This window comes from Streptomyces sp. NBC_00122, assembly GCF_045160845.1.
GTDB lineage: Bacteria > Actinomycetota > Actinomycetes > Streptomycetales > Streptomycetaceae > Streptomyces.
Genome location: NZ_CP108193.1, coordinates 1 through 54,320 on the forward strand (window position 1 = coordinate 1; position 54,320 = coordinate 54,320).

Consider the following 54,320-nt stretch of genomic DNA (forward strand, 5'->3'; position numbering starts at 1 on the left):
CCTGCCCTCGCTTCACCGCCGACCTCCAGCACCTCACCCCCGCCCAGCGCCGGCGCTTCCACCGCGGCGTCCTGGACGCCTTCGTGCCGGACCTGCGCACCGGCCGCCAGTTCCGCCCCGGCTTACGCATCAAGGGCGTGCGCCGCACCCCCCGGCGTCTACGAGCTCACCTGGGCGCCGGACGGGCGCGCGACGTGGTCGTACGGCGGGGAGAAGGGCGCCGGACTCCCCCACATCGTGTGGCACCGGATCGGGACCCACACCATCCTGGACCGGCCCCTGGCCGAAGGCCGTCTTGCGGGCGCGGGTCGCCAGTTGGTTGGCTGATCGTCCGGATCACCAGGAGGGGACACCGCGTGGCAGCGAACGAGACCGTGACCGAGTCGGAGAACCTGAAGTCGTTGATCATCAGCACCGCTTCGGCGCTGTGGGAGGACAAGGACGCGCTGGGCAAGTTCCTCGACGTCGTCCGGCGCAGCGAGACGTTCGCCCCGCTCGCTGACAGCATGGCGCAGTCCGAGGTCCGGCCCGCGAAGCCGACGTTCTACGGCGTGAAGAGCACCGAGTTCCAGAGCTGAGCGGCGGCCGGGCGCGCCGGCCGCCGCAGGAGGACCGCAGATACGGCGGCGGCACCCACCCGCAGAGGCTAGGGGCCGCCGCCTTGCTCCTCGAAGGCGCCAGCCAGGCGCAAAGCAACCCTGGCTGGCCTGCCCGTGTCATCGCTCTTCGGTGGCGTACAGGTGCTGGTCGATCTGTCGTAGAAGAGCCTGCACGATCAGAAGCGAGGACAGGGCGAACTCGATCCGGTACGCGGCAGTCGAAGCCTCGTGTGCGGCGAGGTGCCGGTTGAACGTCTGCTCTCGATCCGTCTTCGCGAACGCCTTCATCATGCCGCTCACCATCAAAGCCGGGACAACCAGCAGCATCTGCAGTTCGCCCCATGCAGGCAGCGCGGCCCGTGCCTCCGTGAGCACCGTGTTACTGCCGGGGCCCCTCCTACGACTCGTGAACTGGGCCCAGGGGAACGTAGCCCGCAGCCACGTGTGGCCGTGCCTGGTCATCGCGGTGTCAAGGACGTTCCCGAGCAGGGCCTGAGCCGGTCGGTAGTGGCCGCCCCGTACGGCGTCGGCGGCGTCCCGCGCTAGCTCCACGAGGTCAAGCAGCTCGGGGTGATCGACAGCATCGAGGCTAACCAGCACGTCGTCGACGATCTCCGAACGGTGTTCCACGAGGTACTGCTGGCGCTCGGTTCGGCCGGGTAGGGCGAGCAGACCTTCGATGTGTTCCGTGCGCGGTGCCCAGATCAGGCAGACACCGTCCTCTTCGGAGATGTCGAAGAGCTTCGCCCACTCCGCGGTACGCAGAGCCTGCAGGTTCTCCGGCAGCAGGTCCTTGATGCCGACGGCGAACTTGCTGAAGGTCTCGAGGAGCCCGGAGGTCAGCAGCAGGCGGTTCCGCTCGCCGATCTCCGCCAGTACGGTCCGCCACGGGGCTGAGTCGAACAGACCTGACAGGCCGAGCGACACCGGCTGCAACTGGATGAGGCTTGCCTGGAGGTGGTCGGAGAACAGCGGACGGGCCAGCGACGGGCCGAGGGCCTTGGCCGCTATGTCGGCGAAGGCGCGGTTCCGCTCTACCTGGCTTCGGGTGATGCTGTCCAGGACGCTCCTGGGCAGCTCAAACGGGAGCGGCGCGGGCTTAGGAAGCGCGGCGATGCTCTTCTGGAAGCTGGCGACCGTCCCGGGCATGTTGCCCGAGTCGACCAGCCGACGGATCGCGTCCTGCGCGCTGGCCAGCCCCCCGACGGCGCCCAGGCTGCGCTCTAGTTGCGGAAGAATGCTCACGGTGCCGACAGCATCAGCAAACAGGCGCCCCAGGTATTTCTGCGGCGCCAGGGACGCGCTCAGCTCGGCGATCTGGGTGCGAACCTGCGCGAGGGGGTCAAAGTCGCGGAGGGTCTCCCCCAGGAGCAAGTTCACCGCGACACTCTGGACAGGCCGTGGCTCCGCCGCCGTAACGTCCGACTCATCGCGCGTCCTGCCCGGTTCGCTCACCTCGTTCATGTGCTCAGGATGACGTGCCGCACCGACACTCGGCTCCCGGTTTTCGCTGTCGGCCCCAGCGCCGAATCCGCGACAACCTCAAAGACAGGATCGCCGAAGCCGAACGCGAAGGATGACTCGGCGAAGTCGAAGGCCCGTCCACCAGCCACCGAGGAAAAGATCGCCCAGATCGAAGCCCAGCAGGAGGAGAAGCAGTCCCCCGTTGTCCTGGGCCTGCCCAGCCTCTCCCGGCTCACCGCACGTAGCAGCGAAGCCCCGTCGCGTGTCACACCACCGGCCGACCGCCGTGCTTTTTACCGGAAGTCGTAGTCCTCATCCATGCCACTGGAGAGCCAAATTTCCTCAGCTCCGGCGACCGAGGAGCCCTCAGGTTCTTCCTCGTAGTCAACCCCGTCCGGGCCCTCCATGTGATCCTCGCCGTCCATGCAACGGCAGGGGAAGACCTCCTGGGTGAGTTCACCGTTGACGATGCTGTTGACTGCGCGGTCGTGTAGAGGTCCAGTGGGCATATCCCCGATGCTACCGATTCCCGACACCGCGAGCGACAAGCCTGGGGGCGCCAAGTCATCCGACTGGACTGCCGGATTCACCGGCTCAGCGATCAGCCCGTCACCCAGTGACGCATGCATCTGAGCCCCGGGCGCAGCTACGAGTGGCCGCTCGGGGTGGCCGCCGGCCGAGTGGCCGTGGCTGGACCTTGAACGGGCCGGGGCGTAGACACACCGGTAATGGAAGTGCGACGACCCGGGGCGCCTCTCCGGGTCGTCTTCGCATCCGGGCTCTATCCCAGAGCCTTGGTGATCAGCTGTTCGCCTGGTTCGGGTACGAGAGTGGCGGAGGACAAGGGGCCCATCATCAACTCCAGCTCATCCTTCGGCGGCAGGACCGTGAACCCGATGCGTTGGTACCAGGACGCAAGCACGATGTTGTCGGCGTCGATGTGGCCATGGGCGTGGATGGCACCCGCCTCCTCGTGCAGGCGCAGGGCCGTGGCGAGGAGGTGTTCGCCGATGCCGCGGTGCCGGTAGTCGGGCAGGACCGCGAGCGCTTTGAGCTTCACGTGTGCGCGGGTCGCGACCCGCAGGAGCGGGACGGGAAGTCCGGCTCTCGCCATCTGGGAGATGGTGCTGATAGGCGGCATCGAGTGGAACACGCCGACCATATCGGCGGTGGCGGTGTCCTCGGCGACGAGGAAGGTGATGCGGCCGACTCCGCCGGGACCTGCGGGCGGCCGGCCGGTGTCGATGGCGACGCGGATGTCGTCGCGGTCTGTGTACTGCGTGGGGTCGTCCATCGTCCCGGCGAAGGCGAGTTCGGTGAGGGTGATGAACGCATCGCCCTCTCCGGGACGCGCGTCGCGGATGCGGATGCCCGGTAAGCGGCTGGAGTGGGTAGAGGACTGCGGCGGTCGGGTACGGCGGGGGCGGGTCTTCTGGCGGCCCATGGGGTCCTTTCTGGTGGCGGTGTCGGCCGGTCGGCCGCCCGGAGTTTCTGCCCACGGTTCGGGGCGAGAAGTCCGAGGCGACGGTCATGGAGAGGGCGGCAGATCCCGCGTCAGGGCTTGGTTCGCTAATGCTGCGATGTCGACCGGGGCGATCTCCTGCAGCGGCCGTGGCTGCGGGATTAGCGTGCTGGGTTGACTTGCCACCAGTACCGGCGGCTTGGGCATCGGAGGTTCGGCAGGCTTGTCCAGAGTGGGTTTGGGCTTATTCAGCTTGCGGTCCCCGAGGTACGCGAGACCCCAGATGGTGAGCAGCATGACGCTGCCGATCAGCCCATTCCGGGTCATGTCCAGTGCGGCACTCCCCCATGGGTTGTGCGCGAGGCGGTCGGCGAGCCCGGTGAGGTATCCCACGGCGAGCCCGGGCTCCTTGGCCCCAGCGTCAGCTGCCTCCTTGCACAGCGCCGCAAGGAACCCCGTCCAGAGAAGGACCCACAGCCAGGCATGTCGACGCGTTCGCTTAAGGGGCGGCACGTCCTGCGGCGGGGTCACGTGCTGCGCCGGGGGGTCTGCCTTGACATGCGAGGGCGATGGTGTCCACTCGGCCGCAGATTGCCTGCGCCGCGCGACGGCCACCCGGATCTCCGCCACGGGGTCGACGCCGGTGAAGTCGAACCACTCGCCGACACGGCGGCGGGCTGCGAAGTGCTTGTGAAGCCGGGCTTCCAGATCCGCGCCTCCAGGTATGTCGAGGAGCACCACCAGAGGGTGAGGGCATCCCGTCTGGAGCGTGCTCAGACGCTTGCGAACGTCCTTGCTGATCCCGATCTTCACCAGCATGGTTCCGGCCGCGCCGATGGCGTACAGACGGACAGGATTGGCTGTGGTAGCTGGCATCAGGGGTGTCCTTCCTGTTGGGTTGCCACACCCAACGGCGGCCAACCGCGGGGCACGTCGCTTCGCGGGACGGTGCAGGCGAAGCCCCAGGGACGGTGGGTTCCGGCGGTGGGCAGCCGGGACGCCAGTAGCGGGACGGCATCCGGTCATCGTGCCCAACTCTCGGCGCCGACGCATCAGAGCCCCGGCGTGTCGGCCGTCAGGCTGAGCAGGCACACCACCCAGCAACACCAGAGACATCTTCTGATGTCACCAAGGAATGGGCCCCGTACTCGCGCCGTTCAGCCCCTGTGTCGGGCCACGGCAACAGCTGGCAGCCGGAGGTACTCAGGGGCCCGAAGCCAAATCCGTTCTCGACTTCAACTGGTCGAAGCACACCGACCTCTACCTGCCGCCTTACTTCGAAGCCCTTGCCCTCCACGCCCGCCTCCTCTTCATGAGTCGCAGCTAGCCATAGGCCCACGCGGTCCCCGGGCAGCAGCTGACGAACGAACAGCAAGCCAGGGCTGGCACTCCACCACGGGTACCAGCCGTAGGCACCGGCCTCAGCGCCGAACCTGCCTTCTGCCGCAGGCCGCCCAGCGCGGTTGGCGCTGAGTGAGTGTCACGCCGTTGGTTTACCGCGGTAAACCAGAGCGCTTCCACAAAAGCGACACCAGGCGCCATCCCTACTGGTGCCGACGCAAACCGGATAGTCGCTGTCTGGCATCATTCCGTCCAGCCCGAAGTACCGGAACCATCGGGAAGCAAACGGAGCGAGCATCAAATGCCAGCAAGTGTGTACGTCGTATCCATCGACCCTCAAGCCTCAACGGTGTGGTGGGCCAACCGCATCACGGACCTGCCCTTCGACTTCTCGCAGGAACACGAGTCACCCGAGAACCTGCGGATCCTCCAGGAAACCGGGGCCAGGGTCCACGTGATCGCCAACCAGAAGGGCGGCGTGGGCAAGACCACCACCACACTCAACCTCGGCGCTGTGGTCGCCGATGTCCTCAAGAACAGCAAGGACGGACTGCAGCACGTCTTCATCGACACCCCGGGCAGCCTCCAGGACGAGAACCTTCTCCTGGAAGCCTTGAAGTACGCGCACGACGTGATCGTTCCGATGCCTCCCGAAGGCCTCGCGTTCGATCCCACGGCGCGCACGATCGCCAAGGTCATCGAGCCCACGGGTCTGCCGTACAAGGTTGTCATCAACAACTGGGACCCGCGCGACGGCACCGCCGACCTCGTGGACACCCAGGAGTACATCGACGCACAAGGGTGGCCGCGGGCCGAGACCGTCATAAGGCGGTACAAAGTCCACACCCGGGCCTCGGTGGAGGGCAAGGTCGTCACCCAGTACGCGAAGAACCGAGTCGCCATGGAAGCACGCGAGGACTTCTTCCGCCTTGCCCTGGAGATGGGTTACGGAGGTCGCGCCTGATGGCCGCCGGACGCCGCACTAGCCTTGCGTCGCTCGCCGGCCAGAAGGTCGACGACGTCCCCGGCCGGAGCGATCCGCTCCTGCTGACACTGCCCCTTTCGAAGATGGTGCCCACCCGCTTCAACCCGCGGCGTAACTTTGGCACCGAAGACGACCTCAAGGAATTCGGCCTCAAACTCAAGAAGCGCCAGCTGCAGCCAGCTGTCGTGGTCTCGCGCGCCGCCTACGTCAAGCTTTGGCCTGAGGAAGCGGAGAGCGTCGGGTTGGCGCCGTACGTCATCGCCAACGGCGAGCGCCGCTTCCGCGCCTCCCTCGCTGTCGGACTAACAACGCTCAACGTTGTCCACAACGAGGACGTCGCAAAGTCTCGCGCCGACTTCCTCGACGCGGTCCTCTCCGAGAACGTCGACCGCGAGGACCTGGATCCGATCGAGCGAGCCATCGGCATCGAGACGATGGTCGAACAGCTCGGAGGAGCGGATCCGGTCGCCGAACACTATGGAAAGACGAAGGGCTGGGTGAGCCAGCAGCGCAAGCTTCTGAAGCTCACCCCTGACCTTCAGGCCCTCGTCTCCCAGGGCGAGATCCCCGTGCGCGTCGCTCGGGATATCGCTGGACTGCCCCATGGCGAGCAGGCGGACGCCTGGGCACGCGAGGTCCAGCGCCGAACGGAAGCCGAGCGGGCTCCCCGTGCCCCCCGGGCGCGTAAGGCCACAGCCACACCCGTCGCGCAGCCGTCCCCCCAATCGCCACCAGAAGTCACTCGGTTTACCGCGGTAAACCAGAGCGCGCCAGCCGCTCCACAGTCCGATCTGGCCTTGGCTCCCGTCGGCGCGGGGCAGTCTTTGTTTACCGCGGTAAACCAGATCTCGTTCCCGAACGAAGGGACAACCGGCTCTGAGCAGGCCCTGGGTTCCCCCCAGCCTGGCGACGTACTGCCGGACCCACCTGGTGTGCCTGACCCTCGCGGAGGGTTCTCGGAAGCAGCTCAGCTTCCTAAGCCTCCCGTGAAGATGCCATGGGCCGATGGCGTGGCCAGCATGGACATCATTTTTGCGAAACTCCTAGAAGGTGAGCGTCGCCGGGCCATCGCCCGCTACATCGAGCTGCTGGGCACGGCGGAGGCATTCGTGGACGACCTGTCCGCAGCCAGCGACCCGGCGTTCCGAGCACAGGTGGCTGAGCTGCTCCTCAAGGACCTGTAAACCTCCAGCCGCAGCATCCGACGACTCCAGAAACGCAAAAAGCGGCCCCCGCCGCCCGGATCGAAGTCCGGATGGCGGGGGCCGCTTTGTGTACTCAGGCGCTTAAGTCGATGCCGGTTGGGAGGTCGCGTCCGGCAAGGGTGTGGGTGAGGAGTCGGTCCGCCGTCGTCCAGGCGCCGTGGATTCGGGTCCTGGCGCAGTGGAGTGCGCCGGTGAGGGCGGTCCCGGTGTCGGGGTGGATGAGGACCAGGGCGAGGGGATCGGCGTCGGGCTGCTGCTCGGGGAGAGGGCGCCCGCGTTCCAGGCCGCGCTCGCCGATCCGTACGGCGACGTCGCCGCGGCCGGTCCAGGGGGCCGGCCTTTGGCGGGCGGCGGGCATGGCGGTGACCTCCGCGACGGCCTTCTGGTCGCCGGGGTGCAGGGGGCCGGTGCCGTGGCCGCAGCGGCGGAAGCGGGCCGTCACGTGCGCACTATCCGACGGTGCAGCCGCGTCCGGATCCGGTAGCGGAGCGAGGCGCGCTCTGCGCGCTTCTCGACGGCGTCGGCGAGCAGTTCCTCGAGCTCGGTCATGTGCTCTTCGGCGAACCACTGGGGCTGGTAGTCGTCGCCGTGGCAGACCGGGCACAGGTGCTCGTGACCGTCGAACTCGTGCCACGGCGCGCAGCCGACGTCCTGGCAGTCCGGCCGGGTGGGGTCCTCGCCGATGCCGGAGCAGTACGGGCAGCGGCTGAAGCGGTAGTCGACGGGGGCGCCGTGGTGGAGGTCGGAGTGGAGCTGGGCGAGGCCGCGGACTCCGAGCTCGCGCAGCAGCGCGTCGGCGGCGAGGACCTGGCGGTCGATGCCGGTGTCGTGGTGGTCGGCGAGCATCTGGACGGCGGTGCACCAGGCGAGGGTGGAGCGGTCGACCGGCACGGCGTAGCTGCTCGCCCACGGGTCGGCAGGGTCGACGTCGGCGGGCGGCGGGGCCGGCGCGGTGAGCGGGATGCCCAGGGTGGTGAGCTGGGCGGTGACGTCGGCGGTGCGGCGGGTGAACTGGTCGAAGACGGTAGTGGGCATCGGCCCTCACATGGACGGGGCCGCCGGGACCGTGGTGGTCCCGGCGGCCGGGCGGGTGGGGTCAGCGGGTGGCCGGGGTGAGCGGGGCCTTGTGGCAGTCGCGGTGCGCGCTCTGCGCCGGGTCGGCGAGGACGCGCAGGCCGTGCGGCTCGCCGACCGGCCCGCAGGAGCTGCACACCACGGCGTAGTTGCGGCGGCCGGTGCAGCCGGAGTCGGCGTCGCGGGGCTTGCCGGAGGGCCGGACGGCGTGGGTGCATTCGGTGCCGTCCGGGTGGAGCGGGGCGATCTTCACGCTGATGCGGGCCACGGGCTTGGCTCCTGTTCGGGGTCGGGGAAGGGCCTGGTGGAGCGCGGCCGCGGGGGTGCGGCCCCGGGTGGGGCGCGGCGGGGTGGGCGGCTCGGTCCGGGTGAGCGTGGTCTCGGGGAGGAGTCCGAGCTGTCCGGCGGCGGCCGCGCGCGCGGCGAGGGTGATCGAGCGGGTGACCCGGTGGTGCCCGTGATCAATCCGCAGATGGCAGAGCTGACAGGCGGCGAACAAGTTCTCGACCTGCGGCCTGGTTCTCCTGCCCGAACACGGTCCGGACGGGGACAACAGCTGCCGTGGCGACCTCGACTTGCTCGGCACTGGGGCAGAAGCGGACATATGTCGCCGGTGACACTATTGAGTGCCACCGAAATTCCGACAATGTGCCTGCTCCAGCCGCCTAGTGTCCTGGCCATGGACTCTGAACGTCTCAAGCTCTCTTCGCGCAAATGGATGATCGCTGCCTTCACCGCGCTCGCCGAAGGCCCGTCTTCTCATGACCTGGCGGTCCACCACGCCGGGATCGCTGCCGAGCATCTCCTCAAGTCATACCTGGCCAGCCTCCACCCGGCTCTCATAGTGGAGGGCAAGGACTTCAACTCCTTGCTGCACGCGACGGGTCACGGGTCACACGCTTCGGTTCCCGCGGAGCAGGTCAAGACCATCGGCTTGGCCGAAGCCCATGCCCGAGCGCAGAAGATCTTGCGGAAGAAAATGCCGGTCGATCAGCGGGCGCTTGGACCGCTAGCCAACGCTCGTAACGGCGTCGCACACAGTGGCATGTACGACCGGTCAGCGGTCAATGCCGTCTTCACCACGTGTCTCCGGCTGATCGACCCCTTGCTCGTCGAGCTCAAGATCAACACTTCCTACTGGGGCCGTTACGAGTCCCTGCACGACCGGCTTCTCGAAGAGAACGTGGAAGCTGTCCGTGTCCGGCTGGAGAGCAAACTTGCTCGGGCCAAAGATGTCTTCTCGGAACGTTACGGCCACTTGCCCCAGAAGGAACGCGAGCTCGTCCTCGGCACGATTGCGCGAGTCTTCCCTCCCGGCCACATCGAACACGACGAGCCCGCCACCTGCCCGGCATGCGACTCGCAGGGCTGGCTTAGTGGTGACACGCACGTGGACGAGGATGAGTGGGCGGTCATGTTCACCCCCTTCGTCTTCACCTGCCCGGCCTGCGACCTGCTTGTCGAGCACGAGGAACTTGAAGAGTTGGAGGGGCTTGCGGAGGAGGTCAAGCTGGATGAGTCACCAAACGACTTCTATGCGGACTGGGAGCCAAGTGAAGTCCGTGGATCTTCATGGGATGGAGGACCATTCCACAACTTCTGATAGCCGGCCTTACCAACATCTCGCACGTCCTCGGGGGTGTGGTTGAGGTGGGCGGTGGTGAGGCCGACCACGGACCCGGTGTCCGGGTGGATCTCCTCGTGGACGGCGGGGCAGCGGCCGCCGGGGTGCGTCAGACCGCATTGGGCCGTGCACTCGCAGCGGCCGCGGGCCCGCTCGAACCGGATCCGCGCGCTGATCTCGTTCCAGTCGCGCGGGTAGCGGTGCAGGTTCTCGGGACGGATGGGCACGGCGGCCTCACTCGCCGCCGGTGGCCTGGCGCTGCTCGAATGCCTCGATCAGTTCGTCCAGCGTGCTCGGGTCTCCGGCGGTGCCGACCCAGACGCCGGCCTCGGTCCACACCGGGATCTCACCGGAGTCCTCGGCGTCGAACCAGCAGACGTACGGGCCGTAGCGCTCGATGACGGCCGTAGAGAGGGCGGCCGGGTCGGACAGCTGCGGCGCGGTCTCCAGCACGGCGAGCGTGGTGACGACCAGCCACACCGGCTCGTCCGGCGTGCGGGGCAGCCGGAGGTAGCCGGTGACGCGGAGCTTGTCGCCGGGGACCAGGTCGTGGATGACCGTACGTGCCATGGCCGGGTCGGCGACGCTGCAGGGCAGGATCATCTCGTCCGTACGCTCGTCCGTCGGGGAGACGGTGAGGCGGAACCGCGCCGTCGACCCGTGCAGGTCGCCGGGCACGGTCTCCTCGTCCAGGAAGCCGTCCAGGGCTATCGCGTCGTCGGCGGCCACGGTCAGCCGGCCTTCCGGACCGGCGCCCGGTGGGCGGCGTCGTACGCCTCGAGGACTCGCTTGGGCACCATGCCCTGGTCGGCGACCTGGTGGCCGTGCTTGCGCGCCCACGCCCTGATGGTGGCGAGCTCCTCGCGGGTGCGGCCGCTGCCCGCGCCCGCGCGGATCGGGGTGGGCGCGGCGGCCGCCGTGGTGGTGGTGCGGGTGCCGGCCTTCACGGTGCGCAGCTCCTCCTGCGCCTTCTCCAGTTCGGCCCGCGCCTTGGCGACCTTCTCCTCCGCCTCGCGCTGCGCGGCCTCGCTGTCGCGGCGCTCGGACAGCTCGGCAAGGTCGGCGGTGATGCGGGCGGCGCGGCCGCGTACTCCGGCGGCCGGGTGCGCGGCCGCCCAGTCGAGCAGCTTCTGCACGGCGTTGGTGACGGGCAGCGCGACGACCGGGACGTCGATGACCGGGGAGGCGGCGGCCGGGCGGGGCAGCCCGAGGACGCAGTCGGCGATGAGGTCGCTGAGCTCGGTCTCGGTCAGGCCGGTGGCCTCGCGGATGGCCTGCTCACTGTCGCCGTTGTTGTGCATGGAGATCGCCACGGACTCGTGCGCGGACAGGGCCGGGGCGGCCGGGGTGTTCGTCATGGTGGGTGCGTCTCCGGTTTCCGGGATGAGGGGGAGCAGGGCGGTGAGGGTGTCGGGGTCGGTGGGCAGCCCGAGGACGTCCAGGAGCAACGCCATGTCGTCCTTGTCGCGGGAGCTGCGGGCGGTGACCCGGGCCGCGGCGGCGAGCTGCTGCGCCGGGTTCGGGTCCAGGGGCAGCGCTTCGGCTTCGAGGGCCTCGGTCCAGTCGGTGAACATCACGCGGCCTTGCCGCCGGCGACCAGCGTCAGCACGCGCAGGTTGGACGCCGCCTGCGCCGGGGTGATGGGTTGCTTCCAGCGGTTGTACGGCGCGGGCCGGGTGGGGATGCCTTCCAGCTCCAGGCGGGCGAGGGCCAGTTCGCGGGCGGTCGGCGGCACGACGCGCGCCGCGCGCGCCCGCTCCCGCCAGCGCCGGTCCTCTTCGGCCACCACGCCGACCCAGTCCTCACCGAGCCGGTCCACGAGTCGCTTGCGCAGCTGCGTGCGGTCGCGCTTGGTGGTCGCCGCCCACACCCCGGTCTCGGTCAGGCCGGGGTTGGCCAGCGCCCACTTCAGGCAGTCCTTGACGATCGGGCAGCCGGAGCAGGCGTGCTTGGCCTTGGCGAGCGCCTTCTCCCGGGCGCGGGGGGCCTCGTCGGTGTTGCGGATGTCCTCGATCGAGAACCGGGCCGGGCTCGTACGGCAGCGCAGGGCCTGGTCGGTCTCGGGGAAGGGGACCCTGTCGTCGGCCACGATGATGGCCGGCGGCTGCGGGACGCCGGTGCGGTTGCGGCTCATGAGATGGCCTCCAGAGCGAGGTGGGGGAGCTGGAGGAGGACCTGGTCCACGAGGTCCTCCGGTGGGCGCCACGGTCCGAGCTGTCCGTGCAGCCACGGGATCGGCAGCGCGAGTTCGTGGACGTCGGAGAGGACCAGGTGGAAGGCGTCGGGCTGCGCCCACCGCGAGCACGGCGGGGTGCCGGCGGCGTCCTGGTGGCAGTCGGTGAGGCGGGCGACGCCGATGACGGCCCGGGTGTGCAGGGCGCGGCCGCGGATCGCAGTGGCGACCAGCGGGTCGCGCATCGGGGCCCGCTCGGTGGCCTGCCCGGCGTGCAGCAGCAGCCAGCCGCGCCAGGACCAGAGGGCCGGGCGGTTCTCCACGTCCTTCCCGGCGAGGATGCAGGTCGTCCAGGGCTGGCGGATCGTGATGCCCCGGATCCAGGTGCCCGGGTCGGCGGTGGTGGTGGTCTCGCTCATGCCGCCCGTCCCAGGGTGCTGGTGCCCGGCCGTCCGGCGCGGCGGCCGTTGATGGAGGGCACCGTGGCGTGCGAACGGTCGGCGAGCACGGCGCGGCCGGTGTGCTTGCCCGCGTACATCGCGGCGTCGGCGGCCCGCTGGAGCGCGCTCAGGTCCGTCGTGCCGAGGACGTCGGGGGAGGCCGCGCCGACCGACGCGGCGACGTCGACCAGGGTGCCGTCGTCGACCTCGACGGGCTGCGCGAGCAGCTGCGTGAGCTGGGTGAGGCGGAGCTCGCGGCGGGCGGCTCCGATTCGGACCACGACGGCGAACTCGTCGCCCCCGAGCCTGCCGACCGCGCCGCGGCTGCCCGCCCAGGCGGTGAGGCGCTGCGCGGTGGCGGCCAGGACGCGGTCGCCGGCGGCGTGCCCGCCGGGTCCGTCGTTGATCTGCTTGAAGTGGTCCAGGTCGACCAGGACCACCAGGGTGCTGTCGCCGTACCGGGCGAGGGTCTGCCGGGCCTTGGCGGTGTAGCCGTCGCGCCCGAGCAGACCCGTGAGCGGGTCGCGGCGGGCGGCGGCGAGCTTGCGGTGCAGGCTGACCGCGTGCAGGGTCCAGCCGGTCAGCGGCACGGCGAGGCTGGTGATGAGCAGGGCACATTGCCCGATGGGGGCCTGTAAGCGCACGGTGGAGGCCATACTGGTTGCTCCCTCTCTCGTCTTGTACGGGATGAGTGGCCCGAGGCAGGCGACGGTTTCCACACCTGGTGCGCCTGCCTCGGGGCGTATCTACAGCTCGTAGGGCTTCTTGCGGGTCCAGCTGTCCGGGTTGGACCAGCGGCCGGCCTTCGCCGCCGCCCAGTCCAGCTCCCAGCCGTCGCGCACCCCGCGCGCTCCCCAGCCGCCGTCCTGCTGTCCGGGGACCTCGAGCCCGGCCTGCCGCGCGGCGAACGCCGCGTCGTAGACCTGGTGGGCGCGGGCCAGGGCCTCGGTGACCGAGGACGCCCTGCCGGTGAAGACGTGCACACCGCGCTGCGCCCGGTCGAGGCTGTGTATAGGGACGTCAACCTCGTAGAACTCCAGCTGCGGCATGACGCCCTCTCCTTCCTGTCGCTGGTCGTGGCGGAACACCGCGACCACCCCGGCCGTGAGACCGGGGCGGCACGGAGGAACGCCGCGCTCGCGCGGGAGGATCAGCGGTTCGCGGCCGCCACGATCTCGGCGTGGTCGAACGCGAGGTCGGGGAGCGCGTCCAGGGGCCACCAGCGGGCGGCGGTGGCGTCGTCACCGGCCGCCGGCTCCACCAGCGACGGCAGGGTGGCCGTGTAGGCGACGCTGACGTACCGGCCGCGCGCGTCACGGCCGACAGCGTCGAAGGCGCCCACCTGCCGCATGTCGGCGGCCGGGATCATGATGCCGGCCTCTTCCTCCAGCTCGCGCACGGAGGCGTCCAGGCTGGTCTCTCCCTTGTCCACGTGTCCGCCGGGCAGCGCCCAGCAGCCCGCGTGCGGGTCCCAGCCCCGCTCGATCAGCAGGACGTGCCCGGCGGCGAACAGGACGACGTCGGCGGTGTAGCGGATCGTCTCGTCGGTGGTGTCGGTGCTCATCAGGTGTGTCTCCTGGTCTCGAAGAAGATGAAGGAGGCCGCCCCGGCCGGTGGGCCGGGGCGGCACGGGAACGTCGGCGGGGGGTCAGGCCGGGACGGGGGCCGGGGTGTCGAGTCCGGCACCGAGCAGCAGGCCGCGGATCGACTGCTCGTACTCGCCGGTGCGGATCCGGTCGAACATGAGCTGACCGGCGACCAGGCAGCGGGCCCGCAGCTGGATCAGGGCGACGGCGTGCGGGTCGGCGCCAGCGGCGGTCGCGGTCTGCGCGGCGGCGTCACCGGCGAGCTGGTTGGCCGTCTGCAGGCCGGCCTCACGGCGGGAGTACCGCGCCCGCCAGTACGCCCAGGAGGTCAGGGCCCGGGTCTCGTCCACCCGCGTCTCCCACGCCTCGTACGTGCGGCGCGTGCCCTCGGGGTCGGCGGCCCACTCCGTGGCCCACTGCCGGGCGAGGTCGGGCAGCTGCGCGAGGACCGCCAGGACCTGCGCGCCGCGATGCCCGAACGCACGCCACGCCTCGACCTCGCGGACGACGCGGACCTGGTGGGACATCAGCCAGTACGGGGCGAAGTCGTTGCCCCAGTTGCCGGTCTCACCGAGCGGCTCGACCTCCCACAACCGCACCGGCCAGCGCTCCTCCAGGCGCTCCAGGATCTCGCCGGGCCGGGTGTACATGTGGAAGTACGAGAACGGCTTGTCGGTGTACCACCTCTCGCCGGGGCTGGGGTGGTCGATGGTCTCGCCGATGTGGTCGGCGATGTTGACGGTCGGGATGGTCTCGCCCAGGCCGCTGTAGTACGCGGCGAGGTGGGGGGTGGTGGGCGGGACGGTGCCGTCGGGCCGGGTCGCCATGTAGTGGACGACGGGCCGGGCGCTGCGTGCCATGAGGATTCCTCCGGATCGAGTCGGAACGTGCGCGTGGGGTCGGGTCAGTTGCGGGCGCCCCGGCACAGGGCGCCGGAGGTGGCGAGGAGTTCGGAGGCCAGGTACACGGCGGCGAAGCCCTCGCGGTGGAGCTGGTCGGCGTCGGGCAGCAGCTGGTGGTGCTCGCGCACGATGTGCAGCGGGACCACGCGGTCTCGGCCGGCGTTCTGTGCCTCCACCGTCGCCAGCGGGACGTCGAACAGGACGGCGACGGCGGGCCGCTGCCAGTAGCGGGCGCGGGCGAGCAGACCGGCCCTGACGTGCGGGAGGACGTTGGTGGAGTCGACCAGCGCGCTCAAGCCCCGGGAGAGGCGGGCGTCCAGGAGCAGGTTCTGGATCTCGGCGGCGACCGGCGTCGCGGACTGGTCGGCCTCGGAGTCGGTGGCCAGGCACCGGTAGACGTCCAGGCAGATGCGCCAGCTGTCCGGGTAGCGAGCGGCGAAGGTCGACTTGCCGCTGCCGGGCGGGCCAACCAGGGTGCAGAGGACGCCCGCGGGGAGGTTCAGCAGGTCGTCGGCCGGGAGCGCGGTGGGAGTACGAGGCAACGGATGCTCCTTGCAGGATGGGCTGACGGGGCACCGCGCCGCCCCGGCCGGGAGGCCAGGACGGGACGACACGGTGCGCGGTCAGGCAGCAGCGTTCTGCGCGGTGGCGGCGGTGCCGGCCTCTTCGCGGGCGGCGGCAGCTTCGGCCTGCCGGTTCTGCCGGATGACCTTGCCGACGATCTGCCCGGTGACCTTCGCGGCTTCGTCTTCCATCTCGGCCTCGATCCGGTACAGGCTGCGGGCCTTGCCCTTGGGCAGGACGTGGGTGCCCATCTCGTGCCGGGTCAGGGCGATGCGCCGTTCCAGCGAGCCCTTGCGGCACAGCTGGTCGACCTCGACGAACGCCCAGACCAGCGTGGCGCCGATCTCGCGCGGGCGGCGGCGCAGCCGCTTGGCGTTGATCAGGACCCGGATCGTGTTCTTCGGGGCGATCACGGTGAGGGAGTACAGGTCATCGGGCTTGGCGGTGCAGCTGAGGCGCTTCTCGGCGTAGACGTTCTCCGGGATGCCTGCGGCCGCGCCCTGCGCTGCGGCGGCGAGGCCGGGGATCTTCTTGGGGGAGGTGACCACCAGTTCCACGGCCGTCAGCGGGCGCCGGCCGAAGTGCTCCTTCACCAGGCGCTGCGCGGTGGTGACGGTGTCGTTGATGTCGGCGGTCAGACGGCGGGAGGTGAACAGGCCGTCGCGGATGACGGTGATCTGCGTGGGCTGCGACATGCGGGGGGGGCCTTCCGGCTCGATCTCGGGTGGGTCTGATTGGCCACCGCACCGCCCCGGCCGCGCGGGCCGGGGCGGAACGGGCAGTCCGTCAGAGCGCGTGAATGCCGGTGAGGTCGTCGTCCAGGACCTCGTCCTTGTCACCGTCGACGTTGCGGTCGGCGGTGGCCGGGATGGCGGGAAGGCCGGCGGCGCGGGCGGCGAGGTGGTGGCGGATCTGCTCCATGCCGGTGATGCGCACCGGCTGCTCGCCGTCGCCGGTCAGCAGCGTGAAGTGGTGCTTGTACTCGCTCCTCTCGGCGCGGTGGTGGAGCACGACGCCGGGGGCGAGGTAGAAGGTGGCCTCACCGTCCTCGTAGCCGCGCCACCGGTTCTCGTCGCCCAGGAAGTTGTCGCTCTCGTCGATGCGGATGGCAGCGCCAGCGGCGCGGTGTGCGGCGTCCTCCTCGGTCGCGGCGGTGACCTGGGCGAGGGCCTCGTCCAGCGTGGCGGCCGGAGCCGGGGCCGACCGGCGGGTGGAGGGCAGCGGGCTGCGGGTCCGCATCAGGCGGCGCAGCGGGGCGAGGACGAGTTCGGTGAGCCCGTCGATGGCGAGGGCCCCGACGACGGCGACCGCTCCGGCGAACGCGATGCGGGAGTCGTCGGACCAGGCGACGGGGGCGAGCTGGTAGCCGAGGTAGGCACCGGCCGCGCCGCCGATCAGCGCGGACGTCATGCTGACGCCTTCGATCATCGTGTTGGCGACGCTGTTAGCCGTCTGGCGCAGGGTTGCGGTCATGATGACGGAGCTCCTTCTTCTGTCAGTGCGCTCTGGGAGGGGGAGGGGTACTGCTCCGGGGCGGCCGGGCCCGACGCCAGCGGCCGCCCCGGGCGCTCAGCGGCCGGTCGTGTGGACGGCGGCGGTGGTGCGGACGGTGTCGGCGAGCAGCACGGTGAGCTCGTGGCCGTGGTCGACGGCGTCCTCCAGGCGCTCGATGAGCCCGGCGGGCAGGCCGCGGTTGCGGGCGCCGGTCAGCAGGCCCTCGAGGTAGAGGACGTCGGCGAGGACGCGGCCGCGGACGTCCAGGACGCAGGGCTGCACGTGCCGGGCGTCGGTGTTCTTCTCGGTGGCGCGGGCCGCGTGGTCGGCGGCCTCGGTGTACGCGGTCTCGGTCTGCTCCGTGAGCAGCGCGTCGACCTGCGTGGTGTCGCCGTAGGCGCGGCGCCACCCGAAGCGGGCGGCGGCGGCTTCCATCAGGGATCGGCGGGCGAGGGACACGGTGACCTCCGGGGGAGGGCCGGTCGTCCGGTCTCGGCTGACCGGGCGGACACCGCGTCGCCCCCGGCCGCCGTCGTGCGGCGGGCGGGGACGCGCGGAGAGCGCCGGTCAGTTCTCCGGGAGTTGGCGGGCGTAGTAGGAGACGTAGTCGCTGTACTCGCTGCGCTCGGTGCGCAGGACGTCGGGCTCGTCGGCCGCCAGCTGCTGGAGCACGTCCACGATCCAGTCGTTGCTGCGCTGGAGGGTGAGGCGGATCAGATCCAGGTAGGACAGGTAGAGCTGGACGTCCTTGTCCTTGTGGCGGGCGCCGCGCACCCAGGAGTGCAGCCGCTCGCGGACGGTGTCGTCGTCCGGGCGGGCGGGGATGTCGCGGGGCAGGGCCCGGCAGGTCGTGGCGTGCTCGTTGGCGACCGTTGCGGCGTCGGCAAGGCCGTAGCGCGTGTTGTAGGTGCGCTCGCCGTTCTCGCGGGTGGCGTAGTGGCAGCCCAGGCAGGCGATCGAGTAGTAGGTGCCGTACTTGCCGTCGTCGGTGGTGAAGACGAGGACGACCGCGTGCGCCTGGTTGTAGTAGCGCTGGGCGATGGTGACGCCCTCGGGCTTCCAGGTCTCGCCGATCTCGGGCCACGGCTCGGGCTCGACGGCCGGCAGATCGACGGGCTCGGGGCGGCGGGTGAACAGGGTGAGTGCCATGGGCTACTGCTCCTTGTCGGTGTCGGGACGTGCGGCGGGGTGAGCGCGCCGGGCCGCGATGGCGGCCACGGCGAGGAGGACCAGGACGAGCGCGTACGGCCAGCTGCTCATCCGGTGACCGCGAGGACGGCGGCGACCAGGAGCAGGGCGAGCGCGGCGAGGATCGTGTCGACCGCGCGAGCCAGGCGCTGGTACTTGGCGACGGCGATGGTCGACAGGACCTTGATGCGGGCGCCGCGGGTGTCGGTGTCCATGGAGGCCCGGATGGCGTCGGCGTCCAGCTGCGCCCAGTGCGGGAACGACCCGGGCGTTGGGGTGCGGCCTCCGAGATTGGGGCGCACGACCAGGAGCAGCAGCACGGCGGCGGCCGCGAGCGCGAGGCCGGCGGCGCCGCCGACGACCTGGGCGGTGCGGGGCAGGTCCTTGTCGGCGAGGCTGGCGAGTCCGGCAAGGACCGCGCCGTCGAACGCGAGCAGTAAGGACGCCTTGTTGTCGGTGCGGCCGATCTCCGTGGTGACGGCGGTGCAGGCCGCGTCCAGGTTCTTGTCCGTCGCGTTGGGCTCGGTGCTGACGGTCATGTTCGCCTCCCCTTTTCCGGCCGGGCTGTCCGGCTCCCCGTCACCACCCGGCCCGCAGGTCGCGGGGTGGGTGGATCAGGCAGCCGCCAGACCGTCAGCGGGCGGGGTGGGTGTGGGTGTGGATGTTGATGCGCGGACGCAGGGACAGGCCCCGCAGCGCTAAGAAGCTGCCGATCGTCCAGGCGAGGACGGCCAGGGCCGCGGCAACCGGGCGGCCGGCGGCGGGGGCGGCGTCCCACACCATCAGCACCGAGCAGACGCCGTGCGCGATCCAGGTCAGCCGGGCACCGACGGCTCCGGTGAGCCAGGCCAGGGCCAGCGAGACAGCGCCGACGCCCAGCCAGATGAGGAACGCGCTGGAAGCCGTGAGCGGAAGGCCGGCGGTGTGCGCGGCGAGGTAGGCGTGGACGGGGTCGGCGACGGTGGCGGTCCACTGGGTGAACCAGGACCAGTCCTGGTGGTGGTACCAGTCGATCACCTTCGGCACGCCCCACTTGAGGGTGAGGACAACCGCGATGATGCCGACGACGGCGAAGGCGGCGATGGCGCCGGGCGGGAGGTCGTCACTCGTGCGGATCGGTTCGGTCGGCGGCGCGGACGGCTTTCGGGGGCGGGGGATGCGCTGGCTGTCGTCGATGGTCTCCAGGGGCGGGACGGCGGGGTCGGGCTTGCGGGGCTGGTTGGGCTCGGTCACCGGTGGTTCTCCTTCGCGGTGTTCGACGGCGTCGCGGACGGGGTGCTGTGTGCGGGGCTGATGGGGCCCTGTGGGTCGTGGTCGGCGGCACCGGTGCTCACCCCGCACAGCTGCCAGCCGAGGAAGATCCCGGCGATCAGGGCGACCTGGTGGCGGTGGGCTTTCCACCAGGTGGGCGGGGCGGGCTCGGTCAGGACGCCGATCACGGCGGACGGCTTCTTCGCCATCGGGGGTGGGCTCTCCCAGGCACAGGGGACAGGTCATGTGCGCGGGGCCGGACTGCCCGGCTCCCCTTCACCACCCGGGCCGCGGGGCGCGGAACGAGTGGATCAGGCAGCCGTCAGGAGTGAACGGTCATGCTGCGGCGGCCAGCTGGCCGCTGCTGGTGTGCATGTAGCTGCCGGGCGCGGCCGGGGTGCCGTCGTAGCACTCCAGGCACGAGCCGAGGGTGCGCAGAGGGAGGCAGTGGTAGTAGCGCCGCGAGCACTTCGGGCAGGTCTGCCGGGCGGCCATCGCCTTGTCGAGCGCGACCTCCTTGGCGAAGGTCATCGGTCGTATCGGCTTGGCCTTGGCGATCTCGTACAGGAAGGCCATGCGCTTGCCGCCCCGGCACTCGATGACGGCGACCGGGCCCTGGCCGCCAGGCCGTAAGCGCCGCTCCCTGAGTTGCCGCCTGGTCGCGAGCCCTTTCGGGGCCTGCCTCCAGCGGTGCACGGGGAGGGCGCCGGTGGGGTCGGCGTAGATGTCGACGTCCCGGACGGCCGGCGGGGACGTCGCCTCAGCGGCGGCCACGGCCTCGGTTGTGGCCGCGGCCGGTGTGGACCTGCACCTTGGCGCGGCCCCGGGCGTTCACGCTGATCGAGCTGGCCTTGCCGCTGCCGGGGCCGGTGGCGAGCATCTTGAGCACGACGAAGCCGCCCAGGCCGAGGCCGGCCAGGATGGCGAGGGCCTTGGCGAGCTCCAGCAGAGCGGCGGCCAGGAAATAGACGCCGACACCGGCGATTCCGAGGATGACCGCGACCAGCGCCGCCTTCACCAGGAGCGGGGAGACGTAGGGCTGCGGGGCCGGGGCGGGCGGCGCCGTGTAGTACGCGACCGGGTGGCCGTTCGGGCCGGGCATCACCACGACGCCGTCCAGGCCGGCGGTCGGCGGGTAGACGACCGCGCCCTGGGGGAGCGGAACGACGTGCTGGCCGTACGCGGGGACGGGCGGCTGTCCGTACTGGGGCGGCAGCGGCTCGGGGTAGTAGGTGGGCTGGGGCTGCTCGCCGTAAGACGGCATGATGGGTCCTCTCCTCGATGGGGAGCTCGGGCGAATGTCATTTGGCGTGAGATCGCCCGGGGAGGCTTCGGCCTCTTCACCGGCCCCCGAGGTGCTTGATTCATCTCGGGGGCCAGTGGAGCCGTCGAAGCGACTCAGTCGGCGGCGCGTCCGTACCGGGTGGGCAGCAGCGGTTCGCTGCGGGACAGGATCGTCGGCGGGTGGCCGGGTTCGGCCGCGGGCAGCTCGATCGGTTCGGCCGGCCGCTCGGTGAAGTCGAACGTGAACTCCACGACGCTCTCCTCTTCTTCCTTGTGTGCCATCGGGCGTTACGCCGTCTCGTCCAGGACGAGCTCGCCGTTGGTGATCTCCTCGTTGAGCAGATCGGCGATGGCCTGGAGCGTCTCGGTCTTGCCGGGGAGGCCGGCGGCCTTGAGCGAGCGGCGCGAGACCTTGCCGGATCCGGCGCGGATGATGCCGCGCGCGAGGTCCCGGGCTTCGGCGAGCTTGATGTCGTCGATGTCCGGGCGCGTGGGCGGGGCCTGGTGCTCACGGGCGCGGGCGTTGGCCCCCTGGACGAAGTCGGTCTCCGGGGTGCGGCCCTCGGGGAGGGGGCCGAAGGTGTCCGCGCGCTGGGGGCCGGGGCCGGTGGTGGGGGCCGCCGACTCGCCGGTGGTCCCCTCCGTTCCCGTGTGGTCCCCGCCGGTGGTCCCCTCCGGGGCGGTGTGGTCCCCCTCGGTGACGGGTTCGGCGGGGACCTTCACGGTGACGGTCCCCGGCGTGTGGGTGCGCGCGGCGGCGGTCCCGGCGGTGCGGGGACCGGTCTCCTCGCTGGTGGCGGGGCCGGGCAGTGCTGCGGTCCCCGCCGGGGCGGGGACCAGCTGGGCCGGTGCGGGGTCCAGGGCGGGGGCCATGGTCCCCGGGGCGGGGGCCAGTTCGGGGGCCACCGCGCCGGACGCGGGGACCGCCGGGTTCACGGCGGGGGCCGGGAGCGCCGGGTGGTCCCCGCTGGCGGCCGGGGTGGTCCCCGCCGGGGTCCCGGTGAGCTCCAGGGCGAGGTCCAGCATCCCGCCGCGCAGGGGCCACAGCTTCTCCGCGGGGGCCTTGCTGCGCCAGCGGCGCCCGTACTGGGCGCGGAGGTCCCCGACCGTCTTGCGGCGGTGCCGCTCCAGGACCAGGCCGATCCGGTAGGAGCGGACCTCCCACAGGACCATCCGGCGCCAGATGCCGAAGGTGCCGGGCGGGTCCAGGAACCAGCGGCTGAGCCGGATGCCGTCCATGCGCCGGTTGGAGACCATGCCGGTGCGGCGCCGTACGGCGTGCCTGACGCCCTCCATGAAGGCGATGAACAGGAGCGGCATCGCAGCGTGCATGCCCTGTCCGGTCACCCGGTCCTGCCAGGGCAGATCGGCGTCAACGGCCGCCATGTTGAACCAGATTGTTGCGGCTGTGAACGCCCAGGCGAGCCACCGCAAAGGGGCGAGGGGCATGTCGAGCTGCTCCAGGACCAGGTCGACCACCAGGAGGGCGAGAATGCCCAGGTCAACGCCGATGGGGACGATCCAGGAGTGGGTGCCGAAGCCGTAGTCCTTGGCGACGGCGTCGACGGCGGCGAAGGAGCCGTATCCGCCGAGCCCGGCGAGGCCGGCGAAGAAGACCCCGGCGACGCCGATGGCCCACTTCTGGGCCTTGGTGAAGGGCGGCGGCGCCTCGGTACGGTCTGCCATATCGGTTACCTTCCGTAAGGTGCGCGGGGGTGCGGCGCGCACCGTGCGCGTAGGACAAATGGGTGCGCATCAGACGGTGCGCGGCGAAGGTGCGCGGTCCCTACCTGGGGCGGGGACGGGTGCGCACGGTGCGCGGAGCCGCGCACCGTGCGAACTCCTCGTTGGTCACTCTCCGTTGTTTCAGGAGAGGGGCGAGCGGAGGATGTCGTACTTGCCGAAGCCCTCGTCCGACTCGTCCTCGGAGATCACTCCGGCCTCCAGGAGGGCGTCGCGCTGGCGGTAGAACCAGCGCTTCGTGTCGGAGAGCCCGACCCGGATGACGATGTCCGTGACGTCGCGGGGAGCGAAGGAGTTTTTGCCCTCGCGAACCCACTGGTCGAGCCGCTCGTACAGGGCCTGGCGGCCCTGCTCGCTGGTCAGCTTGTCGCTGTCGTCGCTGCCCAGCTCGAACACCGGGGCGTCGTCGGCGGGGGGCTCGATCTCGTCCTCGATGCGCAGGTGGTCGTACTCACCGGGTTCGGGGTCCTCGTCCAGCACGTTCTGCAGCATCTCGTTGAGCTCCTCGACTTCGCGCGCCATGGTGTCCGGGTCCACGCCGTCCATCTCCTCGTCCGGCGGTCCGGAGTAGGCCGGTGCCGCCGGGGCGACCGGGGCGGTCGCCGGGGCGGTGGGGGCCGGGGCCGCCTGCTGCGGGGTGTCGTCCTCTCCCTCCTCCTTGGGCAGCAGGGGGGCGTCGTACGTGGTGCGATTGACGTACAGGTCGCCGAACGCTTCGGCGGTGATGGTGTCCAGCGGGGTGCGGACCGCGGCCCCGGCCGTGATGGCGTCGGCCTGGTCCCGCTTGCTGGCCAGCTCGGTGCGGGCGGTGATGTGCCACCGGTCCTCCGGGATGCCCAGGCCCGCCGCGTAGTGGTAGCCCGGCTTGCGGTTGCCCCACTGCGGCCAGGCGCCGGCGTCGATCGCCTCGTCCGGCAGGCAGTACTGCGCGTCCGCGCCGTCGCGGAGACCGAAGCACAGGCCCGCGGGCGAGTTGGCCCGCGAGTCGGTGTCCATGTTGTTGTGCGTGGCGCGCTGGATGGAGGTCAGGATCCAGATGCCGGCGGCGCGCGCCGTGCGCAGGACCTTCTGGTAGTGCTCGTTGTCGGCGGCGAAGTCCGCGGCCTCCTCGCCGATCACGACGAGGAAGTTGAGGCCGCAGCCGGGCTCCCACTTGCTCATGCCCTTGGCGGCGAGGTGGTCGGTGCGCTTCTCGATCGCGTTGGGCAGGAGCTTGAAGAACCGCCTCGCGGCGTCCTTCTTGTCGATCGGCCACTCGATGCCGTGGCGGACGTGCCCGAAGTCCTGCATGAACTTCGAGCAGTCGATCACGATCACGCTGACCTCGGTGCGGGTGCCGCACTCGGTGATGATGAGCTGGTTGCCCTGGGTCTTTCCGGCGCCGTTCACGCCCATCGCGATGGCGTGTTCGACGTTGCCGTTGGACAGCGGGCCCGGGTCGCGGAGCATCCCGGTGATGTTGAGCAGGACGTCCTCGCCGTCCTCGTAGCGGCCGGTGCGGATCGGGACGTCGCCGATGGACGCGCCGAACGCGGACGGGCCGCGCCAGGGGAAGCCCTCCTTGAGGAGGTCGGCGACCTGGACGCGCATGGTGATCAGGGAGGAGTCGTCATCGTCCACGGTGTGGGTGATGCGGCCCTTGCCCAGCTTCAAGGCCGAGGCCATGGCGGGGATCCGGCGGGCCAGGTCCTCGGCGGTCGCGCCGTCCTTCGCCTCGATGGTGGCGAGCACGGTGCCCTTGCCGTTGGAGTGGGCCTCCTTAAGCTCGTGCTTGGCCAGGCCGATCTCCGACTCGAGCTTCTCCCACTTGCTGGCGCCCTTCTCGGACCCCTTCTTGTGGAAGGAGTTCCAGAGGTTGTTCGCCAGGGAGAGGCCGATGCCGCCGATCGCCCAGGCGCCGGCGGTCGCGGCGGTGTCGACGCCGGTGATCGTGCCCAGGGTCGCGGCCGCGGTGACCGTGATGGTGTTTACCTGGTGCAGCCTCACGGTGTCCTTGTCCCGCTTGGCCTTGGTGTCCAGGTGACCGAGGAACTTGCAGAGGCCGGCGCCGGTGCCCGCGATGCCCAGGGTGGCCAGGGCGAGCGCGGCCGGATTTCCGGCGACGATCAGGTGGCCACCCTCCACCAGGACGGGCCCCAGGGCGGTGATCGCCCAGGGCCCGACGATGCGGAGCCGCCGGGAGCGGTCCTGCTGCTGCTCGTCCTCGCTGCGGGTGTCGATCGTCTTCGACTTCGAGAAACGACGTGCCATGGTCAGGCTGCCCTTCCACCTTCGCCGGGCTTCCCGGCACCGTCGGACGGCTTGTCGCCGATGGAGAACCCGGGCTTCGACTTGCCCTTGCCCTTGCGAGCCTCGGCCTCGGCCTCCTGCTCGGGCTTGATGAAGTGCTTGACGAAGCTGGCGTACATCTTCACGCCGGACAGTCCGAGCACCTTCGCGGCCATCGCTCCGGCCATGAGGTGGCCGCTGACCAGCTTGGCGCGGATCTTCGACTGGAGGCCGAAGGTGTACCACTTGCCCTTGTACTGGCTGAGGATGGCGCTGATCATGTCGGCGTCCATCCCCACGCGCAGGAACAGCTCGAAGCCAATCGCGCGCAGGATCTTGGCGTAGTTGTAGAGGTCGCGGTCGGTCTTGAACTCGATGGCGTCCAGCTGCTTGATGAGCTGTCCGAGGTTCGAGCCGACCGGGTCGCCGTCGCTCATGCCGGGTGGTTCCTTCCTGAAGAGGGATGAGGGGTTGTGCGGGCGGGGGCTCTGTCACCTCCCCGCGGTTCCGGACCGGGGCCCGGAGCCACGGGCAGACGGCAGATTCACCGGTTGCTGCTGGCGGCCTGGTCGTTGCCGGCGTTCTGCACGGCGGTGCTGATTCCGGCGCCCATGCCGTTGATGGCCCCGGCGAGCGGGGACGTGGCGAGGGCGTAGCCGCAGATCAGCGCGGCGATCAGGACTCCGGCTCGCATGTCCGCGCGCCAGAACAGGTACGTGGCGCCACCGGCGAGCAGGAAGAGGGGCAGGGCGATCACGGGTCCTCCAAGGACGGGGAGTGGGGTGAGGAGCTCTCCAGCCACGAGGGCCGAACAGAGCGGGGAACGCGGGTTCCGGCGCTCTCCACCGCCACCGGACCGCGTGGGCGGGCCGGTGGCGACTGGGCAACGCGGGGGATCGCGGGGAGTTGGGATCAGGCGACGGCGTTGCGGGCCCGGTTGCGGGCGGCCCGCCGCTTCATCGCGCGGCGCTCGTCTTCGGAGAGGCCGCCCCAGACGCCGTCGCCCTGGCCGGACTCCAGCGCCCACTGGAGGCAGTGCTCCATGACCGGGCAGCGGCGGCAGACCGCCTTGGCCTCCTCGATCTGGAGGAGCGCCGGGCCGGTGTTGCCGATGGGGAAGAACAACTCGGGGTCCTCGTCTCGACAGACCGCCTGATGGCGCCAGTCCACGACGATCACTTCCCCTGCCGGACGCGGCGCAGGGCCTCGTCCATGTCCGTGTCGGAGTCGCCGTTGTTCCGTGCGATGCTGATCTGCATCAGGGCCTCCATACAGGTCCTGGACAGCCCCGGGGGCCTCATCCCTGGGGCTGTCGCGTTTGGTAGAGCCGGTGTCCACCGCGCTCTCCACCGCCCACCGACCGGCCCGAAAGCCGGGCGGCGGGCGACTGGGCAGCGCGGGGCTGCAAGAACAGGGGCGCGGCCTCTGCCGCCGCGCTGCTCGCCTTGTCGTGCTGGAGGGAGGCGAGGTGCCCTCAGTCCCGACGCGGCTCCTCGCCTCGGCTGGGACCGGGTGCCGAGGGTCTGGGAGCGTGTCGCGTCGTTCTTTTACGTCGCGTGGATGTCAGCCCTCCGGGCTCTCCATCAGTAATGAGCACCTGGCGGGTGTTACCGCCTCCAGGTCGCCGGAACTGCAGCGCCTGACGGGTCATCGCACGTGCCGACTGCCATCACCAGCGGTAATGGCGCCACACGACGGGTTTCCACTCACCCCCGGCCGGTGTCGTCACGGCCGGGACTGCGGTGGTGGATCACGCTGTTGAGTTCTCAAGGACCGGCCGCTGCCTTTCCCTCCCGCTTTCGCGTTCAGGTCCGGGCGGATGGTGTCGGGGCCGCTTTCGGCTCCCACATCCGGCGCCGCCAGTTGGCGGTTCCGGGTGAAGGAGCCGGGTCCGAAGACCCGGCGGTGCGGGGGAGGGTCAGGCCGCGAGCGGCATGGGCGCCGCGGCGACCGGGCGCCGCGTGATGCGCAGCTGCGCGGCGTAGGGGAGGAGCACGTCGACCAGGCGCTCACGGACGAGGTCGGTGACGGTCGGGTCGGTGGCCGCGATGTCGCGGGCGGCGAGCATTCGGTTCTCGCGGGCCTCGATCGCGGCGACGGCGGCGGTGATGTCCAGACCGTCCAGCTGCTCGTGAGGCAGGGGGCCGGCGGCGTACATCTCCAGCGGCGTACCGAAGGCGACGTCCAGGTCCAGGTCGGCGAAGTCGGGGAGCGGCACCTCGACCGCCTCCAGGAGCGCGAGCGTCTCCGCGTCGAAGTGCTCGGTGAGGAGGCTGGCGGCGGGGCGGCGGGTGACGTTCATGGGATGGAGCTCCCTTCGGGTTGACGGGCTCGTGTGATCCCGAGAAATGGCAGGTGGGGGCTTTTTGCCGACCGCCTCACCTTGTCGACATACATAACTTAGCTGATACAGTTGGGGGCGTGTCAAGCACTTAGTTGAGGAAGCTATGGAAGCTAGCTAAGTCGAAGGGGTCGACCTACGATGACGCTCATGAGCAACGAAGCCACCCAGCCCTACCAGCGAGTCGTCCAGGACGTGCGAGACAAGATCCGCTCGGGACGCCTGCCTGCCGGCGCGAAGCTGCCGAGCACGCGGGAACTGGCCGATGAGTACGGCGTTGCGCCCGGCACGGTCCAACGGGCCCTGACCGAGCTGCGTACGGCCGGGCTCATCTACTCCCACCAAGGACGCGGCTCGTACATCACGGACACGGCTACCGAGACCAGCGAGGACTCGACTGCCCGCGCTCTCAGGGCTCTTGAGGAGCAGGTCGCGGACCTGGCCGCTCGCCTCGAAAAGATCGAGAAGGGGCGCGGTGACTGACGTCCTTTCCTGCGTCTCGTTGCGCATCGCCATCCCTCTCTGGTGGGGTCAACTTCGTTAGCAAAGTTGTAGGCCCGGTCGGGGTTCGAGTTCCAGGGCAGCCGTGTATCCAGCCGCTGGATACACCGAGTGGAGACATAGAGGGGCACCAAGTGGGCCAGCAGCCGAACGCGTTAACACCGGAGCAGTCGCCCCAGCACCGTTTCGGCTACACGCTTCGCGAACTCCGGACGGTGCGCGGGCTCTCCCTGCGGGGGCTGGCCGACAAAGCCTTCATGTCGCACTCCAAGCTGCAGAAATGGGAGAACGGCGACAGGGCCCCGAGGGACCGCGCAGAGGTCGAACTGATCGATTCCCTGCTTCGCGCCGGCGGCATCCTGATCGACCAGTGGGAGCGGATCGGAGCAGCTGTATCCCCATCAGCCCGTGTATCCGTTTCCGCCCCCCATGTATCCGAAGCGTCGGTTGGGCTGGCCACGGCCGCCTCCCAGCAGGCAGCGTCTGATCATGAGGGGATTTTTGTCCCCGCTCGTCTACGGGATGGAATGGTGGTTTTCGTGGCGCTCGATCGACGCGCGATGCTGCGTGGCGGGATGGGGCTCGGCGCAGCGGCTGCACTGGGCGTAGGAACGCCAGCAGCTGCGGCCTCCAACGCGCTGCCGGGCCTGACCCGGCCCGCCCGGTCGGCTGCTGCCTACAGCAGCACGCCGGTGGAGCACTTTCAGCGTGTGCGCCGTCTGCTGATCGACAACGACAACCTCCTCGGACCCGGCCGAGCCATCGCGGCCACCCGCGAGTACATCGAGGACATCAAGCGCCTGCGCCAGGACGCCAAGGGCACGGACCGGCACGCCCTCATGGAGCTCCAGACCCAGTACGCGGAGTTCGCATCCTGGCTCTACCAGGACCTGGGCGACTTCGACAGTGCGCAGTTCTGGCTCGACCGAGCGTTCCAGTGGAGCCACACCGTAGGCGACGGTGACCTGACCTCGTACGTGATGGCCCGCAAGGCACAGCTCGCCGGCGAGATGCGCGATTTGGTCGACGTCGTCGACCTCGCCGAAGCTGCGCAGCGCATGGCCCGGCCCCGAAGCCGGCTTGCCGCCGTCGCCCGGACCTACGAGTCGTACGGGCACGCGTTGCGCGGTGAGTCGACCGACAGCGAGCGCGCGATCGACGACGTACGCAACGCACTCGATCGTGTCTCCGGCGACACGACCCCCTGGGGCGTGTGGCTGAACGAGCAGTACGTGGAGGTGCACCGGGCGCAGGGCCTGGAGGCGCTGGGCAAGCACGCGGAGGCCGCCGCGGTCTTCACCAGCGCCATCAAGGCACTGCCCGACGGTTACCACCGCGACCGCGGCGTCTACATGGCTCGGGCCGCCGTAGCCCACGCCGGTGCTGGCGCGCCCGATCAGGCCGCCACGGTCGGTCTCCAGGCCCTGACCATCGCCAGTGACACTGGCTCGGGCCGGATCGTCCGGGAGCTCGCACGTCTCGACAAGGCGCTGGTGCCCTGGCAGCGCCAGCCCGAGGTCGCAGAATTCCGCGCGTACTTCGACGGCACACTCGCCCACGAATCCTGAGCAGAACGGATCACACCACCTATGACCACGCGTCCGTACGTCATCCTCTCCGCCGCGATGTCGGTCGACGGCTACCTGGACGACGCCAACCCCGAGCGACTGCGCCTGTCCAACGCCGCCGACTTCGACCGCGTCGACCAGGTCCGCGCGGAGTCCGACGCCATCCTGATCGGCGCGACGACCATGCGGAAAGACAACCCGCGCCTCCTGGTCAACAGCGAGGAGCGCCGTGCTCAGCGCGTCGCCGACGGAAAGCCGGCCTATCCGCTCAAGGTCACAGTCACCAGGACTGGGGACCTCTCCGCCGACCTGAACTTCTGGCACCACGGCGACAAGAAGTTGGTCGTCACCGTCGACGACGCGGCGGAGAAGGTGCGCGCCACGCTCGGGGATCTCGCCGACGTCGTCAGCGTCGGGCCGGACCTCGACTGGGGCCTGGTCCTCGACGAGCTCGGGCGCCGCGGCATCGGCCGACTCATGGTGGAGGGCGGCGGCACGATCCACACCCAGCTCATGGCTGCGGGCCTCGCCGACGAAGTTCACCTGGCCATCGCGCCGCTGTTGGTGGGTCAGCCGGAGGCAGCGCGCTTCCTGGGCACCGCCGACTACCCCGGCGGATCGACGGCCCGGATGAAGGTGCTGGAAGTCAGGGCGATCGACGACGTCGTCTTCGTCCGCTACGCCCCGAAGGAGCGCACCGCCTGATGTACGCGCCCGCACGAGACCAGGACCTGCGCTGGATGCAGCGTGCAATCGACCTTGCGGCCCTGTGCCCTCCGGCTGCCGGCGCCTACTCGGTCGGGGCGGTCATCGTCGGCGAGGACGGCACCGAGCTGGCGTCCGGCTACTCCCGCGCGACCGGTCCCCGCGAGCACGCGGAGGAGGTCGCCCTCGCCCAACTCCCGCAGGACGACCCGCGCCTCGCGGGGGCAACGATCTACAGCACGCTGGAGCCCTGCTCCCAGCGCAGCGCCTCCCGTACGCCCTGTGCGCAGCGGGTCCTCGAGGCCGGCATCCCGCGCGTCGTCATCGCCTGGCGGGAGCCGAGCCTGTTCGTCGACGACTGCGTCGGCTACGAACAGCTGGTGGAGGCCGGGGTGACAGTGGTGGAGCTTCCCGAACTGGCGGCGGCCGCGAAGGCCGTCAACACGCACCTCGGAAAGCTGGCATGACGGCGACCATCTCGTACTCCCCCAGCGGCACGTCATTCGTGAGCGACAAAGATCACCCGGATCATGTATCTTTCGTGGTTACAACGATCATGGAAGGCTCGACTATGCCCGACCCGGACGACCGCTCGCAGCAGGTCGACGCCCTGCTGAACGGCCTGCCCGAGGTTCTGCCGCCTCCGCCTGTGTGCGTGAAGCTGCGCCTGGCGGCTGGCCTCACCCAGCAGGACGTCGCGGATGCCGTAGGCGTGAAGAGGGTCGCGGTCACACGGTGGGAGTTGGGCCAGACCAGCCCTCGACGCCCGCACCGCGAGAACTACTTGCGTCTCCTCAAGGGCCTCGCGGCACGTTTTCCCGAGGCCGCGAAAGCGGATGAGGGTATGCCGACGCCGGCCTCCGAAGGGGGGTCGGGATGACCTAGGTCATCGGCCGCGCGCGCCAAGAAGCGGATTTACCACCCGCTGGCCTCGCGCGGCCCGTCTACCGACCGGAATAACCACCCGCGTCGGCTGCTCAGGTCCCAGTTCGTAGCTGGTCCTGAGCTGCGGCTCACCAGCCGCTTGTTTTTCCACGGCCCCTAACCAGGGCCACTCGCACCACCGGCCACTAACCAAGGCCACCACAGCCAGATCAGTACCGCCCCGCTTCAGCCGCGGTGCCCCCACCACAGGGGCGACGCGGTTCAGCAGGACCGGGAGGGACAGAGAAATCTCCCCCCACCCGATCGGTGTCTGCCCCGCTTCTCACGAAGGGGGGCTTACCCGGCACATCCGCACATCCGGTCGTCCGGCCCCGAGGGGCACGGTCGTCCAGCTATATGGAGAGCAGGTCGTTTCTCATAGTGCCCGAGAGTGGTGTCCCCTGTCAGCTTGACCTTGTCCGTTTCACCCCGGTTCAGGCGCGGCGTTCGTCCCGCGTGACGGGATCGGCGTACGGTTCATCCCTCTTTTCCCGTTCCGTACCGGAAGTTGGATTTCCGGTAGGACGCTACAAGAGCAGCGGTTTCGGAGCGGTCTCGCCGGGCTCGGTCGCGGCGTCGGCCGTCCGGCTCGTGCACCCGCTCGCGGAGGTCGTCCACAACTGCGTCGGCGGTGGCGTCCGCGAGGGCGGCTTCCCGTGTGGCGGGACGGGTTCCAAGATTTCCGCCCGCCGTGCGGGAGCGCGGGGGGTGATCCGCGCTGAGCGGGCTCTGTCCACAGGCCGCCTGGTGCAGGGTCGGCGGATGGATCTCGAAGCGCGTGTTTTGCCTGCTGAGGGGGGTGTCCGCTTTGGCGTGTACGCCGGCCTGATGACGACACAGGCGATCTTCACCACCCCGGCCGGGACGGTGGGCCGATGAGCGGCACGGCGGCAGCGGTCGCCGTGCTGATTCCTGCCCCGCGTCCGTCGGTCGACGGCGACGCGGTCTCCGTACTGCCCGCGCTGTACGTGCCGGAGGCGTCCCAGTGGCTGACGACGTCGACGGGCCGGATCGCGCTGGACGGCTACTCCTGGATGCAGGCGGTCCACTGGGTCGCCGGGTCCGGGCTGTACGAGCCGCGCCGCTACCGGTCGCACGGGCCGCGCAGCTTCGGGCCGACGACCGTGCGCGTGGCCCAGGAGCTCGCGGAGCTGTTCCCCTGCCGTCCGGGGATCGAGTACCTGGTGCGCCGCACCGGGCTGTCGGAGCGGTCGGTGGAGTACCACCTGGGGATGCTGCGCGAGGCCGGGCTGCTCGCGTACGTCGTGCGGGGCACCCGGGTCCGCGGTGCGGCCGCGCAGGCTTCGGAGTTCGCGCGGATGGTGCCGGTGGAGTTCGACGTGGCGCTGGGCGTCCGTACGGCCGGTGAGGGCACCGGGCGGCGCATGACGGGGATCGCGGAGGCCGGCCGGGGGCTGATGGCGGCGCTGTCGAAGAAGGCGGCCCGCAAGGTCCGCAAGCGGCGGGCGAAGTCGTCCTCGAAAGCCCCGGCGAAGGGCGCCCGCAAGGGTGCCGACCAGGGTGTTGTGGCGGCTGTTTCGGATGAGGCCCGTTGCACCCCAATGGGGGGTAGTTCCCGCAGTGTTTCTTCTGCGGGTACTACTTCCTTCCCCCCTGAGAGCAAGCTCGCAAGCGGGCAGAGCGATTCCCCCACCCCGAAGAAGGTCAAGCGCGGCCGCAGGAAGCTCAACAGCGTCGGGCGCCGTTTCCAGCTGGCTTCGGAGCTGATCCGCCAGGTGCCGTGGATGGGCCGCGCTGCGGTGCCCCGGATCGCCTGGATCCTCAAGGAGGTCGCGGACGCGGGCTGGACGGCCGACCAGGTGATCGCCTTCCTGGACTGCGGCGACGCCCCGGGCATCGTCCACCGGCCGTCCGGGTTCCTCGCCGGGCGGCTGAAGGGCGCGGTGACGCTGTGGCCGACCGAGGAGGGCCGCGAGCGCGCCGTCCAGGCATACCGGGACTCCCGCCGCGCGGAGAAGGCCCGCCACCAGGAGTGGGAGGGCGGCTGGCAGGCCCCGCGCAGCATGGCGGTCCGCCGCATGGTCGCTGAGGCGTTCGCCCCGCAGACGCAGCCCTCCTGCCAGGGCGAGTCGCTGCCCGAGCTGAGCGGTGTCGAGGACCTGAGCCCGGAAGACGTGGCGGACATGCGGGCCACGGGCTGGGGCGAGTTCATGGCGGGCGACACCACGCTCGTCATGACCACCTACGACGCCCTCGGCCCGGCCGCCGCCGTGCACATCTTCGGCACCGACCTGGTGCGCCGCGCTCGCAAGCTGGCGAGCAGCAGCTCGCTGATGACCGTCGGACGCCGGTAGGAGGCCGTGATGACCGAGACCCTGAACACCACCAGCAGCAGCGAGCAGCCGGCCCCGGAGCTGTCCGGCGTCGACCTGGCCCGGGTCGCGCTGCACCAGGCGCGCGAGGCCGCCAAGACCCGCGGCGAGGGCGGCACCCGCAAGACGAAGCGCCCCCTCCGGACGACGGTGCGGCGTGACGGCCGGGAGCCGACCGGGTTCGCCGCCGTGCTCCAGGGCCTGATGGCCGACCGGGCCTGGGACATTCCGGCCGCCGGCGGAAGCATCCTGGACCAGTGGCCGGCCATCGCGGCCGCCCTCTCCCCGAAGCTCGCCGCGCACGTCCAGGCGGTCACCTTCCACGCGGAGACGGGACAACTGGACCTGCGCCCCGACTCGCCCGCCTACGCGACGCAGCTGCGCCTGATCACCTCCCGGATCGTTGCCGCGGCGAACGACGCGGTCGGCACCCAGGCGGTCCGCACCATCCTGGTCCTGGCCGTAGGCGCCACGGCCGCACCGGCCCGCGAGGCGGTCACCGCGACGTCGATGCCGGCCGCGCCCGAGGCGCCGGTGAAGACCCGCGACATGGCCCCGCCCGGCTTCCACCGCGCACTCACCGCCCACCAGGCCGTCCCGCGCGCCCAGCACCTCAGCTCGGGCGTCACCGAGGCGATCGAGCGGCAGAACCGGGCGATGCGCGAACTCAGCCGCCGCGCGTTCCCCGAGGCCGACGTCGTCCCAGACGATGCGCCGGCCCCGATCGAGCAGGCCCGTCTCCAGCGCCGCCGCCAGGCCGCGGCGACCGAGGCCGCCGCCCTGCGCCGTGCCCGTGCCGAGCGTGCCGGGCGAACCGTCCCCGATCTGTCACACGCTCCGCAGGCAGCCGGTGAAGTGGCATGAGCCGACGCCGTGACGACGTAGGCGAGGTCGTGTGATCGGCGGCGCTGGAAGCTCAGTAGCCGTTTCCCATACGCTCCGCAGCTCGTGCAGCTTTGTCTGCAGCTACTTGAAGGAGCCGAGTGCTGTCGGGGAGACCCCCAAGGCTGTCCATCAGTCGGCTTGCTGCTCGCTCGGCCTTGGCTGCGGCCTGATGCAACGTCGACGCGTCGTCAGACAGCCCTACGAGGTCGCTGGCGGCGTCGGCCAGCGTGCTCGCCGTGTCCTGTAGATGTGCCAGCTTCTGCGACGCATCAACCAGCAGGAAGGCAGTGTCCTGAAGGTGAGCGAGTTGGTCAGAGGAGCGACTCAGCGAGTTGATCTCGTCTGCGGAGAGCCCGAACCCATGGACGCGAGGGTTGGCAAGCTCTTCGACAGTGACCTTCAGCAACGCCGCAAGCTCGGGAGCTGTCTTTGCAAATTCGTCCAAGGCCGGCTCGAGGCGGGTGACCAGTGCCGTTTGCGCTCCGCTGATCATCTCGCCGAGTCGATCTTCGGTCAGGTTGCTCAGCCCTGCCAGAGCGCTGAGTCCATCGGCTTCGCGCTCGTGCTTCCAGCGCTCCAACAGCTCCACCGGGTACTGGTCGCTGTTCGTTCCATCGATCTCGGAGTGATGCGGGTGGCAGAGCAGGATGAGGTTGGCGAAGCTGTTGCGCTCGCCGACTGACCAGTCCGAGTCGTAGCGCTTACCTCCTTCCTCGAACGCCCGGACATGCGCGATCTCCAGGTTCAGACGGGGTGCGCCGTTGATCATTCGAATGGTTGGCACGCCACAGTCGGACCAGTAGCACCCGCCTCGGGCGAGTGTCATCAGTCCTGCGATCGTTGCGTTGCTATAGCTGCGCCGCGGTGTGCTAGCCACGAGCTCCCCCCAAGTTGGTCACGAGGAGCGACCATCCCATCACCGCCCTTTACGCGCAGGAGAGGTTCCGGCCATCTACTCAGCATCTCTTTCAAGCCGACTCAGCGGGGCCCCTCATGCTGGCGGCTGGCTGGAGGAGACGGCCTGATCGGCAGGCTGGTCCAGTTGCTGCTGTCGGCGCCGCTGCTCGTTGCGGTGCTGTTCGACGCGCTGGGTGAACAGCTTCAGCGCCTCGCCCTCCTGGCCACGGCCGTACTCGCTGTAGGCGCCGATGCCGAGTCGAACGGCGTTGGCCTCCTCCTCGATGGCGTCGGCGGTCTGCTGGAGGAAGTAGCTGCGCTCGCGGAACTTGTAGTAGCCGGTGAACATCGCGGCCACCGTGATGGCGAAGCTGACGGTCAGGGTGACGCTCTGCCAGGTCAGCTCCTTGCCGGTGTCCAGGGCCGCGATCGTGGTCGTGGATGCCGAGCCGATCATGATGAGGGTCTGCAGGCCGTTGTGGATGCGCCGGTACTTGCGGCTGTCGGCCTGGTACTGCTCGACCGCGGTCGTGACTTCCTCGCGGTAGAGCTTGCGCCGGTCGTCCAGGTCCGGATTGCTCTTGACCTTCTGCTTCCACAGCGATTCCTGCGCGGAGGCGAGCTGCGCCTCCAGGCGCTGGAGGGTGGGCAGGTCCCGCCCGGCGAAGTGAACGCCGACCAGCGCCAGCAGGGACATCAGGAGCAGGCTTCCGCAGATCAGGTCGCCCAGGACGAACCGCGCCGGGTCGCCCGCGGTCAGCGCGGCAATGCCCGTGCCGATGACGGCAGTGAGTAAGGACAGCCAGCTGACGGCCGCGCCGGCGCGCCAGATGCGGTCCAGCCGCTTGCGCCGGGCGAGCTTCTCTTGGGCGTCGATGACGAGGTTGGTGGTCACCACGTAGATCCGTTCGTCGGCGTCCCGCTGGCGGGCGAGGACCAGTTCATTCGCGTCCCCGATCCGGCGGGGCGCGTCGTCGTCGAAGTCGCGGACCACGGGCTCAGCGGGCGAACGCTTCGGTCAGGCTGATCCGGTAGCCGTCCTCCTCCATCAGCACGACGGTGACGCCGAAGGGGTCGGGGTGGTCCAGCTCGATGGGGGTGAAGGAGAAGTTCACCGCGGCCTGGATCGGCGGCACCAGCTCACCGCCTGGCTGCGCCGCGGGGGCCGGCCTCCAGTCGGGGGCAACCGACGCCCAGCCCTCGGGGCTGCGGGACAGAAGCTGCTCGCTATAGGGGAACTGGTGTAGGACGTGCCCGTCCCGGGTGGCGAGCACCATGTTCAGGCACGGTGCCGGGCCGACGATCGGCAGCTCGCAGGCGGTAGCGACGTCGTGCGTCTCCCAGGCGAGGACCACCTCGTCCGCGCCGGCCGCCGCGGCGATGTTCGCAAGCTCTGCGATCCCGGCGAGTGCGTCCTGGCCGACCTTGAGCGGGCGTGCCCAGATCAGCCCGACCAGTTCGCCGCGCACCAGCGGCATCATGACCGGTGGCGGCACGGTCCCCTCGCCCAGCGAGGCGGTGTACGCCTCCTTCAGTACGCCGACCAAGCCGTTCCACATCCGTGCGTCCACGCGAAGCCCCCTCGCTGATGCCGTTGTCGATCACGATCGACCCTGCCACGCTGGTCGGGGCCGTGTCAGCGAGATGACCAGTCGGCCGTCGGGCGCGGTCGCGTGCTATTCGGCCAGGTCCGATGGCTTTGTGCCATTCGTCGGCAACCCGCCTCCAACATCACCAAGGCGCCGCTAGACAAGAGGGTTGGCGGCGACATCCAGCCGTCCGTGGTGTGAAGGCCAGTCGGTGGGGAGGCCAGGGCGGTTGGTGACCATCAACGTGGCGGTGCTGCTCGTAGTCGTCGTCATCGTCCTGGCGCTGGGAGTCCTGATCGCTCCCACCCCGGTCGGCGAGGGGATCGTGAACATCCTGGGCCAGTTGGCGAGCGGCGCAACGCAGGCCGACCGATGAGCTGCCGTACCCGCACGGGCCGGGCGGCGACCCTCGGCCCACACTGCGGACCAAGGGTCGGGGGAGCGGGGGAGTGATGGCAGCACGTCGACGGCGCCGACGCTTGAAGAAGCAGACCCGCAAGCAGTTGCAGGTCTGGGGTGCGGTGGCGGCGGTGATCGCCGTGGCGTGGGTTGCCGGGAACTGGTCGACGGTATGGCCCGTCCTGGTGACCGTACTCGCCGCGGCCGCGCTGGGCGGGGCCGGCTGGGCGCTGCTGCGGGCGCACCGCCGCGCGGTCGGCCAGGACCGGGCATGGCGGGCGCAGGAGGAAGCCAGGGCCCGTGAGCTGTCCATGGCCCAGGTCGACGCCCTGACGTGGCAGGAGTTCGAGACATACATCGCGGAGCTGTGCCGGCGGGACGGCTGCAGAGACGTCGTCGTCAGCGGCAAGAGCGGGGACCTGGGCGCGGACGTGGTCGGCTACCTGGCCGACGGCCGCAAGCTGGTCATCCAGTGCAAGAAGTACGCGGCGCATCGGAGTGTGTCCTCGCAGGACATGCAGAAGTTCGTCGGGACCGCCCGGCTTGAGCACGGGGCGGACGTCGCCTTGTTCGTCACTACCTGCAGCGCGTTCACGAGGGAGGCGCTGGGCCTGGCGCTGCGCCAGGACATCGTGGCCCTGCACCGCGACCTGCTGGGTTCCTGGGTCAAGGGTGCTCACCTGGAGAGTCTGATTCCGTTGAACGGCAGCGGCGGCGGCACCAGGCGGCGCCCCTCTGCCTGACCGCACGCTGCTGTAGGCCCCGGCGGATTCGACCGACGGCAGGATCAGGTACTCGCCGTGCAGGTCGGCTTCCGAGCTGCACGCAGAACACTGACCTGCCCGCGGGTGGCCCTCGGCAAGGGGCCGGAGCTGCGGGCCTGGGCCAGTCGCGAGCTCCGGCACCACCGCAACGGGTAGCCGGGCACCGGGAGGAAGTGGTGACGCCTCACCCATTGAGTGGAATGCAGCGCAGCGGTCCGCGTCGTTGGCCTGGCATGACGACGCAGACCGACGCTGAGGTAGCTCCTGACCGCAGGCACTGCGCAGCGCGGCTGCGGCTCCTGCCCCGTGAGACCGCGTACGTGCAGGAAACGCCAGGCATGTCCCTGTTCTGGGAAGAGCTCGTCATCGACCCGCCGCACTCGGCCGAGCGCTGTCCCCAGGGTCGTAACACCCACTTCGGTAACTGTTACGACGAGATGATCACTCCGGAGGTCCGTTCCACTTTGCTGTGCACGCTGCAGCCTGGACACGACGAGGAGCACGCGTCGGAGATCGGCATCAGCGATGACGGCCTGTGCGACTCGGACATGTGGATGTTCTGGCGGGCCAGCGTGCCCGGGGCGCGCGAGATCCGCCAGCCGGGCACCTGCAACTGGGGGCTCGGGGAAGAGGGGACCAATCCCTGCGTCCTCTTCAGCGGCCACCCCGGGATGCACGGCGCCCAGGGATTGGGCTTCGTGGACGACCAGGGGTTGAACTACCTTGGCCAGCGCCCCTACGACGACACAGGTCGACCTCGCGTTCGTTGAACCCGCAACACGCGCCACGAGTCCTGGGCTCCACCATGCCTTCAGGGGGTCGGCCGCCACTTCTCGAGCAGGACCCTGGACGGCGGCTTCAGCCGGCTGCGGCAGCAGGGCCCTGACCGAACGCCGGAACGTCCACTACTTCCACGTCCAGGCGCAGCCGCTGGAACCTGAGCGGATGTCTGTAGACGCCGCCGCGGTCGATGGACCGGTCGACGCTGATCTCCGCGACCGAGTCCGGGCGGACCAAGGTCGCGTCCAGCACGTCGCGGGACCCCCACGAGGCCGCGAAGCGGACCCCTTCCCAGGGGTGCCCGGGCTCTGCGGCCGTCAGCTGCTCGGCAACCTGGCGCGACTGCTCCGGGCGCAGCGGTACGGTGCGGCCGACCGCGCGGAGCCGGCCGGTGTGATCACGGCGGCCGAGGATGAGGAGTTGGGGGCGGGTGAGGGTGCCGGTGATGGCCCCGATGACCGCTTCGGTGGTGTCCCGGCGTCGGATCTTGCTCCACCCGCGATAGTTGGGCAGGTAGCGCTGGCTCATGCCCTTGACCACGAGGCCCTCCACCCCGGACACATCCGTCCAGGACTCCAGCCACTCCCGCGCCTTCACCACGTCAGTGGTCATCGGACACAGCGACCACGGCGCGGTCAGAGCGCGGGCCGAGAACAAGACCTCCAGCCGACGGCGGCGCTCCCGGTACGGCAGTGTGAGCAGCTCGGTGCCGTCTGCCTGGAGGATGTCGAACGCGACGTAATAGGCCGGCAGGCGCGCGGCCAAAGCGGGGGCGGTGCGGGCGCGGGCTGCGGCTCGGCGTTGCAGTCCCTCGAAGGACAGGGCGCCGGCTTCGGGGTCCCAGACGAGGGCTTCGCCGTCGAGGACCAGGCCGTCCGGCAGCTGCTGGGCAGCGGCGACGAGGTCGGGGAAGCGGTCCTGTACCAAGGCGCCGCGGCGGGTCTGCAGCAGCACACGCCCGCCAGGGCCGGTGGGGGTGAACACCAGCATCCGGTGCCCGTCGAATTTCTGCTCGTAGGCCGGATCCCGCAGAACCCCAGGAGGCGGGATCGTCTCGACGGCCTGCGCCAGCATCGGCTGAACCGGAGGCCGTAGCGCCATGGGGTCCTCCTCTTCTGTGCTCGCGCCCGCCCCCTACCGTCAGCCTGCCCGCGCTCAGAGGGCGTGGCCCGGCGGAGGAGGCTGGACGGCCGCACGGGAACGGTGAAGGCCGGCTGCGCTCCGAAGCGCCGAACGGGTCACTAGCCGGAGCGCCGACTTCCCTTCAGAAATCGAACAGAATTACGATTAAGGGGTGACCGACGAAACCTCCTTCCCCGACGACCTCCTCCAGCTGCAGGAGCGTCTCCACCGCGCCCACGCCGAGCACCGCGCCTACCTGGCCGGACTGCCGTGGAGCGTGGAGCCCATGACGGGATGGGCGCGCGGCGAGCGGTACTCCCATCGCGGGGACGTGCCCGACAGCCCGGGCTGGAGCGAGGAGCAGAAGGCGACGGTCGACCGGATGTGGGCTGAGATTCGGCAGCTGTCGATCGATGTCGTCGACCACCCCCACTGGAAGAGCGTCCCCACCGACATCCTGGTGGCGAGCCGTATGCAGCTGAAGCGGCAGGCCCGCCCAGTCGAAGCCCCTGAAGCAGCCGAGGCGGCGTAGCCGCCATGCCGGAACCTCTCCTGCCCCTGCCGCCAGCCCTTGATCAGCTCCTGGTCATACGCCGCTGGCTGGAGCTCACCCTTGCCCGCGTCGACGAGAAGATCGGCGTCGTCCGGGCCGCCGACGAGGAACGGACTCGCCGCCGGCCGCCGCCGGAGCCACCCTGTTGGTGGATCGAGTACGGCATAGGTGCCACGCGCCGCCCCGAACGCGTTCACACCGGGGGCTGCCAGGTCACCAGCCGGGGTCGAGCGGCCACTCGCGAGTCGGTCCTGGAGGTGCTGCGGACCGTGCCGTCGGTCATCGCGTGCCCGCTGTGCCGGCCCGACAGCGAATTGGGACTCCTCGACAGCTGATCACATCGGTGCGCAGCCGCATCAGGACGGGTGTTCTGCCGGGCCGGGGTGATCGTCCGGATGCTGAAGATCAGAATTCTGGACGAAAAAGCCCATCCGCCTAAGCCGGAGATACGTTGACTGCTCATATTCGTTGAGCTGCGTATGAACAGCGCCTACGACCGTGCCAGGCTTGTCGGACCCGTCGTCCTAGCCCTCTCCGAGAGCCTGGCCCTCACCCCGGATGAGGCAGAGGCACTGGCCACCCAGCTTGCTCAGCGGGGCGGAGCGCCCTTCCCTGCTGCGCCCGAGGACGATCCCGATGCCACCGGGCCGCTGACTGACGCGCAGCTCGTCGTCGTCGTGCGTCGCCTCGTAGCCACGAACGAGCCAGGCTCTTACCGTCAAATGCGCGCGAGGTTCCGTGCTGCCGGGCACCGTGCAGGAGAGGAGCGCTTGCGGTCCGCCTGGGCTCGGGCAAACGACACACGGCCGTCAAGGTAACCGGGGCACCCGGACCGCGGCCCCGAAGCCCAGAGCGGCGCGACGGCTCCGATCAGCACTCTGGTCGGGGCTATCGCTGCGCAAGTGCGCCAGTCCGTCTGCGGGTCTTCGCAGCGACGGCCTTTTCGTAAAGACTCGTGTCGGACTTGGCGGAGGGGTGGATGCTTTCCGCAGGTGGAGGCGGGCGGTCGAGAATGCGGCTGAGCGAGCCCGAGGTCCAGGCTGCGCCACTTCGCGCGAAAAGACCCTCCGCATTGAGAAGTTCACACACATGACGAAGGGTCCTGCCTTCCTCTCTCAGTAGCAGCGCACGATTGCGCGTCTGCTGCTCAAAGGGTTCAGGTACGAGCCAGCCCTGGTAGGCAAGCCACCCGAATGGCGGTGCGCCGTAGGCGTATCCCCCGCTGACATGCTTGGCCAATCGGGCCTGTTGCATTCGACGGCTCTGATCGGCAGGAATTGAATCCCGAATATAGGCGACAGCGTGTTGCCGAACCGCTTCGAGCTGCAGTTCTTCGACGTTGACAGGCTGTCCGGTGTCCACGGCGATCAGGGTGGGCCGCCCCCACCCTCGTTGGCCTTTCCAATCAGAGCTGGATTCGCTCCTAAGCCACGGAGGCCAGTCATACAAATAGGTACCCAATACCCGCTGTGTGACGATTGCGGCACCCTGAATTGCGCCCGCATAATATGCCTCCTCAACGATACCGGATGAGCCGTCGTAGTCGTGAAACCTGAGAAGTTCGTGACCGCTACCGACGGCCCACTTGCGGATTGCGGCTTCCTGTACCTGGCGAGTAGGGAGATCCGAAATTGCTCCGCGCCGCCAAGGCGTGTCGCCGATGGTGAGCCCGAGGATACGCACGTTTACCTCCACAATGCTGATCTGTGGGTGGTTATTGAATGGTGCGGCCTGCTGGCAGGCCGCACCGCCAGCTGCTATCGGGTCTGGAAGAACCAGAGGGCTACAGCGATGCATCCCGACCCAACCGCTGTAGACACACCGCGCACGAGGCCGTGTGCTGCGGTACGGGTATATGGGCGAAGCCGGTGCCACCGGGGGCGGCGCCCTGGCGGAAGACCGGCCGGGGTACGTGACTGGGAAGGAGGGAATTGCATACCGTGGAACAAGGCAGGGCCTCCAAGGCGTTGTCGATCAGCCCCTGTGCGGTTCTTGAACGGGACGCACAGGGGCTTCCGTCAACGTCCATGCTGGACGCCAGAGTTGACACACACACGCTTGCCGGATTACTGCAGCAGACGATCTTCGCGAGCGTGCTCCTCATCCAGCCTCTCCGCCCGGAACCGATGCCCTTGCGGCAGCCGACGCCCGGCCAGACCTGCCTCGGGTCGGCGACGGTTGCCGACCAGGATCAGGGTCCGGTAGGCAAGTGTTCCTGCCGCGCCTGGACCGTGCGGCGCGTCGAGTGGAACCCAGAAGAGGTTGCGCAGTGCCCGCCTTAACGGCGCGACGGGCGCGAGGTCACCGGGTTCGGCGTCGTGCTGCAGGGACTGATGGCCGGCCGGGCCTGGGACCTCCCGGCCTGTTGGCGGGGGCGGATCGGTCGTCGCCGATGGTTCAGTGCCTGGCGTCCAGGTATGCCTGCCGGGCGGTGACCAGGCTTCGCCACCGGCTTCGGGTCTGTTGTTCGCTGTCGAGCCACTGGGCTGCGGAAGCCCGGTTGAGGGGCATGGCGGCCATGAACTGGGCGATGTCGACGTAGTAGGCGTAGTCGCCGCCGCGGGTGAGGTCGCGTAGTCGGGAGATCGCCGCGCTGATCTTGGCGTGGTCGTCCTGGACGGCGTGGTGGAAGCACAGGGCCAGCTCGAGCGCGGCCTGTGCGGCGGTGACCCCGGCTTCGGTGATGTCGGCCCGAAGGAGGCGTGCGGCATCGAGGCTGCTGAGGGCTCCGGCGTCCCGGACGAGCGCGGCGATCTTCGTGGTGAGGGTGGTGGCGCGCAGGTCGAGTCCGTTCAGCAGCTGGTCGGCGAGGTCGAGTTCGTCGTCGGCTGTATCGGGGTCGGTGAAGGCGACAACGAAGGCGCGCTGGGCCTGGCTGGTGGCGCGTTCGCCGGCAACGCCGTGGTGCTCGGCCTGGTCGCGGGCGGTGGTGTAGGCGGCGGCCGCGCGGTCCATGTATCCGTGGGGCCAGAGGATGTCGCCTTCGACGCGGTGCTGGCGCCCAGCCCATCCCAGGGTCTGGGCGGTGTTGTAGGCGGTGGGGAAGTCGCCGGCGAGGCGGGCGAGGTGGACCAGGCCCCGGCGAGCGGCGGGGGCGAGGCGGCCGCCGCCGTCGGCGACGAGCTGCATCCCTTGGCGGGAGGCGGCGGACTGGCCGAGGTCGCGGTGGGCCTTGGCGAGGTAGTACACGGCCATCTGCTGCAGGTCGGCTGGCAGCAGTCCGCTGCTGGTGACGCTGGTGAGGCGGGAGGCGGTGACGGAGCGGTGTTCGTGCTGGCGGCGGGCGAGCGCGGCGAGGAGTTCGACGAGAGCGTCGGCGGCCGTCTCCAGGCCGCTGGTGCCGCCGGGTCGGGCGGGTGGGGCGAGCGGCTCCCACACGGAGTCGCTGACATAGGCCCAGGCGGCGTCCGCGAGCCAGCCGAGGTCGAGACGGAAGTCCCGGGCCAGGGGAAGACCCTGGCGCAGGCAGCCGACCAGGAGCATCCGGTCCCGGCCGGTGGCGTCGGAGGCGGTCCACTGGGCACCGAGGGCGGCCAGGGCTCGGCCGGCGGCTTGCTGCCAGTCGCGCTCGGTCCAGCGGTCGTCGGTGGCGTCGTCGGCGCTGCGGATGGTGGAGCGGATCAGGCCGTGCAGGTGGTACGGCCACAGCCCGAAGGGCTGTTCGCGGATGAAAGGCCGCTCGATCAGCCGCTGGGCCGGGGCCTCGTGCGCCAGGCCGGCGGCCGCGGTGGCGAGGGTGAGGTCGAAGGCGTCCAGCAGGCTGATGGAGCGCAGGACGTGCCGCTCGTCGTGGGTGAGGTCGGAGAGGGTGCGGGCGATCAGGGCGCCGAAGTCGTGGTCGAAGTCGACCGGAGCCGGCTCGCGGGTACGGCGGATCTCCAGGAAGCGGAGTACGGACAGGTCGAGGTAGAGCGGCAGGCCGTGGGAGCGGTCGGTAATGGTCTGCCGGATGGCGGCGTTGATGAGGGGCTGGCCGTCGCGGGAGAGCCGGCGGGCGAGGTAGTCGTCGCAGTCCTCGGGGGAGAAGTCCCCGACCAGTACCTGCCGCCCGCGGCCTCCCACCGTCGTTCCGGGCGTACGTGCTGCGGGGACGGCGATGGCGGTGCCGGCCAGGCCGGGCCAGGCGGTGGGGCCGGTGTAGTCGAGCTGTCCCTGCAGGGCGGGATCAGCCCACTGCAGGCGGGAGCGGCCGGTGACGATGAAGTAGGCGTTGGGCATGAGCCACGCCACCCTTTGGATGAGGCGCTCCAGGTCGCGGTGGGTGCGGTCGCCGACGTCCTCGAAGGTGTCCAGCAGGATCACCGGCGTGACGCGCTTGTCGGCCGGGAGCTGGGCGAGCTCCCACGCGAGCAGGTGCGGATAGAAGGAGAGCGAGTCCAGGTCGGGTTCGGCTTCCAGCAGGTCGGCGAGCCGGGCGCACCGGGCGAGCGCGCGTACGGTCTGCCTGCGTTCGCGCAGGGCGCGGACGAGGGAGCCGGTCACCTGCCCGACGGCGCTGCCGATGCTGCCGGGTAGAAGGAGGGCCTGGGCGACATCGGCCATGGCCGCTTGCATCTGCTGCGGCATCGCCTTGCCGAACCGGCTGACCAGCCCGCCGCGGCGCAGGTACTCCTCCAGACTCTCGCCGGGGTGCTGCTGCTCCCAGTACCGGCGCAATGCCACGTCGAAGGCGGGCAGCGGGCGGCCGAGCGTACTGAGCGCGGCCCGGATCGTCAGCACGAGCTGCTCGAAGTCGGTGCCGGCCGAGCGGGACAAGTCGATCCGTACGGGCAGGATCCGCTCGCCGGCCCAGGTGGGCTCGCCCCACTGCGCGGGCCGGTGCTCGGAGCCGGTGAGCGCGGCCTCCAGCTTGCGGGACAGCGTGCTCTTGCCGATGCCGCCGACCCCGTGGAACACCATGACGTTGTCCCTCGGAGCCTCGAGGTCCTCCACGTCGAAGGCCGGGCCGGCCGTGTGCCGCAGGTGCTCGCTGAGCGCAGCCGCGACGAGCTCCCACTGCATATGGCGGTTCGTGAACGCCTCCCCGGCCTCCACGCTGCGGTCGTTCGTGCTGAACAGCGCCCTCAGATCCCGACCTGCCACGCCCAACCCCCGATTCGATGATCACCTCGGGCCAACCTATGCCGGTGCGCGGCCCCTTGGGGAAGCATCCCCCGGATGACCCGAGGGGCGAAGGAGCTCCGTACGTCCGGCCAGCGCGTCGCGGCACTGTGCCACCGGAACCGGCCAGGGAGACAATGACCGTTTCCCAACAAGATCAACACGAAGGTGGCAGCCGTGTCCGACATCCCCAGCCCCGACTTCTCCGGCCTGGAAGGCGGCGACGAGCAGCAGGCCGCAGACATCGTCCGCGACGTAGTGACCTGGTACAGCAGCCAGATCGCCGCCGAGAATCGGGCCCCGGTGCCTGACGAGGAGCGGATCGAGGAGCTGAAGACCGGCCGCCAGGCCGCGCTGGAGGACCAGCAGCGGCTCACGGCCGCCGACCCGGAGGAGACCGGGCGGATCGCGTGGCTCTACGCCGCCCGGCTGAAGGAGCTCAAGGAGTCGTAGCCCGAGGCGGTCCTCGGCACGGGCAGGGGCCAGAGCGGCGGGTGTGGCCGGCCGATCCGAGCCGGCTGCACCCGCGCGGGCATCAGCGGGCGCGCGAGCGCGGCGATCTCGTCCAGTTCCCGACGGTGCCGCGGCAGCGCCCGGCGCAGCGCCTGGTGGAGCCGCAGGAACTGAGCGGCTTCCTGTTCCGTGTAGGGGCGCATCTGTTCCGCGGTCAGGGCCCACGCGACGGGCGCTGCGCCGCCGGCTTCTTGGCGCAGCAGGGCCTGGCCGTCCCGGCGGATCACCGTCACGGCTTTGATCGCCGGATGCGTCTGCGCGATCGCGGCGATGTCGGTGAGGGCGTGGAAACACGTGGTGTGCCCGGCGCGGGAGGTGAATCGGGGACTGCCGCCGATCTGCAGGGCACGGGCATAGCGCAGTGCCGTAGCCAGTCGGCTGTCGGCTTCCCGCACAGCCAGGATGACCAGCTCGATCGGGTAGCTGTCGGCCGCGAACGGCAACGCGCTGGCCAGGAATTCCTCCACGCTGCCCGGTGCGGCCTCGATGAGGGCGTCGCCGCGCCGGGCTCGTACGTACGCCTCGGCCTCGGCGAACCAGGCGCGGTAGTCGGCCCGGATGGCTGCGCCGGCGTTGCGGGGATCATCCCTCAGCAGTTGGAAGTAGTCCGGGTGCGACGCCTTGAAGTCGTCGCCCACCAGGTGAGTCGTCCCCGGTCGCATGGCCCGCCTGACCATCCTGGCAGCCAGCAGCTTCCCCGCGCCGGGCTGCGCCAGGACGTACACCGCCCGCGGGTCGTCCCGGGGGATGATGCCGTTCAGGTACGACGGCGCGATCAGCTCGTCGAAGATCCACCGGTGTTCCGTGGCCGACAGCCGGTGGTAGTCCACGCCGGGCGCCTGCCGTCGCGGTTGCGCGATGCGGCGGACCGGCTCGGCCAGGGCGGAGGCGCGCTCGGCGTCCCGCTGGACGGCCAGGCGCCGGTCCTCGCAGTGCACTTCGCGGTGCAGACGCCGATCGGTTCGCGCGAGTTCCCGGCGGAAGGTGACCGTCTCGCGCGCGGTCCACGGCCGCCTCCACTCGTACGTCACGGCCCTGTCCGCTGCCGGCCGTCTGCGCCAGGCGCCGTCGACGAGCTCGTTGTCATACAGCACCGTCCCGTCGCGCCGCACGACGGTGATGCGGTCGGCCAGCTTCTCGGCCTCGATGACCGCCAGGGTCCGCAGCATGCCCTTCGCGCAGGCGTCGTGGTTCTCCCACGACACGTACCGCGGATCGGAGAGGAACCGGTCCAGGAGCCCAAGCTGGCTCAGGGCCTCCGCTGTTGCCACCGCCACCACCTCGATCCGGTGGCGCGTCTGCCGGTACGCGGTCGCCGAGGTGCGGAACTCCTCGGAGTCGGCGAGGGCGGACTCGACCACCGCGTCGAACCCGTGCGTTCGGACATGGTCCTCGACCGCGGCCTGCCAGCGGCTTGTGTCCGGCCGTACCAGCACGCCGGCGGTGCGGACATCGTCGGCCAGGAGCTCGGCGTACCGGGAGTGCGCTGCCTTGTATAGGTCCCGTCCGATCCGGACGGCGCCCCCTCGCCGGTCCAGCGCCGCCTGGACGAGGTCGGAAATCCAGGTCTTCCCTGCACCGGGCTGGCCGCCCACGATCACCACGACCGGTTGGTCCTGGCGGACAGCGTTCTTTGTGGCAGTTGGAAGGATCACGCCCTGCAAGACGTCGTCGCTCTCCAACGCGGACAACAGGGCCGAGCCGACGCCCGTGTCTCCCACCCGACCTCCTAGACGGCCATCCCTGCCCCGCCAACCGGCAGTTCATGGTCAACATAGCAGCCATGTGCAATCCATGTGCATTTCAAGCGGAAACCACGAGGAATCCACGCGCATTTCAGGTAGGATCGGCAGTGGAGGTGATCTGTGTGTCAAACGACGAACAGGCCCTGTTCAGCGCGATCGACGCACTCCTTGAACAGGTCGCTCAAGACCCCCTGCCGCCGCCTGCAGAGCGCAAGCGACTTCGGGAAGCCGCAGGACTCAGCCAGGACCAGATCGCGAAGGCCCTGCAGGCACGACGTGAGTCGGTCGGGAACTGGGAGGCCGGGCGGAGTGAGCCGCGGCCGCCGAAGCGCGCCGCCTACGCCCGGCTCCTAGAGGGTCTCGCCGCACGCTTCCCCGCCCCGGCCGCCGACTCGCCCGACGCTGCGCCGGCGCTCGCGGTCCCGGAGGCATTCACCGGCCCGGCCCCGCAGCCAGTCCCGGCGCCCGCCGTCGTGCCGCCGTCCCGCCCGGGGTCGAGCAGCACCGCCAAGCCGACCACTTCTTCGCGGCGCCCGGGTGCGAAGAAGGCCGTGAAGACTGCCGCCCCTGCGGCGGCCGCCACCGACCCGCGATTCGAGAACGGCCCGCTCGCCGTCCTCGACGTCGAGGACGGCCAGGTCGTGGCGTACTGCGTCGGCGGCCTGGTCCTGGACGTGCCCGCCAAAACCTTGCCGGCCCTGGTCGACTGGACGCTGACCGAGGCGAAGCTCGGGCAGGCCCGCCTGCACCGCAGCGGCTACGACGCCGACCCCATGCTCGTCCTCACCGAAGCCGCGCTGGAGCGCTACGGCCTGCCCACCACCCTCACGCAGGAGGAGCGCAGCGCTGGACGTCTCAACGACCGTCACAAGGTCATCAGGCAGGTCGAGCGCGCCGGGCTGGAGCTCACCAAGCGCGGCTTCGGGGCGTGGACGCGGATCTTTTACCGGCCTGAGGACGGCAAGCGTCGCTGCGTGCAGCTGTGCATTCCGGCCTGGGGTGCGCTGCCCACGAGCGAGTGGGACGACAAGAAGGACCCGCAGCTGCCGACGATGTCGGCGGCGGACCTCGCGCGGTTCCTCGGCTCGTATGCGGAGCGGGTGATCACGCCGCGCGGCTTCACGGCGACCACCGGCCTGGCGCTGATGACGGCGCTGCGGCCGCCGACCCGCGCGGAGAAGGACGAGGAGACCGGCACGTTCGAGCGGGCCTTCAACGCGGACGCCCTGACGGCCGTGTACCCGGTGGTGGAGTGTGAGGTGCCTGATGAGCACCCCATCCTGAAGGGGAAGTGGCCCCGCCACCACCAGCGGACCCCGGCCGAGATGCTGATGGAGGAGCCCTTCAGCTGGTGCCGGGAACTGACCGACGACGAGTGCCTGAAGCCGTACCTGGTCGGCATCGACGTCAACATGGCGTTCGCCGCCGCCGCCAACAGCCTCGTCGTCGGCCTGAACGGGCCCACCCACCTCACCGGCAACCCCGCCTTCGACAAGTCGCTGCCCGGCTCCTGGCTGGTCGACCTCTCCCACGTCGACCTCTCCCGCGCCCGCGTGGGCGGCCGCACCGTCGACGGCGACCGGCTCCCCTCCCCGTTCACCCCGTCCGGGGAGCGCCCCACCGGGCCGGCCTGGTACGCCACGCCCTCCGTCGCGTACGCGGTCCAGCTCGGCTTCGACGTCGCGCCGATCGAGGCGTACGTGCGCACTGAGACCGGCCGCTACCTGGACCCCTGGTACGACCGGCTGCGCGACGCCTACCTGGCGACGATGGCCGACCTCGGCGTCGTCCCCGGTATGGACGACGAGGAGTTCCTTCAGGTGATGGCCCGTGTCAAGGACGGCGACCCGGCGCTGAAGCTGCTGCTGAAGGCGATCAAGGCGACCGCGAAGGGCGGCATCGGCAAGCTGCGCCAGCGCAACAGTCGCGGCGAGGTCCCGTTCTACGAGCCGTGGCCGGCCCTTGAGCGTGAGACGTGGCGCCCCGACATCCGGGCCGCCGTCCTGTCCACCGTCCGCGTCATCATGCACCGCAAGATGATGAAGACCGCCGCCGCGGCCGACGTCTACCCCGTCGCCATCGCCACCGACTGCCTCGTCTACCCCTCCAACGGGCCCTCCCCGCTCGACTTCCTCCCGTACACGCCCGACGGCAAGCCGGTGAGCGGCACGTTCCGGCTCGGCGTCTCCCCGGGGATGGTCAAGCACGAGGGAACCCAGACCGTCCTCTGGGCGGAAGCTGAATTCGAAAAAAACGGGGGCCTGTTCAACATCGCCCGGAACATCAAGAACGGCCGCCCGGCCGACGACGACGGGGAGTAGACGATGGTCAGCTCGCTCGGGGACAGCCTGGACCGCGCCTTGGAGAAGGCGTTCACCCGCCCCGCCCCCAAAAGCGCCCAGGCGCAGATGAAGTACCTGGTCAAGCAGCTCAAGAGCACGAAGGCCGCTGCCGAGGCGCTCGGGGTATCCCAGCGCACCGTGGAGCGGTACGTCAAGGGACAGCTGAAGCGCCCCCGCAAGGACCTCTCCGCCCGCATAGACCGCGAGGTCAAGAAGCGGTGGCAGCCGCAGCTGAGGGCGAAGGCGAAGAAGGCCGCCGCGACGAGCACCGGGATCGTCCTCTCCACCCAGGCGCGCTTCGGGTTCACCGCGGCCCCGGGCACCACCGACGACGGCCGAATGCGGCACATCACCCAGGCGCTGTCCCCGCAGTGGGCCCAGCAGCTGTTCGACGCCCGCGACCAGGGCGCCACCGAGCAGCAGCTCCTGGACATCGCCGCGCAGGGCCTGGGCCACCACTACTTCCGCGACAACGGCCGCCGCGCCCGCGACCTGGACGTCGAGTTCACCGACGTCCAAGAGATCGACATCACCCTCTGACCCGCCACGCACCAGGGCCTCGGACTGCCGGCTCGGTTCGGGGCCCTGGTGCGTGCCACGGCCGGGGCCAGCCGGTGGCGGCCCGCGCCTACGGCCCGTCTCGTCCCGGGCGCAGGACGTCGGCGTAGATGCGGGCCCGGACCCCGGGCTCGCCGGGCACCCGGCGCACCGGGCCGATGCCCGAGGTTGCCCACCGCCCCTCCAGCGTGACCATGACCGCCCGGACGGTGTCCTCGTCGCCGCCGGTGATGTCCAGAACCACCAGGCCGGGCTCGGCAATGTGCTGCTCGTCGATCCGCTCCATTTCCCTTCCGACGGTGAGAAACAAGGGAGCGGTTCGCCGGCGGCCCTAGGCCGTGTTTTAGGTCGGGGTTCCGGTTCACGTCCCGTGCCGTGATGATCATGGTGTGGGGCGTGGGGATCTTTCTGACGAGCAGTGGTCGGTGCTTGAGTCGTTGCTGCCTGCGGCGGGTGTGAGCCGCAGGTCCGGGAACCGGCGGCGGTTGATCGATGGAGTCCGGTGGCGGGTGCGGACCGGTGTTCCGTGGCGTGATCTGCCGCGCGGGTACGGGCCTTGGCAGACCGTGTACGGGCTCTTTCGCCGTTGGCGGCGTGAGGGTGTCTGGGCCCGGATCCTCACCTTGTTGCAGGCCCGGGCGGATGCGGCTGGGCTGATCACGTGGGAGGTGAACGTCGACTCCACGGTCTGCAGGGCCCATCAGCACGCGGCCGGTGCCCGCCGGGACGGGGCCGGGCAGAAGGAGCCGCCCGGCGGTGTGGGCAATGAGCCGGACGATCACGGGCTGGGCCGGTCGCGGGGCGGGTTCAGCACGAAGATCCATCTGGCCTGCGAGCAGGGTCAGAAGCCGTTGTCGTTGCTGGTCACGGCGGGTCAGCGGGGTGATGGTCCGCAGTTCGAGCCGGTCCTCGAAGCGATCAGGGTGCCCAAGGTCGGCGGGGGCCGTCCGAGGCGCAAGCCACTGCGGGTGCGTGGTGACAAGGCGTACTCTTCGCGCGCCAACCGTGCTTACCTGCGCAGACGCGGGATCCGCTGCACCATTGCCGAGCCGGCCGACCAGGTCCGCAACCGCAAGCGCCGTGGCCGTTCCGGTGGCCGGCCGCCGGCCTTCGACCGGGAGGACTACAAGGCCCGCCACGCAGTTGAGTGCGGAATCAGCCGCCTCAAGCAGCACCGGGCTGTCGCGACCCGGTATGAAAAGCTCGCCTGCCGCTTCGAGGCGACCGTCCAGGTCGCGGCGATCCACCAGTGGCTGTGAACCAGCGGCTGCCTGCACGGCCGTGCCATGCTGATCACGGTATTGGGCAGCACATCTTTGGGGAGGGTTCAGTGGCCGCCAGACACTACTGCGCCGACAGCGAGAACGGCGACCACGTCGACGACCCGTCCGAGGGCGCCCTGTTCATGCTGATCGGCGACCTGAACGACTTGGACAACACCTTCGTCGTCATCCAGCCCGATCAGGACGACCCCGTCTGGTTCGCCTCCGTCGCCGTCCTGGACGAGGGCGGATACGAGGTCGTCCGCCGCGACACCACCCGCCGCGAACACGATGTCGCCGTCGAGACCAGCACCGACCGCATCGCGGGCGACCTCACCAAGTGGCTGGCCGCCCGCGCTACCTAAAACACGGCCTAGCCCCACTCGTACGAGCGAGAGACGGCAGCAGAGGTGGGCGGATCGGTCACTGCTCGTGGCGGCTGAGTGCTGCTGTGTGTCGGCGGGAATGCGGGGTCGGCGAAACGGTTCACTACAGTGCCGCCCGCCGAGAGGACCTGCTGATGAGCACCCCCACCCCACGCCCCGCCCTCGCGACCTGGGCCCCGTCCCAGTCCGGACCGTGCGTGCGCTGCCATCGAACATGCTGTCGATATGGGGTCGGCGGGAACCCGCTCTGCCAGGAGTGCCGCGCCCGCCTTCTGGAGTCGCAGCAGAAGCCGACCCACTCCAGAGCCTGACGCCGCACGTCGCAGGAGAGAGCGGTGTCGGGGTGCGGCCCCCGTCGCGGCCCTGATGGCCTGAGTCGCACCCCGTACAGCCGAACGTACCCGCCGCTGCGGGCAGCTGCGTACGCCGACGGGTCAGCTGGTCATGCCAAGCAGGTTCTCGGGGCTGCAGTACGGGCACGGCTCGACACCCTCGGCGAGCGTCCGGCGGGCTTCCTCGCGGCTGATCGGCTTGCCGCCGCCCATAGAGCAGTCGCCAACGTGGACCCGCAATGCCTTCGGACCGGACCCCGTCCGGATCGACTCCAGCTTCCAGTCCGGCGGCGGAGGCGGGGGCCGGCGCGCCGCTTCGGCGGCGAGCTCTGCCTCCAGCGCGCGGATCGCCTGCCCGGCCTGCCGCTGCTGCCAGGCCAGCCACGCCTGCACGGCCCGCCAGCTCTCCAGGCGGGCCTCCAGCTCGCTCACGACGATCGCGCCTCGGGCTCGGTCACGACGAACTCCCCGTCGATGTAGCGGACGACCATCTCCCGCACTCCGTCCGGCCCTGTCTCAGCCGCCCGGTGCAGCTCCACCCTTCCCGCCGTGCTCCAGCCACGCTCCTCCCAGTACGGATGCGAGCTGATCAAGCAGAAGAGCCGGATCAGCTCGCGCCGCAGCTCCGCCGCACCGAGGGCGGGCCGGAGGGCGAGCTGGTTGTAAGTACCGATCTGCCGGCGCTTGAGGTCGACCAGGTCGTCGGGGAAGGGGAAGGACTTCATCCACTTATTGAATCAGCTGTTCGAATACTTGTGCGACTCATCCGTCCTCCCGGAGCTAACTCGGACGCTCAGTCACACCTGAACCGCAGGTCGGGCGGTCTCTCGTTCGCTGCCCTACTCCAGAAAGGAACTTTGGCCAAGAACCAGGGGCATAAGGGTGGTTGGATGGCGGATGCCACGCTCCCGGCGACGCTTCGTTGACCCGCCGAAGCCGAGGTGCGGCCAGACAGGAGGCAACCGGTGAGTGACCGGAGTTCGATCGAGTGGACCGAGGCGACCTGGAACCCGACGACGGGCTGCGACCGCGTCTCATCAGGCTGTGACAACTGCTACGCACTGACCCTGGCGAAGCGGTTGAAGGCCATGGGAGCGGCCAAGTACCAGAACGACGGTGACCCGCGGACCTCAGGTCCAGGCTTCGACCTCACGGTTCATCCGGACGCCCTGGGCGTTCCCTACGGGTGGAAGAGCCCCCGCACAGTGTTCGTGAACTCCATGTCGGACCTCTTCCACGCCCGAGTGCCGCTGGACTTCGTACGCCGTGTCTTCGAGGTCATGGCGGACACCCCCCAGCACACCTACCAAGTCCTCACCAAGCGGGCCCGCCGACTGCGGCAGGTCGCGGACCGCCTGGAGTGGCCGGCCAACGTGTGGATGGGCGTCTCGGTGGAGACCGCAAAGGAACTCCCGCGAGTCGACGACCTGCGCCAAGTGCCTGCCGCGGTCCGGTTTCTCTCCTGCGAGCCCCTGCTGGGCCCGCTCGACGGCCTGAGGCTCGACGGCATCCACTGGGTAATCGCCGGTGGTGAGTCAGGCCCTCGCCACCGGCCGATGGACCCCGCCTGGGCCGCCCAGATCCGCGACCTGTGCATTGACGAGCACGTCGCGTTCTTCTTCAAGCAGTGGGGCGGCCACACGCCCAAGGCCGGCGGACGAACCCTCGACGGACGGACCTGGGACCAGATGCCGATCCCCGCCGCCGTCTGAGCCGTCCAATCCGGTTTCGGCAATACCAATACACACCAGGTTCACCCACCGCAAACTTGTCCCAGACATTCTGAGATGAGGGGCGGAATCTTGGAAGAACCCGATGAAGCGGTGCTCGACAACGCCGTACTCGACCTGAGCGGTGAGACCGCCGGCGAACACGCCACCGACGTCGCCAGCCCCTTCTTCGTCAGCAAGAAGGCGGCAGCCGTCCTCAAGCACGCGATCCTCGACAAGTACGTCGTCCCCTTCGCCAGCAAGGTCGGCAAGTACGCCCCGGACGCCCGGGTCGTCTACCTCGACGGCTATGCCGGCCCAGGCCGGTACGACGACGGCACCCCCGGCTCACCGGCCCTCATCCT

At 70.1% G+C, this 54,320-nt stretch carries 65 protein-coding genes and 1 pseudogene (1 of these 66 running past the window's edge); 24 read left to right on the plus strand and 42 right to left on the minus strand.

The window, feature by feature from the left end; genetic code table 11:
- The first annotated feature begins 356 nt into the window (after positions 1-356).
- Entirely contained in the window at positions 357-578 is a 222-nt protein-coding gene (locus tag OG737_RS35140; RefSeq protein ID WP_331722589.1) for a hypothetical protein, read from the plus strand.
- Between the two features lie 138 nt (positions 579-716).
- Here OG737_RS35140 and OG737_RS35145 read toward each other — a convergent pair whose 3' ends face one another.
- From OG737_RS35145 to OG737_RS35160, 4 genes are all read right to left on the minus strand, one after another.
- The gene (locus OG737_RS35145) at positions 717-2,063 is read right to left on the minus strand and encodes a hypothetical protein (protein ID WP_331722590.1); all 1,347 of its coding nucleotides are present in this window, start codon (positions 2,061-2,063) and stop codon (positions 717-719) included.
- Positions 2,064-2,356: 293 nt separating this feature from the next.
- The gene (locus tag OG737_RS35150) at positions 2,357-2,572 is read right to left on the minus strand and encodes a hypothetical protein (protein ID WP_360898226.1); all 216 of its coding nucleotides are present in this window, start codon (positions 2,570-2,572) and stop codon (positions 2,357-2,359) included.
- A gap of 272 nt (positions 2,573-2,844) precedes the next feature.
- Positions 2,845-3,507, minus strand: coding sequence for a GNAT family N-acetyltransferase (locus OG737_RS35155; RefSeq protein ID WP_331722593.1), 663 nt, complete (start codon positions 3,505-3,507; stop codon positions 2,845-2,847).
- An 84-nt stretch (positions 3,508-3,591) separates the two neighbouring features.
- Complete coding sequence (locus OG737_RS35160) at positions 3,592-4,401, minus strand: GIY-YIG nuclease family protein (RefSeq protein WP_331722594.1); 810 nt, start codon at positions 4,399-4,401, stop codon at positions 3,592-3,594.
- A gap of 889 nt (positions 4,402-5,290) precedes the next feature.
- Between OG737_RS35160 and OG737_RS35165 the strand changes: the two genes are divergently transcribed.
- On the plus strand, positions 5,291-5,830 hold the full coding sequence (locus tag OG737_RS35165) for a ParA family protein (RefSeq protein ID WP_405922489.1): 540 nt from the start codon (positions 5,291-5,293) through the stop codon (positions 5,828-5,830).
- The gene (locus OG737_RS35170; RefSeq protein WP_331722597.1) at positions 5,830-7,035 is read left to right on the plus strand and encodes a ParB N-terminal domain-containing protein; all 1,206 of its coding nucleotides are present in this window, start codon (positions 5,830-5,832) and stop codon (positions 7,033-7,035) included. The genes OG737_RS35165 and OG737_RS35170 overlap by 1 nt, the downstream gene beginning before the upstream one ends.
- Before the next feature lie 94 nt (positions 7,036-7,129).
- Here the strand turns inward: OG737_RS35170 and OG737_RS35175 are convergent, their stop codons facing one another.
- The 3 genes from OG737_RS35175 to OG737_RS35185 form a co-directional block, all read right to left on the minus strand.
- The gene (locus tag OG737_RS35175) at positions 7,130-7,498 is read right to left on the minus strand and encodes a hypothetical protein (protein WP_331722598.1); all 369 of its coding nucleotides are present in this window, start codon (positions 7,496-7,498) and stop codon (positions 7,130-7,132) included.
- Entirely contained in the window at positions 7,495-8,091 is a 597-nt protein-coding gene (locus OG737_RS35180; protein WP_331722599.1) for a hypothetical protein, read from the minus strand. The genes OG737_RS35175 and OG737_RS35180 overlap by 4 nt, the downstream gene beginning before the upstream one ends.
- 61 nt (positions 8,092-8,152) lie before the next feature.
- The gene (locus OG737_RS35185) at positions 8,153-8,629 is read right to left on the minus strand and encodes a hypothetical protein (protein ID WP_331722600.1); all 477 of its coding nucleotides are present in this window, start codon (positions 8,627-8,629) and stop codon (positions 8,153-8,155) included.
- Between the two features lie 180 nt (positions 8,630-8,809).
- On the opposite strand from OG737_RS35185, the gene OG737_RS35190 reads away from it, so the two are divergent.
- Positions 8,810-9,733 carry a hypothetical protein gene (locus OG737_RS35190; RefSeq protein ID WP_405922480.1) on the plus strand — a complete coding sequence of 308 codons (924 nt, stop codon included), beginning with the start codon at positions 8,810-8,812 and terminating at the stop codon, positions 9,731-9,733.
- 255 nt (positions 9,734-9,988) lie between these two features.
- Here the strand turns inward: OG737_RS35190 and OG737_RS35195 are convergent, their stop codons facing one another.
- From OG737_RS35195 to OG737_RS35315, 25 genes are all read right to left on the minus strand, one after another.
- The gene (locus OG737_RS35195; RefSeq protein WP_331722602.1) at positions 9,989-10,483 is read right to left on the minus strand and encodes a hypothetical protein; all 495 of its coding nucleotides are present in this window, start codon (positions 10,481-10,483) and stop codon (positions 9,989-9,991) included.
- 2 nt (positions 10,484-10,485) lie between these two features.
- A complete protein-coding gene (locus OG737_RS35200) occupies positions 10,486-11,328 on the minus strand; it encodes a histone-like nucleoid-structuring protein Lsr2 (RefSeq protein WP_331722603.1) in 843 nt (280 codons plus the stop codon).
- On the minus strand, positions 11,328-11,888 hold the full coding sequence (locus tag OG737_RS35205) for a WhiB family transcriptional regulator (RefSeq protein ID WP_331722604.1): 561 nt from the start codon (positions 11,886-11,888) through the stop codon (positions 11,328-11,330). Before OG737_RS35205 ends, OG737_RS35200 begins: the two co-directional genes overlap by 1 nt.
- Positions 11,885-12,346: a hypothetical protein gene (locus OG737_RS35210; RefSeq protein ID WP_331722605.1), complete on the minus strand. Its 462-nt coding sequence runs from the start codon at positions 12,344-12,346 to the stop codon at positions 11,885-11,887. Before OG737_RS35210 ends, OG737_RS35205 begins: the two co-directional genes overlap by 4 nt.
- Positions 12,343-13,023, minus strand: a complete 681-nt coding sequence (locus tag OG737_RS35215; RefSeq protein WP_331722606.1) for a GGDEF domain-containing protein — start codon at positions 13,021-13,023, stop codon at positions 12,343-12,345. The genes OG737_RS35210 and OG737_RS35215 overlap by 4 nt, the downstream gene beginning before the upstream one ends.
- Positions 13,024-13,113: 90 nt before the next feature.
- A complete protein-coding gene (locus OG737_RS35220) occupies positions 13,114-13,416 on the minus strand; it encodes a hypothetical protein (RefSeq protein WP_405922481.1) in 303 nt (100 codons plus the stop codon).
- A gap of 101 nt (positions 13,417-13,517) precedes the next feature.
- Entirely contained in the window at positions 13,518-13,931 is a 414-nt protein-coding gene (locus tag OG737_RS35225; protein WP_331722608.1) for an NUDIX hydrolase, read from the minus strand.
- Between the two features lie 84 nt (positions 13,932-14,015).
- Complete coding sequence (locus OG737_RS35230) at positions 14,016-14,813, minus strand: hypothetical protein (protein WP_331722609.1); 798 nt, start codon at positions 14,811-14,813, stop codon at positions 14,016-14,018.
- 44 nt (positions 14,814-14,857) lie between these two features.
- Complete coding sequence (locus OG737_RS35235) at positions 14,858-15,397, minus strand: AAA family ATPase (protein WP_331722610.1); 540 nt, start codon at positions 15,395-15,397, stop codon at positions 14,858-14,860.
- An 81-nt stretch (positions 15,398-15,478) separates the two neighbouring features.
- Positions 15,479-16,114 carry a hypothetical protein gene (locus OG737_RS35240; protein WP_331722611.1) on the minus strand — a complete coding sequence of 212 codons (636 nt, stop codon included), beginning with the start codon at positions 16,112-16,114 and terminating at the stop codon, positions 15,479-15,481.
- 91 nt (positions 16,115-16,205) lie between these two features.
- A complete protein-coding gene (locus tag OG737_RS35245) occupies positions 16,206-16,892 on the minus strand; it encodes a hypothetical protein (RefSeq protein WP_331722612.1) in 687 nt (228 codons plus the stop codon).
- Positions 16,893-16,988: 96 nt separating this feature from the next.
- Positions 16,989-17,372, minus strand: coding sequence for a hypothetical protein (locus OG737_RS35250; protein WP_405922482.1), 384 nt, complete (start codon positions 17,370-17,372; stop codon positions 16,989-16,991).
- A gap of 108 nt (positions 17,373-17,480) precedes the next feature.
- Positions 17,481-18,062, minus strand: a complete 582-nt coding sequence (locus OG737_RS35255; RefSeq protein ID WP_331722614.1) for a hypothetical protein — start codon at positions 18,060-18,062, stop codon at positions 17,481-17,483.
- Between the two features lie 107 nt (positions 18,063-18,169).
- Positions 18,170-18,640 (minus strand): Pycsar system effector family protein, encoded by a 471-nt coding sequence (locus tag OG737_RS35260; RefSeq protein WP_331722615.1) that lies wholly within the window; start codon positions 18,638-18,640, stop codon positions 18,170-18,172.
- Between the two features lie 94 nt (positions 18,641-18,734).
- Positions 18,735-19,334 (minus strand): hypothetical protein, encoded by a 600-nt coding sequence (locus OG737_RS35265; RefSeq protein ID WP_331722616.1) that lies wholly within the window; start codon positions 19,332-19,334, stop codon positions 18,735-18,737.
- Positions 19,331-19,561 carry a hypothetical protein gene (locus OG737_RS35270; protein WP_331722617.1) on the minus strand — a complete coding sequence of 77 codons (231 nt, stop codon included), beginning with the start codon at positions 19,559-19,561 and terminating at the stop codon, positions 19,331-19,333. Before OG737_RS35270 ends, OG737_RS35265 begins: the two co-directional genes overlap by 4 nt.
- Before the next feature lie 127 nt (positions 19,562-19,688).
- Positions 19,689-20,126, minus strand: coding sequence for an RRQRL motif-containing zinc-binding protein (locus tag OG737_RS35275; RefSeq protein ID WP_331722618.1), 438 nt, complete (start codon positions 20,124-20,126; stop codon positions 19,689-19,691).
- Entirely contained in the window at positions 20,113-20,616 is a 504-nt protein-coding gene (locus OG737_RS35280; protein ID WP_331722619.1) for a hypothetical protein, read from the minus strand. Before OG737_RS35280 ends, OG737_RS35275 begins: the two co-directional genes overlap by 14 nt.
- Before the next feature lie 134 nt (positions 20,617-20,750).
- On the minus strand, positions 20,751-20,918 hold the full coding sequence (locus OG737_RS35285) for a hypothetical protein (protein ID WP_331722620.1): 168 nt from the start codon (positions 20,916-20,918) through the stop codon (positions 20,751-20,753).
- A gap of 6 nt (positions 20,919-20,924) precedes the next feature.
- Positions 20,925-22,322, minus strand: coding sequence for a DUF2637 domain-containing protein (locus OG737_RS35290; protein WP_331722621.1), 1,398 nt, complete (start codon positions 22,320-22,322; stop codon positions 20,925-20,927).
- 180 nt (positions 22,323-22,502) lie between these two features.
- On the minus strand, positions 22,503-24,629 hold the full coding sequence (locus OG737_RS35295) for a hypothetical protein (protein ID WP_331722622.1): 2,127 nt from the start codon (positions 24,627-24,629) through the stop codon (positions 22,503-22,505).
- A gap of 2 nt (positions 24,630-24,631) precedes the next feature.
- Complete coding sequence (locus OG737_RS35300; protein ID WP_052876084.1) at positions 24,632-25,084, minus strand: hypothetical protein; 453 nt, start codon at positions 25,082-25,084, stop codon at positions 24,632-24,634.
- A gap of 107 nt (positions 25,085-25,191) precedes the next feature.
- Positions 25,192-25,404 carry a hypothetical protein gene (locus OG737_RS35305; RefSeq protein ID WP_331722623.1) on the minus strand — a complete coding sequence of 71 codons (213 nt, stop codon included), beginning with the start codon at positions 25,402-25,404 and terminating at the stop codon, positions 25,192-25,194.
- A 155-nt stretch (positions 25,405-25,559) separates the two neighbouring features.
- Positions 25,560-25,817 carry a WhiB family transcriptional regulator gene (locus OG737_RS35310; protein WP_331722666.1) on the minus strand — a complete coding sequence of 86 codons (258 nt, stop codon included), beginning with the start codon at positions 25,815-25,817 and terminating at the stop codon, positions 25,560-25,562.
- A 748-nt stretch (positions 25,818-26,565) separates the two neighbouring features.
- Positions 26,566-26,949, minus strand: coding sequence for a hypothetical protein (locus OG737_RS35315; protein ID WP_331722624.1), 384 nt, complete (start codon positions 26,947-26,949; stop codon positions 26,566-26,568).
- 189 nt (positions 26,950-27,138) lie between these two features.
- Between OG737_RS35315 and OG737_RS35320 the strand changes: the two genes are divergently transcribed.
- The 8 genes and pseudogenes from OG737_RS35320 (at position 27,139) to OG737_RS35355 (ending at position 33,883) form a co-directional block, all read left to right on the plus strand.
- Complete coding sequence (locus OG737_RS35320; protein ID WP_398430312.1) at positions 27,139-27,471, plus strand: GntR family transcriptional regulator; 333 nt, start codon at positions 27,139-27,141, stop codon at positions 27,469-27,471.
- 152 nt (positions 27,472-27,623) lie between these two features.
- A pseudogene (locus OG737_RS35325) lies at positions 27,624-27,848 on the plus strand (helix-turn-helix domain-containing protein); the annotation flags it as partial.
- 180 nt (positions 27,849-28,028) lie between these two features.
- Complete coding sequence (locus OG737_RS35330; RefSeq protein ID WP_405922490.1) at positions 28,029-29,057, plus strand: DNA-binding protein; 1,029 nt, start codon at positions 28,029-28,031, stop codon at positions 29,055-29,057.
- A 21-nt stretch (positions 29,058-29,078) separates the two neighbouring features.
- Positions 29,079-29,762 (plus strand): RibD family protein, encoded by a 684-nt coding sequence (locus tag OG737_RS35335; protein ID WP_331722627.1) that lies wholly within the window; start codon positions 29,079-29,081, stop codon positions 29,760-29,762.
- Complete coding sequence (locus OG737_RS35340) at positions 29,762-30,229, plus strand: deaminase (protein ID WP_331722628.1); 468 nt, start codon at positions 29,762-29,764, stop codon at positions 30,227-30,229. The genes OG737_RS35335 and OG737_RS35340 overlap by 1 nt, the downstream gene beginning before the upstream one ends.
- On the plus strand, positions 30,226-30,642 hold the full coding sequence (locus OG737_RS35345) for a helix-turn-helix transcriptional regulator (RefSeq protein WP_331722629.1): 417 nt from the start codon (positions 30,226-30,228) through the stop codon (positions 30,640-30,642). The genes OG737_RS35340 and OG737_RS35345 overlap by 4 nt, the downstream gene beginning before the upstream one ends.
- A gap of 919 nt (positions 30,643-31,561) precedes the next feature.
- Positions 31,562-33,001, plus strand: a complete 1,440-nt coding sequence (locus OG737_RS35350) for a helix-turn-helix domain-containing protein (protein WP_331722630.1) — start codon at positions 31,562-31,564, stop codon at positions 32,999-33,001.
- Between the two features lie 9 nt (positions 33,002-33,010).
- Entirely contained in the window at positions 33,011-33,883 is an 873-nt protein-coding gene (locus OG737_RS35355) for a DciA family protein (RefSeq protein ID WP_331722631.1), read from the plus strand.
- A gap of 52 nt (positions 33,884-33,935) precedes the next feature.
- On the opposite strand, the gene OG737_RS35360 is transcribed toward OG737_RS35355, so the two are convergent.
- The 3 genes from OG737_RS35360 to OG737_RS35370 all read right to left on the minus strand — a co-directional run bounded on the left by OG737_RS35360 (position 33,936) and on the right by OG737_RS35370 (position 36,360).
- Entirely contained in the window at positions 33,936-34,673 is a 738-nt protein-coding gene (locus OG737_RS35360) for a hypothetical protein (protein WP_266449185.1), read from the minus strand.
- Positions 34,674-34,895: 222 nt separating this feature from the next.
- A complete protein-coding gene (locus OG737_RS35365) occupies positions 34,896-35,795 on the minus strand; it encodes an SLATT domain-containing protein (RefSeq protein ID WP_331722632.1) in 900 nt (299 codons plus the stop codon).
- Positions 35,796-35,799: 4 nt separating this feature from the next.
- A complete protein-coding gene (locus OG737_RS35370) occupies positions 35,800-36,360 on the minus strand; it encodes a hypothetical protein (protein ID WP_331722633.1) in 561 nt (186 codons plus the stop codon).
- 262 nt (positions 36,361-36,622) lie between these two features.
- Here OG737_RS35370 and OG737_RS35375 point away from each other — a divergent pair, with 262 nt between their 5' ends.
- From OG737_RS35375 to OG737_RS35385, 3 genes are all read left to right on the plus strand, one after another.
- Positions 36,623-36,766: a hypothetical protein gene (locus tag OG737_RS35375; RefSeq protein ID WP_405922491.1), complete on the plus strand. Its 144-nt coding sequence runs from the start codon at positions 36,623-36,625 to the stop codon at positions 36,764-36,766.
- Positions 36,767-36,842: 76 nt separating this feature from the next.
- Positions 36,843-37,532 (plus strand): restriction endonuclease, encoded by a 690-nt coding sequence (locus tag OG737_RS35380; protein ID WP_331722634.1) that lies wholly within the window; start codon positions 36,843-36,845, stop codon positions 37,530-37,532.
- A gap of 359 nt (positions 37,533-37,891) precedes the next feature.
- On the plus strand, positions 37,892-38,323 hold the full coding sequence (locus OG737_RS35385; protein ID WP_405816761.1) for a hypothetical protein: 432 nt from the start codon (positions 37,892-37,894) through the stop codon (positions 38,321-38,323).
- A gap of 88 nt (positions 38,324-38,411) precedes the next feature.
- Here OG737_RS35385 and OG737_RS35390 read toward each other — a convergent pair whose 3' ends face one another.
- Positions 38,412-39,434, minus strand: a complete 1,023-nt coding sequence (locus tag OG737_RS35390) for an ATP-dependent DNA ligase (RefSeq protein ID WP_405922483.1) — start codon at positions 39,432-39,434, stop codon at positions 38,412-38,414.
- Positions 39,435-39,627: 193 nt separating this feature from the next.
- On the opposite strand from OG737_RS35390, the gene OG737_RS35395 reads away from it, so the two are divergent.
- Both OG737_RS35395 and OG737_RS35400 read left to right on the plus strand, forming a co-directional pair.
- Positions 39,628-39,987, plus strand: a complete 360-nt coding sequence (locus tag OG737_RS35395; RefSeq protein ID WP_331722637.1) for a hypothetical protein — start codon at positions 39,628-39,630, stop codon at positions 39,985-39,987.
- A 5-nt stretch (positions 39,988-39,992) separates the two neighbouring features.
- Positions 39,993-40,343: a DUF6233 domain-containing protein gene (locus tag OG737_RS35400; protein WP_331722638.1), complete on the plus strand. Its 351-nt coding sequence runs from the start codon at positions 39,993-39,995 to the stop codon at positions 40,341-40,343.
- A gap of 553 nt (positions 40,344-40,896) precedes the next feature.
- On the opposite strand, the gene OG737_RS35405 is transcribed toward OG737_RS35400, so the two are convergent.
- Entirely contained in the window at positions 40,897-41,691 is a 795-nt protein-coding gene (locus OG737_RS35405; protein ID WP_405922484.1) for a hypothetical protein, read from the minus strand.
- Positions 41,692-42,405: 714 nt separating this feature from the next.
- Positions 42,406-45,090 carry an ATP/GTP-binding protein gene (locus OG737_RS35410; RefSeq protein ID WP_331722667.1) on the minus strand — a complete coding sequence of 895 codons (2,685 nt, stop codon included), beginning with the start codon at positions 45,088-45,090 and terminating at the stop codon, positions 42,406-42,408.
- A 195-nt stretch (positions 45,091-45,285) separates the two neighbouring features.
- Between OG737_RS35410 and OG737_RS35415 the strand changes: the two genes are divergently transcribed.
- Positions 45,286-45,561 (plus strand): hypothetical protein, encoded by a 276-nt coding sequence (locus OG737_RS35415; RefSeq protein ID WP_405922485.1) that lies wholly within the window; start codon positions 45,286-45,288, stop codon positions 45,559-45,561.
- Here the strand turns inward: OG737_RS35415 and OG737_RS35420 are convergent.
- Positions 45,525-47,342, minus strand: coding sequence for a zeta toxin family protein (locus OG737_RS35420; protein WP_331722641.1), 1,818 nt, complete (start codon positions 47,340-47,342; stop codon positions 45,525-45,527). The two genes, OG737_RS35415 and OG737_RS35420, sit on opposite strands and share 37 nt — an antisense overlap.
- 146 nt (positions 47,343-47,488) lie before the next feature.
- Between OG737_RS35420 and tap the strand changes: the two genes are divergently transcribed.
- Positions 47,489-49,687: a telomere-associated protein Tap gene (gene tap / locus OG737_RS35425; protein ID WP_405922486.1), complete on the plus strand. Its 2,199-nt coding sequence runs from the start codon at positions 47,489-47,491 to the stop codon at positions 49,685-49,687.
- Between the two features lie 3 nt (positions 49,688-49,690).
- On the plus strand, positions 49,691-50,248 hold the full coding sequence (gene tpg, locus OG737_RS35430) for a telomere-protecting terminal protein Tpg (RefSeq protein ID WP_331722643.1): 558 nt from the start codon (positions 49,691-49,693) through the stop codon (positions 50,246-50,248).
- An 88-nt stretch (positions 50,249-50,336) separates the two neighbouring features.
- Here the strand turns inward: tpg and OG737_RS35435 are convergent, their stop codons facing one another.
- Positions 50,337-50,552: a DUF6207 family protein gene (locus tag OG737_RS35435; RefSeq protein WP_331722644.1), complete on the minus strand. Its 216-nt coding sequence runs from the start codon at positions 50,550-50,552 to the stop codon at positions 50,337-50,339.
- Positions 50,553-50,655: 103 nt separating this feature from the next.
- Here OG737_RS35435 and OG737_RS35440 point away from each other — a divergent pair, with 103 nt between their 5' ends.
- Together OG737_RS35440 and OG737_RS35445 are read left to right on the plus strand one after the other, a co-directional pair.
- Positions 50,656-51,525, plus strand: coding sequence for an IS5 family transposase (locus tag OG737_RS35440; protein ID WP_331722645.1), 870 nt, complete (start codon positions 50,656-50,658; stop codon positions 51,523-51,525).
- 71 nt (positions 51,526-51,596) lie between these two features.
- On the plus strand, positions 51,597-51,893 hold the full coding sequence (locus tag OG737_RS35445) for a hypothetical protein (RefSeq protein WP_331722646.1): 297 nt from the start codon (positions 51,597-51,599) through the stop codon (positions 51,891-51,893).
- A gap of 455 nt (positions 51,894-52,348) precedes the next feature.
- Here the strand turns inward: OG737_RS35445 and OG737_RS35450 are convergent, their stop codons facing one another.
- The gene (locus tag OG737_RS35450; RefSeq protein WP_331722647.1) at positions 52,349-52,678 is read right to left on the minus strand and encodes a DUF6233 domain-containing protein; all 330 of its coding nucleotides are present in this window, start codon (positions 52,676-52,678) and stop codon (positions 52,349-52,351) included.
- Positions 52,675-52,971 (minus strand): hypothetical protein, encoded by a 297-nt coding sequence (locus OG737_RS35455; protein WP_331722648.1) that lies wholly within the window; start codon positions 52,969-52,971, stop codon positions 52,675-52,677. Before OG737_RS35455 ends, OG737_RS35450 begins: the two co-directional genes overlap by 4 nt.
- Positions 52,972-53,211: 240 nt before the next feature.
- On the opposite strand from OG737_RS35455, the gene OG737_RS35460 reads away from it, so the two are divergent.
- Positions 53,212-53,958, plus strand: a complete 747-nt coding sequence (locus OG737_RS35460; protein WP_331722649.1) for a phage Gp37/Gp68 family protein — start codon at positions 53,212-53,214, stop codon at positions 53,956-53,958.
- Positions 53,959-54,048: 90 nt separating this feature from the next.
- Positions 54,049-54,320 carry the start of a three-Cys-motif partner protein TcmP gene (gene tcmP / locus OG737_RS35465; protein ID WP_405922487.1) on the plus strand. Its footprint extends 943 nt past the window's final position, so 272 of the gene's 1,215 nt are visible here — the first part of the coding sequence; it begins with the start codon at positions 54,049-54,051; its stop codon lies off the right edge, out of view.

Bases quoted from the DNA above. Each gene is read 5' to 3' on its own strand.
- OG737_RS35145 (WP_331722590.1), bottom strand. From the start codon at position 2,063: ATGAACGAGGTGAGCGAACCGGGCAGGACGCGCGATGAGTCGGACGTT.
- OG737_RS35150 (WP_360898226.1), bottom strand. From the start codon at position 2,572: ATGCCCACTGGACCTCTACACGACCGCGCAGTCAACAGCATCGTCAAC.
- OG737_RS35155 (WP_331722593.1), bottom strand. From the start codon at position 3,507: ATGGGCCGCCAGAAGACCCGCCCCCGCCGTACCCGACCGCCGCAGTCC.
- OG737_RS35160 (WP_331722594.1), bottom strand. From the start codon at position 4,401: ATGCCAGCTACCACAGCCAATCCTGTCCGTCTGTACGCCATCGGCGCG.
- OG737_RS35170 (WP_331722597.1), top strand. From the start codon at position 5,830: ATGGCCGCCGGACGCCGCACTAGCCTTGCGTCGCTCGCCGGCCAGAAG.
- OG737_RS35180 (WP_331722599.1), bottom strand. From the start codon at position 8,091: ATGCCCACTACCGTCTTCGACCAGTTCACCCGCCGCACCGCCGACGTC.
- OG737_RS35190 (WP_405922480.1), top strand. From the start codon at position 8,810: ATGGACTCTGAACGTCTCAAGCTCTCTTCGCGCAAATGGATGATCGCT.
- OG737_RS35200 (WP_331722603.1), bottom strand. From the start codon at position 11,328: ATGTTCACCGACTGGACCGAGGCCCTCGAAGCCGAAGCGCTGCCCCTG.
- OG737_RS35205 (WP_331722604.1), bottom strand. From the start codon at position 11,888: ATGAGCCGCAACCGCACCGGCGTCCCGCAGCCGCCGGCCATCATCGTG.
- OG737_RS35210 (WP_331722605.1), bottom strand. From the start codon at position 12,346: ATGAGCGAGACCACCACCACCGCCGACCCGGGCACCTGGATCCGGGGC.
- OG737_RS35215 (WP_331722606.1), bottom strand. From the start codon at position 13,023: ATGGCCTCCACCGTGCGCTTACAGGCCCCCATCGGGCAATGTGCCCTG.
- OG737_RS35220 (WP_405922481.1), bottom strand. From the start codon at position 13,416: ATGCCGCAGCTGGAGTTCTACGAGGTTGACGTCCCTATACACAGCCTC.
- OG737_RS35225 (WP_331722608.1), bottom strand. From the start codon at position 13,931: ATGAGCACCGACACCACCGACGAGACGATCCGCTACACCGCCGACGTC.
- OG737_RS35230 (WP_331722609.1), bottom strand. From the start codon at position 14,813: ATGGCACGCAGCGCCCGGCCCGTCGTCCACTACATGGCGACCCGGCCC.
- OG737_RS35240 (WP_331722611.1), bottom strand. From the start codon at position 16,114: ATGTCGCAGCCCACGCAGATCACCGTCATCCGCGACGGCCTGTTCACC.
- OG737_RS35245 (WP_331722612.1), bottom strand. From the start codon at position 16,892: ATGACCGCAACCCTGCGCCAGACGGCTAACAGCGTCGCCAACACGATG.
- OG737_RS35255 (WP_331722614.1), bottom strand. From the start codon at position 18,062: ATGGCACTCACCCTGTTCACCCGCCGCCCCGAGCCCGTCGATCTGCCG.
- OG737_RS35260 (WP_331722615.1), bottom strand. From the start codon at position 18,640: ATGACCGTCAGCACCGAGCCCAACGCGACGGACAAGAACCTGGACGCG.
- OG737_RS35270 (WP_331722617.1), bottom strand. From the start codon at position 19,561: ATGGCGAAGAAGCCGTCCGCCGTGATCGGCGTCCTGACCGAGCCCGCC.
- OG737_RS35280 (WP_331722619.1), bottom strand. From the start codon at position 20,616: ATGCCGTCTTACGGCGAGCAGCCCCAGCCCACCTACTACCCCGAGCCG.
- OG737_RS35285 (WP_331722620.1), bottom strand. From the start codon at position 20,918: ATGGCACACAAGGAAGAAGAGGAGAGCGTCGTGGAGTTCACGTTCGAC.
- OG737_RS35290 (WP_331722621.1), bottom strand. From the start codon at position 22,322: ATGGCAGACCGTACCGAGGCGCCGCCGCCCTTCACCAAGGCCCAGAAG.
- OG737_RS35295 (WP_331722622.1), bottom strand. From the start codon at position 24,629: ATGGCACGTCGTTTCTCGAAGTCGAAGACGATCGACACCCGCAGCGAG.
- OG737_RS35300 (WP_052876084.1), bottom strand. From the start codon at position 25,084: ATGAGCGACGGCGACCCGGTCGGCTCGAACCTCGGACAGCTCATCAAG.
- OG737_RS35315 (WP_331722624.1), bottom strand. From the start codon at position 26,949: ATGAACGTCACCCGCCGCCCCGCCGCCAGCCTCCTCACCGAGCACTTC.
- OG737_RS35320 (WP_398430312.1), top strand. From the start codon at position 27,139: ATGAGCAACGAAGCCACCCAGCCCTACCAGCGAGTCGTCCAGGACGTG.
- OG737_RS35335 (WP_331722627.1), top strand. From the start codon at position 29,079: ATGACCACGCGTCCGTACGTCATCCTCTCCGCCGCGATGTCGGTCGAC.
- OG737_RS35340 (WP_331722628.1), top strand. From the start codon at position 29,762: ATGTACGCGCCCGCACGAGACCAGGACCTGCGCTGGATGCAGCGTGCA.
- OG737_RS35345 (WP_331722629.1), top strand. From the start codon at position 30,226: ATGACGGCGACCATCTCGTACTCCCCCAGCGGCACGTCATTCGTGAGC.
- OG737_RS35350 (WP_331722630.1), top strand. From the start codon at position 31,562: ATGAGCGGCACGGCGGCAGCGGTCGCCGTGCTGATTCCTGCCCCGCGT.
- OG737_RS35355 (WP_331722631.1), top strand. From the start codon at position 33,011: ATGACCGAGACCCTGAACACCACCAGCAGCAGCGAGCAGCCGGCCCCG.
- OG737_RS35360 (WP_266449185.1), bottom strand. From the start codon at position 34,673: ATGATCAACGGCGCACCCCGTCTGAACCTGGAGATCGCGCATGTCCGG.
- OG737_RS35370 (WP_331722633.1), bottom strand. From the start codon at position 36,360: ATGTGGAACGGCTTGGTCGGCGTACTGAAGGAGGCGTACACCGCCTCG.
- OG737_RS35380 (WP_331722634.1), top strand. From the start codon at position 36,843: ATGGCAGCACGTCGACGGCGCCGACGCTTGAAGAAGCAGACCCGCAAG.
- OG737_RS35385 (WP_405816761.1), top strand. From the start codon at position 37,892: ATGTCCCTGTTCTGGGAAGAGCTCGTCATCGACCCGCCGCACTCGGCC.
- OG737_RS35390 (WP_405922483.1), bottom strand. From the start codon at position 39,434: ATGGCGCTACGGCCTCCGGTTCAGCCGATGCTGGCGCAGGCCGTCGAG.
- OG737_RS35400 (WP_331722638.1), top strand. From the start codon at position 39,993: ATGCCGGAACCTCTCCTGCCCCTGCCGCCAGCCCTTGATCAGCTCCTG.
- tpg (WP_331722643.1), top strand. From the start codon at position 49,691: ATGGTCAGCTCGCTCGGGGACAGCCTGGACCGCGCCTTGGAGAAGGCG.
- OG737_RS35435 (WP_331722644.1), bottom strand. From the start codon at position 50,552: ATGGAGCGGATCGACGAGCAGCACATTGCCGAGCCCGGCCTGGTGGTT.
- OG737_RS35455 (WP_331722648.1), bottom strand. From the start codon at position 52,971: ATGAAGTCCTTCCCCTTCCCCGACGACCTGGTCGACCTCAAGCGCCGG.